This window comes from Mucilaginibacter sp. UYCu711, assembly GCF_050433825.1.
In the GTDB taxonomy this organism is placed as follows: domain Bacteria; phylum Bacteroidota; class Bacteroidia; order Sphingobacteriales; family Sphingobacteriaceae; genus Mucilaginibacter.
This window is the reverse complement of sequence record NZ_JBNPWM010000014.1, coordinates 57,672-115,342: the sequence shown is the minus strand read 5'-3', so window position 1 is coordinate 115,342 and position 57,671 is coordinate 57,672. Positions and strand designations below refer to the sequence as shown.

48 protein-coding genes and 3 tRNA genes (1 of these 51 only partly in view) are annotated in these 57,671 nt (G+C 42.4%); 24 read left to right on the top strand and 27 right to left on the bottom strand.

Annotated elements, in window-relative coordinates; genetic code table 11:
• Positions 1-277 precede the first annotated feature (277 nt).
• Positions 278-3,406, top strand: coding sequence for a protein O-mannosyl-transferase family (locus tag ABIB50_RS24980; protein WP_429384382.1), 3,129 nt, complete (start codon positions 278-280; stop codon positions 3,404-3,406).
• Positions 3,407-3,548: 142 nt separating this feature from the next.
• Positions 3,549-3,710, top strand: coding sequence for a twin-arginine translocase TatA/TatE family subunit (gene tatA / locus ABIB50_RS24975; RefSeq protein ID WP_429384380.1), 162 nt, complete (start codon positions 3,549-3,551; stop codon positions 3,708-3,710).
• A gap of 46 nt (positions 3,711-3,756) precedes the next feature.
• Here tatA and ABIB50_RS24970 read toward each other — a convergent pair whose 3' ends face one another.
• On the bottom strand, positions 3,757-4,713 hold the full coding sequence (locus ABIB50_RS24970; protein ID WP_429384378.1) for an acetyl-CoA carboxylase carboxyltransferase subunit alpha: 957 nt from the start codon (positions 4,711-4,713) through the stop codon (positions 3,757-3,759).
• A gap of 49 nt (positions 4,714-4,762) precedes the next feature.
• A complete protein-coding gene (locus ABIB50_RS24965) occupies positions 4,763-5,260 on the bottom strand; it encodes a hypothetical protein (RefSeq protein ID WP_429384376.1) in 498 nt (165 codons plus the stop codon).
• Between the two features lie 440 nt (positions 5,261-5,700).
• Between ABIB50_RS24965 and ABIB50_RS24960 the strand changes: the two genes are divergently transcribed.
• From ABIB50_RS24960 to ABIB50_RS24950, 3 genes are all read left to right on the top strand, one after another.
• Positions 5,701-7,182, top strand: coding sequence for a glycine--tRNA ligase (locus tag ABIB50_RS24960; RefSeq protein ID WP_429384374.1), 1,482 nt, complete (start codon positions 5,701-5,703; stop codon positions 7,180-7,182).
• A 144-nt stretch (positions 7,183-7,326) separates the two neighbouring features.
• Entirely contained in the window at positions 7,327-9,507 is a 2,181-nt protein-coding gene (locus ABIB50_RS24955; RefSeq protein ID WP_429384372.1) for a tetratricopeptide repeat-containing sensor histidine kinase, read from the top strand.
• A 50-nt stretch (positions 9,508-9,557) separates the two neighbouring features.
• A complete protein-coding gene (locus tag ABIB50_RS24950; RefSeq protein ID WP_429384369.1) occupies positions 9,558-10,655 on the top strand; it encodes an AI-2E family transporter in 1,098 nt (365 codons plus the stop codon).
• Positions 10,656-10,828: 173 nt separating this feature from the next.
• Here the strand turns inward: ABIB50_RS24950 and ABIB50_RS24945 are convergent, their stop codons facing one another.
• Positions 10,829-12,433, bottom strand: coding sequence for a RagB/SusD family nutrient uptake outer membrane protein (locus ABIB50_RS24945; protein ID WP_429384366.1), 1,605 nt, complete (start codon positions 12,431-12,433; stop codon positions 10,829-10,831).
• Positions 12,434-12,455: 22 nt separating this feature from the next.
• The gene (locus ABIB50_RS24940) at positions 12,456-15,422 is read right to left on the bottom strand and encodes a SusC/RagA family TonB-linked outer membrane protein (protein ID WP_429384363.1); all 2,967 of its coding nucleotides are present in this window, start codon (positions 15,420-15,422) and stop codon (positions 12,456-12,458) included.
• 526 nt (positions 15,423-15,948) lie between these two features.
• Between ABIB50_RS24940 and ABIB50_RS24935 the strand changes: the two genes are divergently transcribed.
• From ABIB50_RS24935 to ABIB50_RS24925, 3 genes are read left to right on the top strand one after another with little or no spacing between them, the layout of a single operon-like run.
• Positions 15,949-16,680 (top strand): ImuA family protein, encoded by a 732-nt coding sequence (locus ABIB50_RS24935; RefSeq protein WP_429384360.1) that lies wholly within the window; start codon positions 15,949-15,951, stop codon positions 16,678-16,680.
• Positions 16,681-16,682: 2 nt separating this feature from the next.
• Positions 16,683-18,188, top strand: coding sequence for a Y-family DNA polymerase (locus ABIB50_RS24930; protein ID WP_429384357.1), 1,506 nt, complete (start codon positions 16,683-16,685; stop codon positions 18,186-18,188).
• Positions 18,189-18,194: 6 nt separating this feature from the next.
• Positions 18,195-21,410, top strand: coding sequence for an error-prone DNA polymerase (locus tag ABIB50_RS24925; protein ID WP_429384354.1), 3,216 nt, complete (start codon positions 18,195-18,197; stop codon positions 21,408-21,410).
• A gap of 51 nt (positions 21,411-21,461) precedes the next feature.
• On the opposite strand, the gene ABIB50_RS24920 is transcribed toward ABIB50_RS24925, so the two are convergent.
• The 7 genes from ABIB50_RS24920 to ABIB50_RS24890 all read right to left on the bottom strand — a co-directional run bounded on the left by ABIB50_RS24920 (position 21,462) and on the right by ABIB50_RS24890 (position 28,236).
• A complete protein-coding gene (locus tag ABIB50_RS24920; RefSeq protein WP_429384352.1) occupies positions 21,462-22,907 on the bottom strand; it encodes a hypothetical protein in 1,446 nt (481 codons plus the stop codon).
• A gap of 133 nt (positions 22,908-23,040) precedes the next feature.
• A complete protein-coding gene (locus ABIB50_RS24915; RefSeq protein WP_429384350.1) occupies positions 23,041-23,769 on the bottom strand; it encodes a hypothetical protein in 729 nt (242 codons plus the stop codon).
• A 381-nt stretch (positions 23,770-24,150) separates the two neighbouring features.
• Positions 24,151-24,312: a hypothetical protein gene (locus ABIB50_RS24910; protein WP_429384347.1), complete on the bottom strand. Its 162-nt coding sequence runs from the start codon at positions 24,310-24,312 to the stop codon at positions 24,151-24,153.
• 14 nt (positions 24,313-24,326) lie between these two features.
• Entirely contained in the window at positions 24,327-25,640 is a 1,314-nt protein-coding gene (locus tag ABIB50_RS24905; RefSeq protein WP_429384345.1) for a hypothetical protein, read from the bottom strand.
• A gap of 541 nt (positions 25,641-26,181) precedes the next feature.
• Entirely contained in the window at positions 26,182-26,601 is a 420-nt protein-coding gene (locus ABIB50_RS24900; RefSeq protein WP_429384342.1) for an OsmC family protein, read from the bottom strand.
• Between the two features lie 112 nt (positions 26,602-26,713).
• A complete protein-coding gene (locus ABIB50_RS24895) occupies positions 26,714-27,778 on the bottom strand; it encodes an NADH:flavin oxidoreductase/NADH oxidase (protein ID WP_429384340.1) in 1,065 nt (354 codons plus the stop codon).
• Positions 27,779-27,870: 92 nt separating this feature from the next.
• On the bottom strand, positions 27,871-28,236 hold the full coding sequence (locus ABIB50_RS24890; RefSeq protein ID WP_429384338.1) for a hypothetical protein: 366 nt from the start codon (positions 28,234-28,236) through the stop codon (positions 27,871-27,873).
• A 148-nt stretch (positions 28,237-28,384) separates the two neighbouring features.
• On the opposite strand from ABIB50_RS24890, the gene ABIB50_RS24885 reads away from it, so the two are divergent.
• Both ABIB50_RS24885 and ABIB50_RS24880 read left to right on the top strand, forming a co-directional pair.
• Positions 28,385-28,723, top strand: coding sequence for a single-stranded DNA-binding protein (locus ABIB50_RS24885; protein WP_429384336.1), 339 nt, complete (start codon positions 28,385-28,387; stop codon positions 28,721-28,723).
• A gap of 90 nt (positions 28,724-28,813) precedes the next feature.
• Positions 28,814-29,089: a hypothetical protein gene (locus ABIB50_RS24880; protein WP_429384334.1), complete on the top strand. Its 276-nt coding sequence runs from the start codon at positions 28,814-28,816 to the stop codon at positions 29,087-29,089.
• A 259-nt stretch (positions 29,090-29,348) separates the two neighbouring features.
• On the opposite strand, the gene ABIB50_RS24875 is transcribed toward ABIB50_RS24880, so the two are convergent.
• Together ABIB50_RS24875 and ABIB50_RS24870 are read right to left on the bottom strand one after the other, a co-directional pair.
• The gene (locus tag ABIB50_RS24875) at positions 29,349-30,053 is read right to left on the bottom strand and encodes an SDR family NAD(P)-dependent oxidoreductase (protein WP_429384332.1); all 705 of its coding nucleotides are present in this window, start codon (positions 30,051-30,053) and stop codon (positions 29,349-29,351) included.
• Positions 30,054-30,056: 3 nt separating this feature from the next.
• Positions 30,057-31,025 (bottom strand): lysylphosphatidylglycerol synthase transmembrane domain-containing protein, encoded by a 969-nt coding sequence (locus ABIB50_RS24870; protein WP_429384330.1) that lies wholly within the window; start codon positions 31,023-31,025, stop codon positions 30,057-30,059.
• A 200-nt stretch (positions 31,026-31,225) separates the two neighbouring features.
• Between ABIB50_RS24870 and ABIB50_RS24865 the strand changes: the two genes are divergently transcribed.
• From ABIB50_RS24865 to ABIB50_RS24845, 5 genes are all read left to right on the top strand, one after another.
• A complete protein-coding gene (locus ABIB50_RS24865) occupies positions 31,226-32,095 on the top strand; it encodes a carbon-nitrogen hydrolase (RefSeq protein WP_429384328.1) in 870 nt (289 codons plus the stop codon).
• A gap of 2 nt (positions 32,096-32,097) precedes the next feature.
• On the top strand, positions 32,098-33,135 hold the full coding sequence (locus ABIB50_RS24860; RefSeq protein WP_429384325.1) for an agmatine deiminase family protein: 1,038 nt from the start codon (positions 32,098-32,100) through the stop codon (positions 33,133-33,135).
• A 234-nt stretch (positions 33,136-33,369) separates the two neighbouring features.
• Positions 33,370-34,218 carry a LiaF transmembrane domain-containing protein gene (locus ABIB50_RS24855; RefSeq protein WP_429384322.1) on the top strand — a complete coding sequence of 283 codons (849 nt, stop codon included), beginning with the start codon at positions 33,370-33,372 and terminating at the stop codon, positions 34,216-34,218.
• Between the two features lie 31 nt (positions 34,219-34,249).
• On the top strand, positions 34,250-35,284 hold the full coding sequence (locus ABIB50_RS24850) for a sensor histidine kinase (protein ID WP_429384319.1): 1,035 nt from the start codon (positions 34,250-34,252) through the stop codon (positions 35,282-35,284).
• On the top strand, positions 35,285-36,031 hold the full coding sequence (locus ABIB50_RS24845) for a LytR/AlgR family response regulator transcription factor (RefSeq protein ID WP_429384316.1): 747 nt from the start codon (positions 35,285-35,287) through the stop codon (positions 36,029-36,031). It abuts the gene before it with no gap.
• A gap of 86 nt (positions 36,032-36,117) precedes the next feature.
• Here ABIB50_RS24845 and ABIB50_RS24840 read toward each other — a convergent pair whose 3' ends face one another.
• Both ABIB50_RS24840 and ABIB50_RS24835 read right to left on the bottom strand, forming a co-directional pair.
• Entirely contained in the window at positions 36,118-36,630 is a 513-nt protein-coding gene (locus ABIB50_RS24840) for a DinB family protein (RefSeq protein WP_429384313.1), read from the bottom strand.
• Positions 36,631-36,711: 81 nt separating this feature from the next.
• Positions 36,712-37,917: a hypothetical protein gene (locus ABIB50_RS24835; RefSeq protein ID WP_429384311.1), complete on the bottom strand. Its 1,206-nt coding sequence runs from the start codon at positions 37,915-37,917 to the stop codon at positions 36,712-36,714.
• A 221-nt stretch (positions 37,918-38,138) separates the two neighbouring features.
• Here ABIB50_RS24835 and ABIB50_RS24830 point away from each other — a divergent pair, with 221 nt between their 5' ends.
• A complete protein-coding gene (locus ABIB50_RS24830) occupies positions 38,139-40,979 on the top strand; it encodes a TonB-dependent receptor domain-containing protein (RefSeq protein ID WP_429384308.1) in 2,841 nt (946 codons plus the stop codon).
• Positions 40,980-41,077: 98 nt separating this feature from the next.
• Complete coding sequence (locus tag ABIB50_RS24825) at positions 41,078-42,445, top strand: hypothetical protein (protein WP_429384306.1); 1,368 nt, start codon at positions 41,078-41,080, stop codon at positions 42,443-42,445.
• A gap of 80 nt (positions 42,446-42,525) precedes the next feature.
• Here ABIB50_RS24825 and ABIB50_RS24820 read toward each other — a convergent pair whose 3' ends face one another.
• The 5 genes from ABIB50_RS24820 to ABIB50_RS24800 all read right to left on the bottom strand — a co-directional run bounded on the left by ABIB50_RS24820 (position 42,526) and on the right by ABIB50_RS24800 (position 45,936).
• Positions 42,526-43,710 carry an exo-beta-N-acetylmuramidase NamZ family protein gene (locus ABIB50_RS24820; RefSeq protein WP_429384303.1) on the bottom strand — a complete coding sequence of 395 codons (1,185 nt, stop codon included), beginning with the start codon at positions 43,708-43,710 and terminating at the stop codon, positions 42,526-42,528.
• 169 nt (positions 43,711-43,879) lie between these two features.
• Positions 43,880-44,236, bottom strand: coding sequence for a helix-turn-helix domain-containing protein (locus ABIB50_RS24815; protein WP_429384301.1), 357 nt, complete (start codon positions 44,234-44,236; stop codon positions 43,880-43,882).
• A gap of 53 nt (positions 44,237-44,289) precedes the next feature.
• Positions 44,290-44,655, bottom strand: coding sequence for a hypothetical protein (locus ABIB50_RS24810; protein ID WP_429384300.1), 366 nt, complete (start codon positions 44,653-44,655; stop codon positions 44,290-44,292).
• 118 nt (positions 44,656-44,773) lie between these two features.
• Complete coding sequence (locus tag ABIB50_RS24805; RefSeq protein WP_429384298.1) at positions 44,774-45,244, bottom strand: hypothetical protein; 471 nt, start codon at positions 45,242-45,244, stop codon at positions 44,774-44,776.
• On the bottom strand, positions 45,244-45,936 hold the full coding sequence (locus ABIB50_RS24800) for a S24 family peptidase (RefSeq protein WP_429384296.1): 693 nt from the start codon (positions 45,934-45,936) through the stop codon (positions 45,244-45,246). Before ABIB50_RS24800 ends, ABIB50_RS24805 begins: the two co-directional genes overlap by 1 nt.
• Before the next feature lie 253 nt (positions 45,937-46,189).
• Between ABIB50_RS24800 and ABIB50_RS24795 the strand changes: the two genes are divergently transcribed.
• Both ABIB50_RS24795 and ABIB50_RS24790 read left to right on the top strand, forming a co-directional pair.
• Entirely contained in the window at positions 46,190-46,375 is a 186-nt protein-coding gene (locus ABIB50_RS24795; RefSeq protein WP_429384295.1) for a hypothetical protein, read from the top strand.
• A 62-nt stretch (positions 46,376-46,437) separates the two neighbouring features.
• Positions 46,438-46,854 (top strand): hypothetical protein, encoded by a 417-nt coding sequence (locus ABIB50_RS24790; RefSeq protein ID WP_429384293.1) that lies wholly within the window; start codon positions 46,438-46,440, stop codon positions 46,852-46,854.
• A gap of 79 nt (positions 46,855-46,933) precedes the next feature.
• On the opposite strand, the gene ABIB50_RS24785 is transcribed toward ABIB50_RS24790, so the two are convergent.
• Positions 46,934-47,488 carry a hypothetical protein gene (locus tag ABIB50_RS24785; protein WP_429384291.1) on the bottom strand — a complete coding sequence of 185 codons (555 nt, stop codon included), beginning with the start codon at positions 47,486-47,488 and terminating at the stop codon, positions 46,934-46,936.
• A gap of 133 nt (positions 47,489-47,621) precedes the next feature.
• Between ABIB50_RS24785 and ABIB50_RS24780 the strand changes: the two genes are divergently transcribed.
• From ABIB50_RS24780 to ABIB50_RS24770, 3 genes are all read left to right on the top strand, one after another.
• Positions 47,622-48,035, top strand: coding sequence for a terminase small subunit (locus ABIB50_RS24780; protein ID WP_429384289.1), 414 nt, complete (start codon positions 47,622-47,624; stop codon positions 48,033-48,035).
• 10 nt (positions 48,036-48,045) lie between these two features.
• On the top strand, positions 48,046-48,372 hold the full coding sequence (locus ABIB50_RS24775) for a hypothetical protein (RefSeq protein WP_429384287.1): 327 nt from the start codon (positions 48,046-48,048) through the stop codon (positions 48,370-48,372).
• An 81-nt stretch (positions 48,373-48,453) separates the two neighbouring features.
• Positions 48,454-49,014, top strand: coding sequence for a hypothetical protein (locus ABIB50_RS24770; protein WP_429384286.1), 561 nt, complete (start codon positions 48,454-48,456; stop codon positions 49,012-49,014).
• Positions 49,015-49,115: 101 nt separating this feature from the next.
• Here ABIB50_RS24770 and ABIB50_RS24765 read toward each other — a convergent pair.
• Positions 49,116-49,199 (bottom strand) — tRNA-Leu (locus ABIB50_RS24765).
• A gap of 79 nt (positions 49,200-49,278) precedes the next feature.
• Positions 49,279-49,362, bottom strand: a tRNA-Leu gene (locus ABIB50_RS24760).
• 107 nt (positions 49,363-49,469) lie between these two features.
• On the opposite strand from ABIB50_RS24760, the gene ABIB50_RS24755 reads away from it, so the two are divergent.
• Together ABIB50_RS24755 and ABIB50_RS24750 are read left to right on the top strand one after the other, a co-directional pair.
• Positions 49,470-50,492, top strand: coding sequence for a WD40/YVTN/BNR-like repeat-containing protein (locus tag ABIB50_RS24755; protein WP_429384284.1), 1,023 nt, complete (start codon positions 49,470-49,472; stop codon positions 50,490-50,492).
• Between the two features lie 109 nt (positions 50,493-50,601).
• Positions 50,602-50,674: transfer RNA gene (locus tag ABIB50_RS24750), tRNA-Lys, on the top strand.
• 208 nt (positions 50,675-50,882) lie between these two features.
• Here the strand turns inward: ABIB50_RS24750 and ABIB50_RS24745 are convergent.
• The 4 genes in view from ABIB50_RS24745 to ABIB50_RS24730 are tightly spaced (at most 43 nt apart) and all read right to left on the bottom strand, a layout consistent with a single transcriptional unit that may run on beyond the window.
• Entirely contained in the window at positions 50,883-53,237 is a 2,355-nt protein-coding gene (locus ABIB50_RS24745) for a GH92 family glycosyl hydrolase (protein WP_429384283.1), read from the bottom strand.
• A gap of 3 nt (positions 53,238-53,240) precedes the next feature.
• On the bottom strand, positions 53,241-54,644 hold the full coding sequence (locus tag ABIB50_RS24740; protein WP_429384282.1) for a sugar porter family MFS transporter: 1,404 nt from the start codon (positions 54,642-54,644) through the stop codon (positions 53,241-53,243).
• A gap of 43 nt (positions 54,645-54,687) precedes the next feature.
• Positions 54,688-57,018, bottom strand: coding sequence for a GH92 family glycosyl hydrolase (locus ABIB50_RS24735; RefSeq protein ID WP_429384279.1), 2,331 nt, complete (start codon positions 57,016-57,018; stop codon positions 54,688-54,690).
• A 12-nt stretch (positions 57,019-57,030) separates the two neighbouring features.
• Positions 57,031-57,671, bottom strand: the final stretch of a protein-coding gene (locus tag ABIB50_RS24730; protein ID WP_429384276.1) for a class I mannose-6-phosphate isomerase. 1,159 nt of this gene lie beyond the right edge of the window; only the last 641 of its 1,800 coding nucleotides appear in the window; its start codon lies off the right edge, out of view; it ends in the stop codon at positions 57,031-57,033.

Sequence of the window (57,671 nt, the reverse complement as noted above, 5' to 3'; positions counted from 1 at the left end):
GAAAAGGAATGCAAATATAAGACGAATTTTTCAACTTCAAAACCTAAATTTTAAAAAAAATAAGCCCCCTCTAAATCTCCCCCGGTAGGGGAGACTTTTACGTTCTGAATGATAGACTTTTAGGTTTGAATTTGAAGCCCTCCCTACCGGGGAGGGTTGGGAGGGGCTTGTAAATTATGTTAAAATATGCTAAATCATTACCTGTTTAGCTGCAACATCGGGTTAGTTTATTAATTTCGTTGCTTGAATAAACCATTACCCATTGTAATTTCTCAAAATGAAATATAATAAAATCAACAATCTGTTTGGCTGGCTGGCCTTTGTTATAGCATCGTTAACCTACATTTTAACGCTCGAGCCATCATCAAGTTTTTGGGATTGCGGCGAATTTATTGCCTGTATCTATCGCTTACAGGTGGCGCACCAGCCCGGCGCACCATTGTTTACCATGATAGGTAAAGCATTCTCGCTACTATCAATGGGCGATGTAACAAAAGTGGCTTACTGGACCAACATGGCATCGGCCATGGCAAGCAGTGTTACTATATTATTCCTGTTTTGGACCATTACCGCCCTTGCCAAAAAGATCCTGATTAAAAAAGAAGAGGACCTGCACCTCACCAATATCATATTGATTATAGGCGCCGGTTTAGTTGGATCGTTAGCTTATGCTTTCTCAGATACGTTCTGGTTTTCGGCTGTCGAGTCGGAAGTTTATGCGCAATCGTCCTTATGTACGGCCATTGTATTTTGGGCGATATTAAAATGGGATGCCCATGCCGACGAACCGGGTGCCGATAAATGGATCATTTTTATAGCCTACGTAATGGGCCTTTCCATAGGTATCCACTTATTAAATTTATTGGTTATACCGGCTATAGCGCTGGTTATTTATTTCCGAAAATCGCCAACGGCAAGTACCTGGGGTACCATTAAAGCCTTTTTGTTGGGTGTGGTAATTGTAGCCGCGGTGCTATGGGGCATTATTCAATACACAGTAAAAGGCGCCGCTTTCTCTGATCTGTTCTTTGTAAATACTTTAGGATTTGGATTTGGCAGTGGTGCAATTGCCTTCTTCCTGTTGCTTACCGCTACCATAGTATCGGGTATAATCTTTACCAAAAACGAGAACAAAACCGCGCTCATTGTAATGGTGGTATGTTTTGTTTTAACGCTTACCATCAGCGCCGGCATTTTAGGTTTGGTATTAGCCGTAGCTATTGTCGCCTTATTAGAGTACGTCGTTAAGATCCGCACAAAACGCTTTGCCTTAAACAGCTTTTTAGTATGCTTCGCGTTTATACTGTTTGGTTATAGCTCGTTTGTGATGATCGTTATCCGTGCTAAAGCAGGTACTAATTTAAATAACAGTAACCCGCAGGATGCCTTCGCGCTGAACGGTTACCTTAACCGCGACCAGTATGGCGACACACCGTTATTATACGGCCAGTTCTTCGACTCGAAAGCTACCGACCAAACCGAGGGTGCAACCTTGTATCGCCGCGGCGAAAAGAAATATGAAATTGCAGGTAAAAAGCTGACTACTATTTACGACCGCAACACCATCTTCCCGCGGATGTTTAGTGAGAAGGCAGGCCACGCCGATTTTTACAGAAGTTGGGTGGGGCTTGGCGAGGGCCAAAATCCAACCTTTGCCGATAACCTTAACTTCTTTTTTACCTGGCAGGTTAACCAAATGTATACCCGCTACTTTATGTGGAACTTTGCCGGCCGGGCTAACGAGGTTGACGGGCAGGAAAAAGGCATAAACGGCGACTGGATAAGCGGCTGGAACTTTAGCAAACAACTACCCTACTCGGTAACTAAAAGCAAGAGCTATAACCGCCTGTTCTTTTTACCGTTGATTTTGGGACTGATGGGGATCTACTTCCACTTTAAGCGTAACCAAAAAGACGCCGGTGTGGTGGGTGTGCTTTTCTTCTTTACAGGCATAGCCATATTATTATACCTTAACCAGGACCCGTTACAACCACGCGAGCGTGATTATGCGTATGCGGGTTCCTTCTATGCTTTTGCGATATGGATAGGTTTAGCGGTATTGTTTATTGCCGACCTGCTAAGAAGAAACAAAGAAAAAGCGGTGAACGCGGCTATACTGTCAACTGTGGTTTGTTTGGCTGTAGGGCCAATACTAATGGCTAACCAGGAGTGGGACGACCATAACCGGTCGACCAAGCTTACGCCGCATGATATGGCTTATAACTACTTAAACTCGTGCGCGCCAAATGCCATTTTATTTACTTATGGCGATAATGATACTTACCCGGTGTGGTACCTGCAGGAAGTTGAAAATGTACGCCCTGATGTGCGTATTGTAAACTTAAGTTTGTTAGGTACAGATTGGTATATCAAGCAAATGAAAACCAAAATGAACACGTCGGAACCGTTGCCTATTACTATGGCTAACAATAAGTTTAAAAACGGCACCCGCGATGTTATTTACTTTAATGACGCCAAACTTCCGGGCTATTCTGAATTGAAGGATGTGTTTGACTTTATGCTGTCGGACAATAAAGACGCGATGGCACAGTATGAGAATGGCGAATCTGTAAATTACCTGCCTACCAAAAATCTTAAAATAACAGTTAATGCCGATCAGGTAATAAAAACCGGGACATTGCCTGCCGATAAGCGCGACCAGATAGCACCCGAGGTTAATTTTACTTACCCGGGCCAGTTTGTTACTAAGGATAATTTGGCGTTGCTGGATATCCTGTCGCACAACAACTGGAAAAGACCTATTTACTTTACGGTTACCGTACCTTCTGAAAGCATGATAGGCTTGGGCAAATACATGTATAACGAAGGCTTTACTTATCATTTATTACCATTAAAACCCGATACTGCCGCCCAGCCACTGGAAAGCACCAACAGCATGGTAATGTACAATAACATGATGAATAAGTTTAAATATGGCAACATGAAAACGGCCAGTTACCTGGACCATGAATCGTTAACCATGTTTTACCCGTTAATCAGCCGTTTATATACTAACCTGGCCGAGAACCTGTATAAAGAAGGCCACGCCGACCTGGCTAAAAACGCTTTACGAAAATACAATGACGTAATGCCTGATATTATCCCGGCGCAGGAAGTTGCCGTAAGAAAGTATTATATGGCCGAACTGGCTTATCGCCTTGGTGAAACGGCCATGGCTAATAAAAACATAGCCCAGGTTGCAGATTATATAACCAACTCGCTTGATTATAATTACACGTTATTTAAAGATGGTAATACCAGCATGAACCGCGACGTTCAGTTTGGTATATCATTGTTAAACGGAATAGTAAACCTTACCAAAACTCATAACCCTGCAGTAAGTGCTGCGTACAAGGCTAAACTGGATGTATATGTTAAAGAGTATGGCGTTAATTTACAGCAGTAGGGATGGGATATAATTTTAGACAGAACCGGATCATTAAAAAAAACGTATGTAGTTAAAAAGTAATAGTTTAACGATTTTACTTGACGCAGTAAATTGATTACACTATTTTTGTTTGGAAATTAAAACTTAAATTAAATATATTATGCGTGGATTAGGCGGACCAGAGCTGATAGTTATACTCGTGGTGGTATTACTATTATTCGGCGGGAAAAAAATACCAGAGCTTATGAGTGGCCTGGGTAAAGGTGTTAAAGAGTTCAAAAATGCCAAAGACGGCAAGGACGAAGAAGACTCGAAAGTATAAAAAAAGGGCTTAGTATTAAACTGAGCCCTTTGCTTTTACGTTTATTTTATCCTTCTATCACCACCCCCATCGAGCAGAATTTGTCTATACGCTCGGTGACCAGTTCATCAACGTTACGGTCTTTTAATACTTTAAGTTCTTTTAGTAATTGTTTTTTAAGGATGGCAGCCATAGCTACCGGGTCCTGGTGTGCGCCGCCAAGTGGTTCTTTTATCACGCCATCAATCAGCTTGTTCTTGTACATTTCTGTCGAGGTAAGCTTCAGCATTTCGGCAGCACGTTCTTTTTGTTCCCAGGTTTTAAACAGGATGGTCGAGCAATTCTCGGGCGATATAACTGAATACCAGGAGTTATCCAGCATCAATACCCTATCGCCAATACCAATACCCAACGCACCACCCGACGCGCCTTCGCCAATAACCACGCAAATAACCGGGACTTTTAACACAGCCATCTCCAGCAAATTACGCGCGATGGCTTCGCCTTGTCCGCGCTCTTCAGCCTCCAGGCCGGGGAATGCTCCGGGAGTATCTATCAGGGTAACTACTGGTTTACCAAATTTCTCGGCAAGCTTCATCAGCCTTAAAGCCTTACGGTATCCTTCAGGATTAGCCATACCAAAATTGCGGTATTGGCGCTCCTTGGTGTTACGCCCTTTTTGGTGACCGATGAACATCACAGTTTCGCCGTTTAAGGTGCCAAAGCCGCCTATTATCGCTTTATCGTCGCCTACGGTACGGTCGCCATGCAATTCAATAAAATCATCACACATCAGCTCCAGGTACTGTAAAGTATATGGCCTTTCAGGGTGACGCGAGATCTGTACTTTTTGCCAACCGGTAAGGTTGCCGTATATTTCTTTCTTTGCTGCTTCTAATTTATTCTCCAGCTCGGTTAGTGTTGCAGACATATCTAACTTGTTCTTGTCTTCAACCTGTTTCACTTTTTCAATCTGGTGAAGCAACTCAGCCAATGGTTTTTCAAAATCGAAACTAATCTTCATATCTTAAATAATGAGGGCGCTAAATTAAATAAATCAAACGGCATATTTATCAATTACGTTTTTGCAGGCTTTCGTATTTAACCATTTGCTGTTGCGACAATAGCTTTTGAGTTGACAAACAAGCATATAACATAGCATTCATCAGCTCGCCACGGTATGCGCCATAACGCCCCGTATAAAAAATAAGCTTACCATCATCCATCATATTATATTTAAATAAGCTGTCCAGCTTCTTTTCGGTATCAATAATTGAACCGCCAATTTGTAGCCTGCGCCGGCGCATATAAGTACTGGCTTCGGTTATTTTTTTTATTTGAATAGGGCTCAAATCAAGCTGGACACGCCATTTTAATACTTTATCAGGCATTGGATAATGATTCATTTCGGCCACCCGGGCCATATCTTCGTCAGCCTCGCCTTTTAAATAGGCTTGGTATTGCTGGTAGGTTAACGTGCGTACCGGCGAGCGTTTGCCCGCGGTATCAGGTGATTGTGCATAGGTTGACGCGCCGGTTAGCAGCAGCAAAAAAGTAAAAAGTTGTTTCATAAATAGTTGTTTCAATTGGTTAAAACCGCGCAAATTGTATGTGTTTGATTATCAATTAAATAATAGTAAATTACTCATATAGATGCTGACTAATAAGTTGTTTCATTTTGTTTCACCTAATTTTCACAGATAACTTATTTTCAGTCAGTTAATTCAAAATTCTGTTTCACTTGTTTCATCTGGTTCACATTTTCGTGAAACAAAACAGATAAACAGTTTCCACCTATTAAACGCTGTTATTGCCGCAAAGTTCAATTAATTTAATAATTTTCGAAGAGTAATCCTATAAGCAATGACCGTTACCGAAGTAATTGATCACCTTAGATAGCCACTCCCAACCCTCCCCGGAAGGGAGGGCTTTAGAAATTCATTATAAAAGTCTTCCCTATTAGGGAGATTTAGAGGGGGCTAATACAAAAAAATATATCTTTGCCCCTATTATGAGCAAGAATACCGACGAACTGTTTAAAAACGTTATAGCACACGCCAAAGAGTATGGCTTTGTTTTCCCGAGTAGTGAGATATATGATGGCCTGAGCGCCGTTTACGATTACGGCCAGTTTGGCTCGGAGTTGAAAAACAACCTAAAAACCTACTGGTGGAAAAGCATGGTGCAAATGCATGATAATATCGTTGGGATTGATTCGGCCATATTTATGCACCCCAAGATCTGGAAAGCCAGCGGCCACGTTGATGGCTTCAGCGACCCGATGATCGATAATAAAGATTCAAATAAACGCTACCGCGCAGATCAACTGCTGGAAGACCGCATAGCCAAACTTGACGAGGAAGGCAAGACCAGCGAAGCTGAAGAGCTGCAGATAGAAATGGACAATGCGCTAAAAGCTGAGAACCTGCCCCGCTTGCGCGAACTCATCATCGAACAAAATATAAAATGCCCTATCAGCGGCACTGCTAACTGGACGGAAGTACGCCAGTTTAACCTGATGTTCAGCACCCAGGTAGGCGCTATCGCCGATGAGTCGGACACGATATACCTTCGCCCGGAAACTGCACAAGGCATCTTTGTAAATTACCTGAACGTCCAAAAATCAGGCAGGATGAAAATCCCGTTTGGTATTGCGCAGATAGGCAAAGCGTTCCGTAATGAGGTTATTGCAAGGCAGTTCATCATCCGTATGCGCGAATTTGAACAGATGGAGATGCAATACTTTGTACGCCCCGGCACGCAGAAGGAATGGTTTGAAAAATGGAAAGAAACCCGCTTAAAATGGCACCTGGCTTTAGGTACCGACGCCGCAAAATACCGTTATCACGAACATACCAAGCTGGCACATTATGCCGATGCTGCTTATGATATTGAGTTTGATTTCCCGTTTGGGTTTAAAGAGGTGGAAGGTATCCACAGCCGTACCGATTTTGATTTGAGCCAGCACCAGCAGTTCTCGGGCAAAAAAATGCAATACTTCGACCCTGAGGTTGACCCGGCTACCGAAAAACCTTATGGCAACTATATCCCATACGTAATTGAAACATCGATTGGTTTGGACAGGATGTTCCTGTTAACCATGATCAACGCGTACGAGGAAGAAGACCTGAGCACCGACGAGAAACAGGACAGCCGCACCGTACTGCGCCTGCACCCTTGCCTGGCCCCGGTTAAAGCGGCTATATTCCCGTTAACTAAAAAAGACGGCCTGCCGGAAAAGGCCCGCGAGATAATGGATACCTTAAAACTTGACTTTAACCTGCAATACGAGGAAAAAGACGCCATAGGCAAACGCTACCGCCGCCAGGATGCTATTGGTACGCCGTTTTGTATTACGGTTGATCATCAGACTTTAGAGGATAATACCGTTACCATTCGCCATCGCGATAGCATGAAACAAGAACGTGTTGCCGCCGACCAGTTGGATAAGATAATTGGCGATTTGGTAAGCTGGAAGAATTTATTGAAATAACAGACACATACCATAAATTACAGCCCGCAAATTACAGCCCGCTAAAAAATATTTAGCGGGCTTTTTTGATATTTATTATTGTCGATATTTATTAAATAATAAGTTATACTTTTATTTTTTAATTAACTGTAGATCAATTCTATATTGAAACCTTATTTCGCTATACTTATTATTTTCAATCTGGCTGCGCCAAACGTGTTTGCAAAACAGCAAAACAGGTCAACAGATAGCCTTAAAAGCTTAATTGTTGCTTCTTTAAAAAACCAGGCCAGGCCAGACACCCTTACCATAAGCCGAATTAATAAATTAGCTAAAGGGTATTTTGCATCTTATCCGGACAGTGCATTGTATTACGGCGACCTGGAGATAAAGCTTTCCAAACAAATAAACTATAAAAAAGGCATAGCCGATGGCCTTAGCCATTTGGCCCACGTTAATACTTTCCGCGGCGATTATGCAACATCATCAAAAAATTATACCGCGGCGCTGCAACTATACCAGCAAATTGACAATGTGCATGGCATTTGTAGCAGTTACCAGGGATTAGGCTACGTACAGAATTATTTAGGTAATTATGATGCCGCTATAGGCTTATACAATAAATCGCTTGCCCTTATCCTTAAAGCTAATGATGAGGATAACGAAGCCAAGTGCTATAACCTGCTGGGGATAACCTACGATAGTAAAGGCGACTACTCTAAGGCGTTGGACTGTTATTTTAAATCGCTTTTTATTAATATCAAACGCAAGGATGAGCTTTCATCGGCCTATAAATATAACAACATAGGGCTTATCATGCAGCGGCTGGAGTTATATCCAAAAGCCATCAATTACTATAACCGTGCCCTGGCTATCTGGAAAAAACGGGACAACAAGCAAGGTATCAGTGGCGCATGCCAAAACATAGGCGAAACCTTATTGGCCCAACATAAACTACCCGAAGCGATAAAGTATTTGCGCAAGGCATCGGCTATTTTTCATCAGCTTGGCGATACCGACGGCATAAGCCTGGTGTATTATGACCTGGGCCTGTATAATTATTATACCAACCATACCGACTCGGCAGTATATTATCTTAACCTGGCATTAAGCACAGCTACCAAAAACAAAATATTGTTTAACCAAGCCAACGCCAATATCGGCCTGGCTGTGGTATATAACTTAGAGAAGAAATACCAGCAAGCTTATGATCATGCCCTACAGGCCCAAAACATCGGCGCTAAGCTAAACAGCCTGTCCATTAAAACCGATGCCGCTTTAGGGCTTAGCAAAGCACTGGCGGGTTTAAAACGTTTTGAAGAGGCCTACCATCAGTATGAATTATACTCGGCGTTAAAAAGCGATCTGAAGCACAACGAAAGCGTGCATAAAATAATGCTGTATAACCTGGAGCTCGACTTCGCCAAAAAACAAAAAGACCTTACCGCCAAACAACGCCAGAAAGAAAAACTCTACCAGCAAAAAATAGCCAAACAAACAACCGAGAACCTGGTATCAGCAGCCGTTATTCTAATTTTGGCCATAATAGCAGCGGTTTATTATGTTGCCAAAAGCAAACAACAAAAAATAAATGCCTTACTGGCGGCCCAGCAAGCTGACCTTAACACCCAGGCAACCAAACTAAACGAACTGAACATACTAAAGGACCGCCTGATAGGCGTACTGGCACACGACCTGCGGGCACCTATAAGCACGCTGAGGGGATTATTTAACCTGATGATTGATACCAGCATCAGCACCGAGGAGTTTATTGCCATGACGCCCAGGGTATTTCATACGCTGGAGCATACGTCAGACTTTTTGGATACCCTGCTGTTCTGGATAAACAGCCAGGTAGACCTGGCCGAAGACCGGACCACCAATTTCGGGTTGATTGACATTGTAAACCGCGAGTTGCTGCATCTGGAAGATAAACTGAAGCAAAAAAACATTACCATTAAAATAAACGTAGCTGTTAATACCGTGGCACATGCCGACCCGAATTCGGTGCGCATTGTGGTGCATAATTTTTTAACCAATGCCATTAAATTCTCAAACCGCGACGGCATTATAGAGATCTTGGCCTGGCTGGAGGGCGATGAGGGTGTGGTATTTTGCTTAAAGGACTACGGCGTGGGCATGACCACCGAGTATTTAAACACCCTGTTTAAAAGCCAGGTAACCAGCGCCACCGGCACCGAAAACGAAAGCGGCACCGGCATGGGCCTGTTGTTCTGTAAAGACCTGATAGAAAAACAAAAAGGAAAAATCTGGGCTAAAAGTAACTTGGGCGCGGGTACCGAACTTTGCTTTATGCTGCCGGCTGGTCATACAACCCCAGCCTAATTTAAAACAATTAGGGCTATTATGTTATTTGTCTGGTAACTTTATATATCATGGCAGCCAAAGAATATCCCTTCTATTTGAAAACCACCGTAATACTATTCGGACTAGTTTTGATGGTTTACGTGTTTGCGCAATTGGAGGATATATTGGTACCTTTAGCCTTCGCGGCATTTTTGTCGGTATTGCTTAACCCCCTGGCAAACCGGTTCGAGAGCCGCGGCATTCCCAAGATCTACGCCATTTGCTTGGCTATGCTGATAGCCTTTATAGTTGTGGCGGCGATATTTTATTTCCTATCCACCCAAATCATCCAGTTTGGCGACTCGCTGCCTACGCTCAAGCAAAAGTTTGCCGAGATGTCTGTCGACCTTAAAAACTGGGTAGCCGTTACTTTTGGGCTGGCCGTAAAAAAGCAGGACCAAATGATAAAAGATTTGCTTGGCGGCAGCCAGGCCATGGTAGGCCAAACCGTAGGCTCGCTGTTTGGTACGCTGGGCATCATCCTGTTGCTACCCGTGTATATATTTTTAATGCTGTTGTATAAAACGCTTATCCTTAATTTCCTGTACGAAGTATTCTCAGAAGAAAATCAAAAAAAGTTGAGCGAGGTTTTAAAAGAAACCAAAACCGCTATACAAAGCTATATTGTAGGGCTGCTTATCGAAATGATGATCGTAGCTGCCATGAACTCGGCCGCCCTGTTATTGTTAGGGGTAAAATACGGAATATTAATAGGCTGCATAGGTGCAATACTAAACCTTATACCCTACCTGGGCGGCATAATAGCCATAGCGCTGCCCGTTATAATGGCTACCATAACCAAGGACGGCTACAGCACGCAGCTGCTGGTAATATTAGCCTATGCGGTTATCCAGTTTATTGATAATAATATTTTGGTGCCGCGCATCGTATCATCCAAGGTACAGATCAACGCGCTGGTATCCATCGTAGTGGTATTGATGGGCAACGCACTGTGGGGTATATCAGGCATGTTTTTGTCCATCCCATTCATTGCTGTGCTAAAAATCATTTTCGACCGTATTGATAACCTTAAACCCTGGGGTAAAATATTAGGCGACAACATACCCACCAAACACATGGGCCAGGTATGGAGCAGGCGGCGCAAAGAAGCCGTTGGCGTAAAGTAGGTTGAGGGGATCAAAACAACAAAGCCAGGCACGGGCCGTGCTATTCTCATCCGTCTAAATGCGGATGCAGAGTTAAATGAAGCGGCAAAAACTCATAACCCACCACTCATAACTCATAACTAAATAGAGGACATAAAAAAAGCCCCGAATATTCGGGGCTTTTTTTGTTTATGTTATTTGGGATATCCCGGGTTTTGTGTTAGGGCTGTATTGGTTTTCAGCTCTGTAGACGGTATCGGGTAAAGCCTTCTTGTTACATCCTTATTCATTGTCAGCACATCGTTTGGTAACGGATATTCAATTTCAAACTGGCCGAATCTGATAAGGTCATTCCGGCGCCAGCCCTCCCACGATAGTTCGCGGGCACGCTCATCTAACAACACTGCCAGGTCAACGCTGCCTGCTGCTTGCGCACCTACACGACTACGTAATTTATTAACCAGTATCAACGGTGTTTCTAATACGCCGTTAACGGTAGTTGGTGCAGCGCCGCGTAAAATAGCTTCGGCTTTCATTAAATAGATGTCGGCTAACCTAAATACCGGCATATCATTACCGTTTAAACGGGTAGCCGTTGTTATAGTAGGGTCGGGATAATATTTTATCGAACGTATGCCGGTTGCCTGGCTGGCCTGTGTATTGCCTAAATCCATCGGTTTTGGCGGTACCAGGGTCAACGTCGCGGTTATAACAATTTGGTTTGTGGTGCCTGGGTAATAAGCCGGCTGCGTGGTAAAACCGCCTGCTCCATCAGGTACATACTGCGGGCCAACCAACCAGGTTTTGGTACGGAAGTCGTTAGGTATGTTAAAGCGGTTATAAAACTCAGGTGTAGTACTCATGGCTATACTCAGGTTTGGAGCTCCAAGTCCGTAAGCCAGGTATAGCGCCGGGTAAAAACCAAACCGGGTAAACTGGTTAGTACCTATTTGCTGATCGTAAGGAACGGCAAATATGGTCTCGTTTATCTGCGGGCCGTTATTTGCTAAAAATATATCACGATACTTAGCATCCAGGCTGTAGTTAGTGTTTTTCTCCACACTATCAGCCATGGCAACAACTTCAGTACTACGGTCGGCACCGCCGGTGTAAACCTGGTTATTTAAATACAGTTTAGCCAGTAATGAAAATGCCATCTCCCGGGTAGGGCGGCCATACTGTAGCGTATTAGTTGCCGCGTTGCTTGATTTCCGGGGCAGGTTAGGATATATCGCTTTCAGCTCTGTTTCAATAAAGGCGGCTACTTTAGCACGTTGCTCGGTAGCGGGTAGGCCGTTTACCGGGAACGTGGTAATGATAGGCACATTACCATACAGGTCCATCATAAAGAAATAATATAACGCGCGCATGGCCCTGATCTCGGCAGCGTAAGCTGTTTTAACAGACTCGGGCGAGTTGGCCGCATTAACGATAGTTAACAAACGGTTACAGGTATTGATACCGCTAAAACCCCATTGCCAAACCCCTATAACGTTAGGGTGATCAAATGTCCAGGTATGGTAATGCAGCTGGCGATATTGCCCGCCATCATCATAGTTGCCATCACGTGCCGGCAAAATAGCCTCGTCGGTTGCTAACTCCTGCATACGCCAGTAAGGTACACCGTAGTTTGATGAAAGGTTGGAATACATGGTACCCAGCAAAGCTGTATAATCAGCCGTGGTTTTTGGAAAGTTAGCTTGTACATACTGTGATTCTACAGGCACATCTAACTTGGTGCATGAGCCTATGGTGGCTAAGGCTGCACATCCCGCTAAAAATGAATATATCTTTTTCATATTATTTTATGTTTCAATTAAATTAGAATGAAGCGTTTAGGCCAAATAAAAATGTACGTGTTTTTGGATAAAAGTTATTGTTATCAATACCCGGTGTTAAACCGCCTATATTAACTTCAGGGTCTAAACCGCGGTACTTGGTTATCACAAATAAATTATCGCCTGTTACGTACAGCCTGATGGCTTTAAACGCACCGGTTTGGGTTTTAATAGTATAGCCTAAGGTAGCATTATCCAGGCGCAGATATGAGCCGCTTTCCAGGAAACGATCAGATATCAAATAGCCGTTCACGTCTGTAAATGCTTCGCCCAGCGTAAACGTTGGGATGTTTTGCAGTTTAGAATCTGTAGGGTTATTTAAGTTAGCCAGAGTTGCATTCAATATTTTGTTGCCCGTTACCGCACGTACCAGGAAGTTAAGATCGAAATTCTTATAGTTGAACGTGTTGCTCCAGCCATAAATCATCTTTGGCTGCGCGCTTCCCGCAACCCGCTGATCTGTTGTTAAAGGCTGGGTAGCAATAGTGGCACCGGCTGCATTTTGATAGGTACTTATACCAGTAGCATTTTTACCAAGGTAGTGCCATAAGTAAAATGTACCAATAGGCTGACCGGGTTGTACAATCTGGCTATAGTTACCAGACTGCCCCTTGCCGCCCAATTGCGCGGTGTAAAATGCAGGCAGGTTGTAAATATCCTTCGATAAGCTCTCTACCACGTTGGTGTTATGCGATACGTTGAAAGATGTTTTCCAGTTAAAACTGCCCGATCTTACTGCAACAGCAGTTAAACTTAACTCGACACCCGAATTTTTGATGTTACCCGCATTTGCCGTAATAGTGGGCAGGAAGTATTGGGTTAATGACACCGGGTACTGCGAATAGATCAGGTTGCTGGTGCGTTTGTCGTAATAATCAAATGAACCGGTAAGGCGGTTTTGGAACAAGCCAAAATCTATACCAACGTTAAGCGTTCCGGTACTTTCCCAACGCAGATCAGGATTAGGATTTTGCACGGGGCCAATAGCATTGATAATGTTGCCATTATACAAGAATTTACTGTTGGCGCTGCCATAAATTAACAACGGCGTAAACGGACTAAAACCAAGACTGTTACCAGATACGCCGTAACCAACCCTCAACTTCAGATCGCTTATAACAGGTATTTTTTTCATAAAGTCTTCGCCGATGATTCTCCAGCCTGCAGATACCGCCGGGAACAAACCATGGCGCGTATTTAAACCAAAGCCTGATGAACCATCATCCCGTAATGAAGCCTGTAACAAGTATTTATCATCAAACTGGTACTGCGCACGGCCGTAAAAAGATATCAGCCTTAAGGTTGATATAGGCGTAGTAGAATCAAACACGATTTGTGATAACTGGCTTGGGTTTGAAAGGGCCAGGTTATTATACATTAACTCGTCGTTTGAAAAACCTTGTGTTTGTACACCAAAACCATCATTGGTACGGTTTTGCTGGTAAGAGTAGCCCGCTAATAATTTTAACGAGTGTTTACCAAACTCTTTATCATAATTAAAATACGACTCGAAAATATTATTAGTGTTTAAATACGACTGGCGCTTGGCAACACCATTTAAACCTATGGCCAGGCCAGACATGCTGTTCTGGTAGCTGTTATAGTTATTCTGGTCGCGCTGTACAGAGCCGCTGAAAGTAAACCTAAGCCCGTCAATGATATCTAACTGGGCAACACCGTTTATCAGCGTTTTATTATCATTGGTTTTAATGGTGTTGTTATTTAGTAATGATAACGGGTTTAAAGTACCGCTACCTGTACGCTGGTAGTTTTCTTTATAGCTGCCATCCGGGTTGTAAGGGCTAACGGTCGGCAAATAAAATAACATGCCCGGCAATACGTTGGCCTGGTAAATGTCATTCACATCCGAGTTGGTATTGGTAACATTTAACCCCAGCTTTAAACGGTCATTAAAAAACCGCTGGTTAATATAGCCCCTGTAAATGGTGCGCTGTAACGACGTACGTTTAAGTACTCCATCATTTTTAAAATAGTTTACGCTTGCGCCATAATCAGAGTTTTTGCCGGCACCGCCGTAGCTGATGTTATGGTTTTGCGAGTAACCGGTACGTTCTACCAAACTTTGCCAGTCGGTGTTTGATCCATCATCGTCAATCGGGTTTTTCAGAGCCGTTACTTTATTATCTGCCAGGTATTGGCGCAACTGGTCGCCGGTTAGCATCTTTATTTTTTTAGATACACTTTGTATACCGGCATAACCGCTGTACGATAAGCGTGTCTGGCCGCTTTTGGCTTTTTTGGTAGTAACTATAATTACCCCGTTAGCCGCGCGCGATCCGTAGATTGCTGTCGATGCTGCATCTTTTAATACATCAATGCTTTCAATGTCGGCCGGTGCCAATACATCAATAGCAGCGCCGGGTACGCCGTCAATCACATAAAAAGGCTCTTGCGCGCCGCCATCCGTACGGAAGGTTGACGGGCCCCTTAAAATTACGGTAGGAGCTTTATTAGGGTCGTCGCTTTTGGTAATGTTCAGGCCCGCTATTTTGCCCTGTAATAAGTCGGCAGGGGTTGTGGTTACGCCCATATTAAACTCTTCGGCTTTTAAGGTCGCTATGGCTCCCGTTACATCTTTTTTGCTCGACGTACCATACCCAATAACTACAACATCCTTAAGCTGCTTAGCATCCGGTACCAGGCTAACATTTAGGGTGTTGCCGCCGGTGGTTTCCAGGTCCTTTGTTACGTAACCAACAAAGCTAAATCTTAACGTTACGTTACCGTTTACCCGCAGGCTGTAATTACCGTTAGCATCGGTCATTACCCCCGTGTTGGTACCTGCAATTAGCACCGAAACACCCGGGAGCGGTTCACTCTTTTCGTCTTTTACATTGCCGGTAATTGTTCGGCCAGTTTGCTGGGCAAGCGCAGCTACGCTCAACATTAAACAGCAAACTATTAATAATCGCTGGTAAATTTGTCTCATAGTGGTTCAAGATTTGGGTTTGTTGTATGTATTAATTAATATATTAAAATTTTAAGCAAAGCAAGGGTTATACTGTTATTACAAGATCAATTTACTATTAGCTTTAAATAAATTTTAAGGTTAAACTAATGCTATGTGGTTATAAAAAACAGCATAGAATTAATTTAGATTTAACATTGGTTTATATAGCTTTACGAACAGCTCATGCTCAAAAGTTTGATAAATGTAACAAGTTTGTTATTAACTTGTTTAATAATTTTATCTACGAAATTCAACTTTTTTATAAAAGCCTGTTTTACAGCCCGTCGCGTTTGCATATAGTGGGGCAGGTACCAACCATGCACCAAATACCGGGTGCATGGAGGAATAATCAAACTGCCACTGCTACTTAAAACTGCTTCTGCAAAAGGGGCGGTACCCGCTCCTATCGTTACGCGGCCTGATCCAAAGGCTAAATACCAATCAAAAAAAATCGGTAATTAATATAAAATACTAAAAATATTAGCATAACTTTACAGCCCGTATTATGCACGACGCCAAACAACATATCATCAATAAATTGCAGAAAGATATTTTGCAATGGCAGGGCTTTACCCCTCCTAAGGCTGGTATGCTTAAAGGCATAGGCCTGGGGCCAATAGAAGCGGCTTTTCCAAATGGCGTTTTCCCAACGGGTAATATTCATGAAATGATTTGCCCTACGCCCGAACAGGCCGCGGCTACAAGTGGGTTAATGGGCGGTATAACAGCTTTCTTAATGAAAAATGGTGGGGCCTGCTTATGGATAAGTAACGGCCGTAAGCTGTTTCCGCCGGCATTAATGACTTTTGGCGTAGTGCCCGATAAAGTAATATTTATTGATGTTGCCCGCGAGCGCGATGTGCTTTGGGCCATGGAAGAAGCTTTAAAATGCGAAGGTATTGCAGCCGTTATTGCCGAAGTGCGCGAGATAAGCTTCGCGCAATCGCGCAGGCTGCAACTGGCAATTGAGAGTAGTAAGGTTACCGGGTTTTTATTACGTACTGACCCAAGTAAGCTGGGTACAACTACCTGCGTGGCGCGCTGGCAAATCACATCGTTACCAAGCCGGCTTATAGATGAATTACCCGGCGTGGGCCATCCGCGATGGCAGGTAAACTTACTGCGGGTGCGTAATGGTAACCCCGGCAGCTGGAAACTGGAATGGGCCGATAGCGGATTCTTACCGGTTGAGGAGCACGAATTAATAATAGAACTGGATGAAAGAAGGGCAGGATAACTATGCAAAAGCGATTTATTTCTTTATGGTTCCGCCATTTAATGACTGACTGGCTTACGCTCCGCCAGCCTGAGTTAAAGGATGTACCATTTGTTTTGGCAGGGCCTTACCATAACCGCATAATCATACGGGCAGCTAACGCCCTTGCCGAACAACAAGGTATATCGGCGGGCATGGCTGCTGCCGATGCAAAAGCCTTAGTGCCTGAACTGAAAGTATTAGACGATATCCCGGGCCAGCCGGCCAAACTGCTTAAAGCATTAGGCGAATGGTGTATCCGTTATACCCCCGCAGTTGCTGTTGATCTGCCTGATGGGTTAATACTTGATATATCAGGCTGCACACACCTTTGGGGCGGCGAAAGGGCCTGCTTAAAAGAAATAGTTACGCGGCTGCGCAGCAAAGGCTATGATGTACGCGGCGCTATAGCCGATACGGCGGGCACAGCATGGGGCGTAGCCCGTTTTGGTAAGGTTAAACCTATTATTCCTCCTAACGGGCAGCAGGAGGCCTTGCTATCGCTCCCCCCTGCCGCCTTGCGTTTAGAGCAAGTAGTATTAGACAGGTTATATAAGTTGGGGCTATATACTATCAGCAAATTTATAGGCTTGGGTCGCACAACTTTGCGGCGGCGTTTTGGCGATGGTTTTTTACTGCGATTGGACCAGGCCCTGGGTAACGAGGCCGAACCCCTGCAATTACTGCAACCTATTGAGCCTTATACCGAAAGGTTGCCTTGTTTAGAACCTATCCGCACCGCGGTGGGCATAGAGATAGCTATTAAAAAGCTTTTAGAATCCCTTTGTAAGCGTTTGGCCAGCGAGGGTAAAGGTATCCGCATAGCGCTATTAAAGTGCTACCGTATAGATGGCCAGATGGTCTCAGCGGGCATCGGCACCAATAATGCCACCAATAACATTGATCATTTATTTAAACTGTTTGAGTTAAAAATAACTACAATTGAACCCGCCCTGGGTATTGAACTATTTACCCTTGAAGCACCTAAATCCGAAGATGTTGAGCCGGAGCAAGAGATACTATGGTTGCCCGGGGGGTGCGGGTTGGCCGATACGCGACTGGCAGAATTATTAGACCGGTTAGCTAATAAAATAGGTGCAGGCAATATTCATCGTTATGTGCCGCAAGAGCATTATTGGCCCGAGCGCTCTATCAAACCAACAATCTCATTAAAAGAAAAACCGCCAACCACCTGGCGCACCGATAGGCCGCGCCCGTCTATTTTATTGCCACAGCCCGAACGCATTGAGGTTACCGCCCTGATACCCGATTACCCGCCCATGTTGTTTATCTACAAAAATAAAACCCATCATATAAAAAAAGCCGATGGCCCCGAACGGATAGAACGCGAGTGGTGGCTTGACCAGGGCGAGCACCGCGATTATTATTATGTTGAGGACGAGCAGGGGCAGCGTTACTGGCTATTCAGGTCGGGCCATTATACCGGCGACCACACTAACCAATGGTTTATTCATGGATTTTTTGCCTGATGTATTATGAGCTATGCAGAGTTACAGGTAACCAGCAATTTTAGTTTTTTAAGAGGAGGCTCGCACCCCGAGGAATTGGCAGAACAGGCTAAAGCTTATGGCTATGCAGCCATTGCCATAACCGACCGCAATACCATGGCCGGCGTAGTGCGCGCGCACCAGGCAGCTAAAAACGTTGGCATAAAATTTATACCTGCCTGCCGGCTTGACCTGCTTGACGGCCCCGGCCTGCTGGCCTTCCCTACTAATATTACTGCGTGGGGCCGCTTATGTGCTTTACTAAGCATAGGGAATTTACGCACCGAAAAGGGCCAGTGCCATTTGTATAAACAGGATGTTTTTGAACATGCCGAAGGAATTAAGTTTATTGTAATTCCACCCGATGCGTTAAACAGCCGGTTTGATTTTGATGAGCGCTTTAAACAGGACCTGGAGTTATATCACCACAATTTAGGGAGCCAGCTTTACATTGCCGCCAGCCGCTCATACAACGGCGACGATGCTAAACGCCTGCACCGTATAGCGCAGTTGCCAATACCTATGGTAGCTACTAACGATGTGTATTATCACACCGCTACGCGCCGCGAATTGCAGGATGTAGTTACCTGTGTGCGCGAAAAATGCACCATTACCAACGCCGGGTTTAAGCTGCATGCCAATGCCGAGCGGCATTTAAAAAGTATTGACGAAATGCAGCGCCTGTTTCGCCAATACCCGGATGCTATTGCGCGCACGCTTGAAATTGCCGATGCCTGCACTTTTTCTTTAGATACCTTAAAGTATTTAGAACCCGAATGGAAAAGCCCCGACGGCCGCACTGCCGATGAACACCTCGCCGAGCATACCTGGGCCGGAGCAAAAAAAATGTTTGGCGAAGCCATGCTTCAAAAAACCCGGAACCAGATACTATTTGAGCTGGCCTTTTTTAAACGGCGTAAGCTGGCCCCTTATTTTCTGCGGATACATGAGTATACTAATAAGGCCAAAGAACTGGGTATCCTGCACCAGGGCCGTGGTTCGGCGGCAAATTGTACGGTTTGTTATTGTTTGGGCATAACGCCGGTTAACCCCGAAAAATCAAACCTGTTGTTTGCCCGCTTCATGTCAGACGCGCGCGAAGAATGGCCCGATGTGGATGTTGATTTTGAGCATGAACGGCGCGAAGAAATTATCCAATGGATCTATGAAACCTATGGGCGCGAACATGCCGGTATTGTAGCCACCGTAACCCAGGAAAGGCATAAAGGCGCTATCCGCGATGTAGGTAAAGCTATGGGCCTGTCCGAAGATACCATCAAACGCCTCTCGGGTGTTATCTGGCATTATGCAGAAGATGCTTTCGACCGCGAACGTATCATCGCCCAGGGGTTAAACCCCGATGACCCGCACCTGCAAAAGATCCTGGAGCTGACGGATCAGCTAATGGGGTTCCCCCGGCAACTGGGCCAGCATACCGGCGGCTTTGTCATCACCCAGGCCAAGCTATCAGATTATTGCCCGGTAATGAACGCCCGGATGGCCGACCGCACCCAATTGGAATGGAACAAAGACGACCTGGAGGCCTTAGGTATTTTAAAGGTAGACGTACTGGCATTGGGCATGCTAACCTGTATCCGCAAGGCGTTTGATCTGGTGCGCGATAATTATGGTATCGATCTTACTTTAGCAAACGTACCGCAGGACGACCCGCTGGTATACGATATGATCTGCGATGCCGATACCTTAGGGGTGTTCCAGATAGAGAGCCGGGCGCAAATGTCTATGCTGCCACGCTTAAAGCCAAGGGTGTTTTACGATTTGGTGATAGAGGTTGCCATTGTACGCCCCGGCCCTATCCAGGGCGACATGGTGCACCCCTACCTGCGCAGGCGCGATGGTATAGACCCCATAATATATCCTACCCAGGAGTTAAAGGAAATATTAGAACGGACCAAAGGGGTACCGCTATTCCAGGAACAGGCTATGGAAATTGCCATTGTAGCGGCAAACTTCACCCCTGCCGAGGCCGACCAGCTGCGCCGCAGCATGGCTACCTTTAAAGCCAAGGGGCAGGTAAGCGCGTTCCGTAAAAAACTGATAGATGGCATGGTGGCCAAGGGCTACGACGAAGAATTTGCGGGCCGCATTTTTAAACAGTTAGAAGGCTTTGGCAGCTATGGCTTCCCCGAGAGCCATGCCTATAGTTTTGCGCATTTGGTATACATATCCTGCTGGTTAAAATACCATTACCCCGATGTATTTGCCTGCTCGCTGCTTAACAGCCAGCCTATGGGTTTTTACCAACCCGCGCAAATTGTTATTGATGCCGAGCGGCACGGTGTTATTGTGCGCCCTGTAGATATTAACCATTCCGGGTGGGATAATACACTGGAAGAAAAAGACGGCAAATACCGCGCCCTGCGCTTAGGTTTCAGGCAGGTAAAGGGCTTAAGGCAGGACGATATGCAGGCCCTTATTGCCGGCCGTGGCAGCGGTTACCATAGTATGAGCCAGTTAAGCGATGCCGGTATATCGCAGGCCGCTATTGAAACATTGACCGACGCCGACGCGTTCCGTTCGTTAAACCTCGACCGCCGCCAGGCCCTGTGGGAAGTACCCGCGCTAAACGATAAACCCATCGGCCTGTTTGCCGGCCAACCATCAGAGAGTGCAACCGAAGCACAAATAAGCCTGCCGTTTATGACCCCGGCCGAGCATGTGGTGCACGATTACGCCGCCACCGGCCTGTCGCTTAAAGCGCACCCGGTTAGCTTTTTGCGCCCGCAGTTAAACATGCTGCAGGTAACCCCCAATGCTCAACTACCGCTACTTAATAATGGCGACCCCATAAAAGTAGCGGGCCTTATAACCGTACGGCAACGGCCCGGCACCGCCAAAGGGGTATTATTTATCACTATCGAAGATGAAACGGGTTTTTCAAACCTGGTAGTGTGGGAAAAGGTGTTTGAACAATACCGCCGCGAAATATTACAGGCACGCCTGTTTATGGTTGAGGGTAAAGTGCAGATAGAGGGCAAGGTGATACACGTAGTTGCCCGGCGCTGCTTTAACCTTAGCCCCCTGCTAAGCAAACTAACCCCGCTGCCCAACAACAACCAACCCGTACTCACCCTATCCCACGCAGACGAAACAACCTCGCCGGCACATGGCGGCTCAAACAAGGGCCAGCAGCAGGTTAAAAAGCAGGAGGAAGTTTTTCATAAGGGCAGGAATTTTCATTAGGGCGTTTACACCCTTTGGGCGGCCGGGCTAACCGCTCATACGCGTACAATACTAACGCCAGGTTACCGCAAATAACGTTAGTGAATTATCAACATAACCAGTAGTCGTTTTTATTTTTTGAATCCATTCAGGGATGCCCGATTTGATTTTTTTTATTTGATAAGGCGCTAATAAATGTTGATAATTTGCAATGTCAGTAGTTTTTATGAGTATCAAATTGGTAACACCGTTATTAAAGTTATTAAGAAGGGTAACATCTAAAGGCTCTGCCGAAACATTTTCATCCCGGTAAAAGTTTTGGTTTATAAGTATAGGCATATAAGGATTGCGCATATCAACATACCATAACTTCACTTTGTCATTTTTGTATTGGGTATGTATTGTTTGCATTATGTTTAACCGGCCTTTACTATCAGCAGGAGACAACATAGTTATTACCAAAGCAACTAAATTTATAATTACTAATACTGATGAAACGTAATAAATAAGCCGTCGTTTATTGAAGAAACTAAATTTTGACAGGTCCTGAAGAGAAAGCACTATTGCAAGTGGTAACACGTTAACTAACGGGAAAAGAAACCTTGTCTCTTTGTGAGGTGTCATCATATGGATGAGTAAGAAAGGCAATATCACCCAGCATATAAAGTTTTTATTATGCGATATAAACAAGTTAATTATACATAGCCAAATTAAAATGCCAATAGGCGTAAACGCATCAATGGTTGAATTGAGAAAGTAAAAATACCAGGGATATACACCATAGTTGGATGCAACATTATGAATTACGTTTGCCACATAATAATTGTAAAACGTTAGCGTAAAACTGCCGTAAAACCAATAATCTATACCGATACCCAGGAGTAATATTAAAGAACCTCCAAGTAAAACTTTCAGCAGATCTTTTAAAAGAATTTTATGGATAAAAATCAACCATAAAATAAAGCCTAAGGACATAAAGGCGGTTTGAAACCTGAACAAAAAACTCACCCCCAGTAAACACCCTATTAATAAATACCGGAATTTTATATCGCTATATAACAGAGCGATGCTTAAAATAAAAGCCAGGCCCGCGCACGACTCTGACGAAAACCTGACATTCACAAACGGAATGAACCATAAAAAGTAACTAAGTAAACTATACCAGGTTCTAAAGTCGGGATTAATTAAATGCGCAGTCTTTTTAATAAAATATGTGATAATAAGCAACGCCACTATACCCGTGCATAACCGCAGGATAATCATTAATATATAGGGGTCATTGATATGTATCATCCTCATCAATGACAAAAAAACGTATGCCATCGCGGGTTGTGCCGCAGGCCTTATTTTGGCATTATATTCCCAGGGCAGGTCGTCCGGGGTGTTGTGACCGGTTTTCAGATCGGCAAATTCTATGATCTGGTAATGCTCGTCATAGTAATAATACCCATTGTTAAAAACCGCGCTTATGGCGTAAATAATAAAAGCGGCTATTAATATTAATTTACTTTTGGGCATTTTAGAAAATACGGATTGATAGGATTGTTATTACACTAAATATACGACCTGTATTGAAAAATGCCGGTAAAAAGAAGGTGTTTTCTTTTTACCGGCATTATGAATCCGAGCATTAATGCCGGAATTAATTACATTACCTGTTTATTAATTTTTTATAGTCAATCGTTTCGAAATCAAATTCGTCTTCTTTATTTGTTGATGAGTTCACAATAATAGGGAAATATTGCATGGTTGCTTTGGGCACCATAAGGCGATATTCAGTACCATTTTCATTTTTCATTTCCCAAACAGCTAACATTGTTTTTTTATCAAGTACAAAAATATTTACTTCTGACGGACAGGATTGGTCGATCGAAACAAGGTGTTTAGTTTTGATAATATATAAGTTATCGGTTTTTTTAGTAACCGAGTCTAACGCAATAGGTGTATAACCATCACCAAACAAATAAGGCATTAATGTTGAATCTGTTACCATTATAGTACCCTTACCTCCTGCATCACTTGGCTGATATAAATAGTATTTATTGCGATATTTTACCACCGGTCGCCATTCGGTTGGGAAATCACTCAGATTAAGATGACTTAAAACAGCCTTACGTTTACTTAGTTCGTTAAGGTAGTACCTGATGTTTTGATTGTCGTAAACACTAACTCCAAAAACAGTATTGTAAAAAAGCGAATTTTTGTTTTGGTCAATAAAGATAGAATTGGTCCTTACGCCATTCGTGGTTTTTCTTTTCAAGAAAAATGTATCTTTTGACATCACGTTAGTATCAATTCTTATCTTAATAGTATCGCCACTCAGATCATCAATATAACTTTCTGTATAACTACCACTTTTAATGCTAGTAGAGCAACTCATTAAAAATAAGTTTAATAAAAATATCACTCCTAATGTTTTCATAATAATTTAAAATGATGGAACCATTCGTCTTATATTAAGTACGTCAAACGTAACACCGCGATGATACGAAGTAACAGAAGTGCCTTGCAATGTAAGAGCAACCGGATCGTAATATAATTTATTATTCTTGTTTCTACCTTCTACCGGGCTACTTGTTGCGTTTTCGTAAAATCTAAAGTAACGCCTTCCGTCTGCTTCCACTCCAGACCCTACAATTACAACAAAATGAGTCGTCATATGATCGGCATTCCCAGGCGTATAATAGCCTGGTCTACTGTTAATTGCAACTATCACTGGTATGGAATTATTTAAAGAAGATAGTAAATAATTTACACACAATTACTTAAGTTTTAACGAGTCCCCATAATTTCGTTGGTTTATAACCGACTTAGCCAATACATTAGTACGTACGCCATAATTTGTAGACGCGTATTGCAAATTGGCTGCAAATGCCGCCAGTAATAGGAGTATGCCCAGTATTTTAAATATTGTTTTTGCCATTGGTTTATTTAATATTAATATAAAGAGACGGGTTCAATATCTTCACGCTGATTAATAAGTTCGCGCATTTCTTGCTTCAGGCTATCCGTATCATACCAGGTTTTAACGCGCCTGTGGGTATAAACACCTAAGGTACACAGGTAAGCAATACTCAGTACCATAAGTATTTTGCGGTACCTGTACTTTAAACAGAATGCCCTGTCAAGCAGCCATGCCAGGATAAAAAATATACCTATTGAAGCGACATAGACATACCTGTCGGCCACAATAGCAAACCGCGGGATAGAAACGATATGCAGCGCAACAGCTATATGTAATATAAAAAATAACATCCCGAAAAACACCCAGCGTTGCTTCCAAAAACTCCATAAACAAATTATAACAGCTATAACAACAAAAGGGTATGGCCAAAAGCGCGCAGGCAACGGGAAACCTTGCGGGTTAGGAAACGGGTATAAATAAGAAAGCTTATAAGGGATAAGGCATTTAAAAAGATAGTCGACCAGTGAATAACAAGCGAAAATTATTTTTTGATACCAGGGATATTGTGCTTCATTTGATAATGCCCCGGAACCCGTTACCGCTTGCGAAACCAGGGTAAAGATCCCGAATAGTACAGACAAAATAAAAAAAGGCAATTTTTCTAACCATCGTTCCAGGTTTTTAAAGTCCCTGTTTAACGCATAGTCTATCAATATAAAACAAACAGGCAATGTTACGGCCTGCTCTTTTGCGCCAAACGCTATTATAAAAAACAGCAACGTAAGGAAGTAGTATTTCAGCTTTAAATTAACAGTATAACTCAGGTAAAAATGCAGTGCGATCAAATAAAAAAACGCATACAAAAGAATTTTCGAAGCGGATATCCACGCTACTGCCTCCACAAGAAATGGATGGATAGCAAAAAGAATAGCAGTGAAATAGGCAATACGCACTACAGAGCCTTCATTAAATCCTTTATTTAAGCGTAACAGCTTTTTCACAAAATCAAAAACAAGCAACACATTAAGGATATGAATAACCAGGCACGCACCATGAAAAGCCATGGCGTTATACCCAAATATAGTATGAAGTGAAGTGTAGTAAAGTTGATTTACAGGCGCGTATTGTCCATGATAAAACTCCGAAAGGATTGCCCAAAGGTTTTTACGGGTGAACCCATCATTGGTATAATGATTAATGACTACCCACTGGTCGTCCCAAAAATTTTGAAACTGGTTATTAAACGTTGGGAAATAAACCAGGAAACATACCAGTAGTAAGCTAACTGACAGCCAAATATTATTCTTTAAAGGGTTTAACTTTAGTCGGTTAAAAAAGGCAGGCATAGTGTTTAGGTTATTATCGCTAAATAACACAATAATATTAATCAAAAGAAATTGTTATTCATAATGTTCAATAAACTACAAGCTGCGTTAACGTTGGAAGCGGATACCGGCCACCGCGCACGTTGATGTTGTTTGGCTATGCCTTCTTCCGCCGATCCGGTGTTTCACTTTTAGTGTTTCACTCCTAAAAAAGTAGCAAAAAACGGTCGTTTTTTAATTATTTGATTATCAACATATTGATTAAATTTTTAGTTTAAAAACACTGACTTATAAGGGTGTTTCAAAGTGTTTCACTAAAAAATATAATTTACTTTATATCAATAGGTTAACTAAAAAGGTGTTTCAAGTGTTTCACTTTTAAAGTGAAACACCCTTAACAAAAAAGCCACAGGTTAAACCCATGGCTTTTGTATGCTTAAACAGATGTGTTATTTCGAAACGTAGTGAGAAATCTTATACGCCTTCCATATCGCTTATATAAGATTTCTCACTCGTTCCTCGTATCGAAATGACACATTAAGGATAACAAATGAACATACTTTTATTGATAAGTCACATTAAGCGTAATAGGCACGCTTAGCGCTTTGCTGATAATGCAGTTGGCTTTGGCGCCTTCGGCAATCTCTTTAAATTTGGCTTCGTCTACCCCGGCAATCACAGCACCTTTTAACTCCAAATGGATACCGGTAATGGCAAGGGCCTGCATGTCAAGGTCAAGGATGGCGTCGGTGGTCAGGTCGCCCGGCGTAAAGCCAGCCTGCGACAGGGCCGCACCAACTGCCATGGTAAAGCAGCCTGCGTGTGCAGCGGCAATCAGTTCTTCGGGGTTGGTGCCAATGCCGTCGGCAAAGCGCGTTTTAAACGAGTATTGGGTATTGTTAAGTATGGTACTCTGGGTGGTGATCTCTCCCTGGCCTTCGGTTAAAGTGCCGGCCCAGTGGGCGTGTGCGGTGCGTTTCATGGTGGTTATAGTTTAATGGTTATGTATGTGTAAATATAGTGATTTGAGTGATGAGTTGTGGGTTGTGAGTTATGAGCTTTTGTTTTCTTACTCACTACTCAAAACTCATCACTCACCACTTCGCCCGTTCGTACTGTACGGGCCATTTCACTTCATCGTGCCCAAGCTCGTGCGCGGCACGCAGCGGGAAATGCGGGTCGCGCAGCAACTCGCGGGCTATGAAAACCATATCAGCCTGGCCTGTTTGTATAATGTCGTCGGCTTGTTTGGCTTCGGTTATTAAACCTACCGCGCCGGTAAGGATGCCGGTTTTGCCAATAGCCCCGGCAAACTCAACCTGGTAACCCGGCTTAAGCGGGATCTTAGCTATTACGTTACCACCCGATGAGCAATCAATCAGGTCGACCTCTTTATGCTTCAGGATAGCAGCTAAGGCTACCGAATCATCAATGGTCCAACCACCTTCGGTCCAGTCGGTTGATGAAATCCGCACCAACAGCGGCTTGTTTGCCGGCCATACTTCCTTCACGCTTTCCACGACCTCCAACAGCAAACGGATACGGTTCCCGAATGGCCCGCCATACTCGTCGATCCGTTGATTACTTAACGGCGAGTAGAACTCGTGGATCAGGTAGCCGTGCGCTGCGTGAATCTCTATCACGTCAAAACCCGCAGCCAGGGTGCGGGCGGCAGCGGCCTTAAAATCTGCCTTTACCTTTTCTATTCCGGCTTTGTCCAGCTCCAAAGGGGCTTCTTCTTTGGTATTAAAAGGGATGGCGCTTGGCGCTACGCTTTTCCAGCCGTTGGGTTGATTGGAAGGGATTTGCGCGTTACCGTTCCACGGCAACTCATGACTGGCTTTGCGGCCGGCGTGGGCCAACTGTGTGCCTGATAGCGCGCCTTGCGAGTGGATGAACTCATTGATCTCTTTTAGCTTCGCGATGTGCTCATCCTTATAAATGCCCAGATCGCCATAGCTTATCCGCCCCTCCGGCGATACGGCGATAGCTTCGGTAATCACCAACGCTGCGCCGCCTACGGCACGGCTGCCTAAATGTACCAGGTGCCAGTTGGTGGCAAAACCGTCAACGCTGCTGTATTCGCACATCGGCGATACAACGATCCGGTTCTTAAACTGTGTGTCTTTTATCTTGAGTGATGAAAATAGATTTGGCATGTTTAGTTTTTTTGACAAATATGAGTGGTAACCGCATTAATTAGTTTCAGGGTTTTGTAAGAATACCCGCTTATGATAGTAAGATGATAAACTTACTCTACTTTCTCTTCGCGCTTGACCAGTAGTACGTCGTCACCTTCTAAGGGCAGGTATCCGTATTCGTAGCAAAAGTGATAGGTTTTGCCGTTTTGGGTATCGTACTTGTTGGTAAGGTATTTAAAATTGAAGCCTTTGGCAGCCATTTTAGCGGTGGTGGTTTTGGTCTTGCCACCGGGGTTCATCTCTTCCAGAATACGCCTGTTACGTTTTAATATGTTGTTGATATTGCGCACCAGGTTATAGCTGTTGCTATTGAGCTGGTTGTTATAATTATTGCGGCACAGGTCGTTACAAAACTTCTTATCGGCACGGCCATGAATGGGGTTGCCGCAATCAAGGCATGTTTTTTCGGTTTCCATAAGGCTAAGGTAACCAATATTATATCCGCTTGCAAACGTTTGCAAATGTATATTGTCGACTATAAACGCTTAATAACCGACTAATTTTTGTCGGCCGCTGCACCTTTGTATTGTCAATTAAAACGTAGAACAAGTAAACTTAGAAATCATGAACTCATTAAAAAACAGCGTACGCCTGGTAGGCAACTTAGGCATGGACCCAGAAATTAAAACATTTGACACCAACAAGAAACTGGCTAAGCTATCCCTGGCTACCAGCGAGAGCTACAAAAACGACAAAGGCGAAAAGATAACCGATACGCAGTGGCATAACCTTGTAATATGGGGCGCACAGGCCAAAATAGCCGAAGACGTACTGAAAAAAGGCGACGAGATCATAATTGAGGGGCGTATAAACAACCGTAACTACCTGGATAAAGACGGCAATAAAAAGTACACATCAGAAATTGTGGTGAACGAGTTTTTAAAAGTAAGCAACCGTAATTAAACAGGTTATAATGATATAAACCCTAAACCTTATCATTAAAAATCCTAAACCTTATCATTAAAAAACCTAAACCTTATCACTATATTTGTTATGTACTTAGAAGCAAAAGAAACCGCCCGGTTATACCAGTTGTTATCTGATAAATTAGGTAACGACACAACCGAGGCCATGTTTAAATACATTGATAATAAAACAGAACGATCTGTGGAAAACACCATCCAAACATTGGCTACTAAAGATGATCTTGCAAAGGTTAAATACGACCTAAGCGAAAAGATTGGCAACTCTGTAAAATGGATGTTTATTTTTTGGATCGGGCAAGTTGGTGCAACCTTAGCAATTGTTTTCTTATTCTTAAAGAAATAGATATGACTGTCGAGGCGGCCGCTTTAGACGATATTAAAAGAGATTTTGGCGGGTTGAGTACGTTTATGCATAAATGTAAAACCGACATTATTAAATGGATGGCTTTTTTTCTATAACTCAGCCGATAATAGTGTACATCATTTTGTATTGGGCATTACACAAATAAAAAGTGTCCCATCGTTTTATCTGGTCGGTCCTCTTCGCGGGCGGACAACCACAGCTTAAAGCTCTAACGCATCACTAACACCGATGCGTTTTTTTATGGAGTAGCTGCAGATACCGGTAATACCTTGCCATTGTAAAACTTGTGGCCGGTCAAGGCAAAGTCGGCAATGTATTTACCCATCTCGAAAGCCATTACCGGGGATTGATAACCCGGGAAGGCTTTCTCAAGCATTTCAGTCTGTGCCGAACCTAAAGCAAGGCAATTAACTTTTATACCTTGCTCTGCAAACTCTTGCGCCAGGCATTCAGTAAGGGTGTGTAAAGCAGCTTTACTTGCCGAGTAAGCTGATAGCCCAACAAACTTGGAACTGCCCTGGTAGCCGCCCATACTGCCTATATTTAAAATATGCGATCCGGCCGGCATAAACTTTTGCAGGCTTTGGATAATACGCACGTGGCCTATAAAGTTGCTTTGCAGCATTTCAACAAAATCGGTTTCTAATAGCTCGGCAAAGGGTTTATTTATGAGTACGCCGGCATTGTTTATCAGGGCATCTATATTACCATCAAAGTTGGCAGTGATGAATTGTTGTAGGCCGTCATAATCATCATGAACGATATCAAAGGCAATTGGATACAAGGTCGCATCCGGATTAAGGCCCGCGCAGATCTCGGCAAGGCGGGTCAATTTATCCTGCGAACGTGCTAACGCGATAACCTTATGCTTGCCCGATAAGATCAGCTCCACTACTGCCTCAAACCCTACCCCACTGCTTGCACCTGTTATAACAATATTCATGATCTATTCTTTTTCGTTGCTGTCGTCTTCGGCTATCTCACCTTTAGGTAAACCCTCCTGTAATCGACTTGGCCTTATTACATAGTAAATGCCCAATAAAGCAACCAATAGCGATATCACATAAAAAGATCCCGGCAGGAAAACCGCCAGTGTACTGTCCATTGGGAATACTTTGGTTAACTGGGTAAATACAGTTTCACGGATGCCTGCCCCACCTATACTAATAGGTATAATGGTAGCTAAAGCCGATATCAAAAATGATAATAAATATGGCGAGAATTTACCCGCAAAATCCTGCCCCAACAATATAAAAACTATGGACAATACCTGGAAACCCTGAACTATAACCGCCTTTGCATGGCCCGCAAAAAAGTAACGGGTGTATTCCCTGAAAAACTTGTAAGCCACAAAGTAATATACAGCTGATGCTACCGCGAAAATACCTAATGGGATACCAATGTGGATATCAATTTGCGGGATCATGAATATCAATACAACGGTTATTAAGCCTATGGCCCAAAGGCCGCTCAGTCTGTCGAAAAGTATCGCAAAAAAAACTTTCCTGCCAGGTAGCTTATAGGTTTTGTTAAGGATGTAAATTTTATAGCCGTCGCCGCCAATACCACCGGGAAGCAGGAAGTTATAAAACAATCCTAACAAGTATAAACGGAAGTTAAATTTAGGATCGAGACGTAAATTTATCGATTTAAAAAAACTTGATAAGCGCGATGCTGATATCACCATCGAAATAAAGAAACATACCAAAGCTGCAAGCATCCACCAGTAATTAGCGTGGAGCATACGATACTTAACATCTGCAAAAGGCACACGCCTGAAAACAAAGTATAACAGCACGGTAGTAACCGCGAATTTTAAAAGTGTTTTGGTGATGTTCCAAAGCTTTTGTTTTAGGGTTTTGGGTTGTATCTCGTCCTCAACCTCTTCAATAATGCTTTTATCGATATCTGTCATTGGTGCAAAGGTAATAATTTAGAGATTAGTTAATTGTTGATTAGACGTTAGTGATTGGTTAAGAAATGTTAAACTGTAAGTATCCGCAAGATAATTATTAGATATCCATGACCAATTTCGCACCAACTAATCAATATTACTGACCTCTGGCTCCTAATCTCTAACCACTAATTATTACCTTTGCACAAATTTTTAGGGGAATGAGTAAAGTACAGGTAGGTATAGTGCAGATGAGCTGCACAGCTAACAAGCACGAAAATTTACAGAAAGCCATTGTAAAGGTTAAAGAAGCTGCCGCCAAAGGCGCGCAGATAGTTTGTCTGCAGGAGTTGTTTACGTCGCTTTATTTTTGCGATGTAGAGGACCATGATAACTTTTTACTGGCCGAGGCTATTCCGGGCCCGTCAACCGACGAGCTATCAAAAGTTGCTGCCGATCTGGGAGTTGTTATCATCGCTTCTTTATTCGAGAAACGCGCGCAGGGCCTGTACCATAACACCACGGCAGTTATTGATGCCGATGGTGCCTATTTAGGCAAATACCGCAAAATGCATATCCCTGACGATCCGGGTTTTTACGAAAAGTTTTACTTCACCCCCGGCGACCTGGGCTACAAGGTTTTCAAAACAAAATTTGCTACTATAGGTGTGTTAATTTGCTGGGACCAATGGTACCCCGAAGCTGCACGCATTACCGCTTTAATGGGTGCCGAGATATTATTCTACCCTACCGCTATAGGCTGGGCAACAACGCAGGACGAAGCCACCAACGTTGAACAATACAATGCCTGGCAAACCATCCAACGCTCGCACGCGGTGGCTAATGGCGTACACGTAGTTAGCGTTAACCGTGTGGGCGAAGAAGCCGGCGTTCAGTTTTGGGGCGGATCTTTTTTTGCCAATCCGTTTGGTACAGTGATCCATCAAACTACGCATACAGATGAAGAAGTGATTGTACAGGAATTGGATCTGAATAAAACGGATTATTACCGTACGCACTGGCCGTTTTTACGCGATCGTCGTATAGACTCGTACCAACCGATAACTAAACGTTTGTTAGACGAGGATTAATCATGGACTATCCAAAACAACAAGGGTTTACCTTCCCTGCCGAGTGGGCCAAACACAAAGCCACCTGGCTAAGCTGGCCGCATAAGGAAGAATCATGGCCTGGTAAGTTACCTACCATCTACCCTAAATACTGCGAGTTTATTAAAGTTTTGACCGAAGGCGAACTGGTGCGGATAAACGTAAAAGATGAGCAGATGGCGGCTTTTGCCAAACAGCAGTTAATGCTGATTGATACTGATCTAACCAAAGTTGAGTTTTTTGAATTTGGAACCAATGATGCCTGGTGTCGTGACCATGGCCCGGCGTTTTTAATAAACCCTGTTACTAAACAGAAAGCCATTGTTGATTGGGGTTATAATGCATGGGGAGGAAAGTATCCGCCGTTTGACCTGGATGATGTTATCCCTACCAAAATTGGTAAACATTATGGTTTGGATGTTTTTCATCCGGGTATAGTGATGGAGGGTGGTTCGGTTGATTTTAATGGCGCAGGTACAATTTTAACCTCAAGGGCCTGCCTGCTTAATCCAAACCGCAATCCGCACTTAAATCAGCAACAAATAGAAGAATATCTGTATAACTATTACGGTGCTGAGCAAATTTTATGGGTTGGCGATGGTATTATTGGTGATGATACCGATGGCCATATTGATGATATTACCCGCTTTGTAAATGAAGATACGGTAGTTACCGTTATCGAAGAAAACAAAGCCGACGAAAATTACCATATCCTGCAGGAAAACCTGGACGAGTTAAAAACCATGCGCTTGCTAAATGGTAAACAACTAAATATTATCGAACTGCCCATGCCCGACCCGGTTGTTTATGACGATCAGCGCCTGCCGGCATCATACGCTAACTTCTACATAGGCAATGCGGCCGTGGTTGTACCTACCTACCGTTGCGACAAGGATGAGAAGGCTTTAGAGATACTGCAAGCCTGTTTCCCGGATAGAAAAGTTGTAGGCATTGATTCTACCGATATTATATGGGGATTAGGCAGTTTCCATTGTTTGAGCCAGCAGGAGCCGGAGGTATAGCATAACTATTGTTTCAAATCATTAATACCGCCTGATAAAAATCACCTTCGGATATGCGAAAGTCACCACATCTGCCCAATTTTTGATGCCGGTAAAAGCGCATGTGTATACAACCTAACTTTTCACCGACAATACACCCCCATTTACCGAGTTCTTTAAGGATAATGGCCAGATTTAGTTTTGGGTGGCTATATTAGTGCCTTACTTTTGAGTAAGATTTAAAATTAAGACATCATGGATAACAACAATATAAATACACAACATATACAAGGTTCAAACAGGGGCAAAGTTATAGCAGGTATGATACTGCTCGTAGTCGGCGTGTCAGTATTACTAAAACAATTTGATTATTTCTTTTTACCGCACTGGTTATTTGGCTGGTACGATTGGTTGATCTTGGGTGGTATCTATATCGGCGCCAAAAACAACTTCCGTAATCTTTCATGGGTAGTGATGGTAACTATAGGTATTGCCTTTTTACTTAACGACGCTATACCAAGTTTTGACATAAGCGGTATCTTCTGGCCAATAGCACTGATAGCTTTTGGTATAACTTTGATAGTGAGACGTAATAATAATCATTGGGATAAAAAAGAATGGAAACGCAAGTGGGATGCCGGTAAATACAACTTTAATAACCCTAATGCCATAAACCCTAATGAGCCTGTGGTTGACTACACTGTTGGCGGTACAGAAGGCGAGCAATCAACATCGACCAACCAAAGTACAGGTGGTTATACTGGCGACGAGCATTTAGAAGCGCTGTCGGTTTTTGGTAGTGTAAAGAAAACCATCTACGCTAAAAACTTCCAGGGAGGCGAGATCGTAAACATATTTGGCGGCGCCGAGCTTGATTTAACCCAAGCTGATATTAACGGCCGCGTATACATAGATATAACCCAGGTATTTGGCGGTGTTAAAATGGTAGTTCCATCGCACTGGACCATCGTATCAGACATGGCATCTGTTTTTGCAGGCTTTGACGATAAACGTGTACGCACCACAGCTCCGTTAGATAATACGAAGATATTGGTACTTAAAGGTGTGTCCATATTTGCAGGTGTAGATATCCGCAGCTACTAATTGATTTTTATCAACTTAAACTTATAACGTTTTGGCGGTACCGCAAACATTCACTTTTCAAAAATTACGTTGGGCAATGTTAGCCTGTGGGCTTGCGTGGGCAGGCTTGCAGGCTTACATTATCAACGGTTTTGGATTTTTATGGTTCACGGCATTAACCGATGCAATAGTAAGCTCCATACTACTTGCGGCCGCCTGCTGGCTCATTAATAATAACCTGCGCTATTACCAACCCGGTAAAGGCAGCTACATGAACATACTGATATGGTGCGTAGCCCTGGCTGCCGCCTGTACTGCCGGCGCCCGGTATATATTGCCATTTATAAATAAAGACATCGTATATGCCAACTTCATGGCGCAATCGTTAGTTATACGTTTCTTCACAGATTTTTTGGCGATAGGCTGGATGGCCATGATCAGTATGATCTGGTACTCGCAGATAGATCAGAAAGAAAACGAAAGACGCAAAGCCGAGGCCGAGCAACTGGCCCGTGATGCCGAGCTTTACAATTTGCGCCAACAATTACAGCCCCACTTTTTATTTAATAGTTTAAACTCTATAAATGCGCTAATAGGTTTTAAGCCTGAAGAAGCGCGTAAGATGATCCACCAGTTATCAGACTTCTTGCGGGGCACACTAAAAAAGGATGACCAGCTACAGGTTACGTTAAACGAGGAACTGCAACACCTTAACTTATACCTGGAGATAGAAAAGGTACGTTTCGGTCATCGCCTTAAAACCGAGATAAGCTGCGACCCGCAATGTGGCGAAAGTATTATGCCGGCCATGTTATTGCAGCCATTGGTTGAGAACGCAATTAAGTTTGGATTGTATGATACAACAGAGGATGTAGTGGTAAGCATCCGTGGCGAATTAGAGGGCAATTACCTGGAGCTGATCGTACAAAACCCGTACGACCCGAAGACATCGCGCCCCCGCCAGGGCACCGGTTTTGGCCTTAGCGGCGTACAACGCCGATTATATTTGCTTTTTGCACGTAATGATTTGATGGAAACTCACGCAAATGATAATATATTTACAACCATAATTAAAATACCACAGTAAATGATACGTGCTTTATTAATTGACGATGAGCCTTTGGCCCGTATGGTTGTTAGAGAATATTTAATGGCTTTCCCGCAGATAGAAGTTTTGCAAGAATGCGGCGATGGCTTTGAAGGCCTTAAAGCCATACAACAGCACCAGCCCGACCTGATATTCCTGGATGTACAGATGCCCAAGATAAACGGCTTCGAAATGCTGGAGCTGGTTGATGAGCAACCAGCCGTAATATTTACCACCGCGTTTGATGAGTATGCCATAAAAGCATTTGAGGCACACGCTACCGACTACTTGCTTAAACCATTTAGCAAAGAGCGTTTTAATAAAGCTATTGATAAGTTTCTGGCCCAGGCACCTGCCATCGCGGGAACGCCTAAACAACAGGATAACCTGTTAGAAACCGCATCGGCATCGCCTGCGCAACATGAGCGTATTGTGGTAAAAACCGGCACCAAGGTAAAGATCATCCCGGTTGTGGATGTGCAATACTTGCAGGCAGATGATGACTATGTAAGCGTATTTACACAGGAAGGCTCATACCTTAAAAATAAAACCATGAGTTTCTTTGAGCAAACGTTAGATCCGCGCCAGTTTGTACGCGTGCACCGAAGCTATATAGTAGCTGTACAGGAAATAACCCGTATTGACCCTTACGAAAAAGACAGCCACCTGGCCATTCTGAAATCGGGCGCTAAAGTACCGGTAAGCAAAACCGGTTATGTAAAGCTGAAACAGGTATTGGGAATTTAGAGATTAGAGCTTGAAGATTAGAGATTAGTGCTATCACTTTTAAATTGACAGAACTAATCTCTAATAAGTAAGTAACTCATCACTACCTACGCAAACTGCGCCATTTTTTCCAACTCATCGGCACTTGGGCCGTAGCTGCCGGGGATAGCAATATTTAATAATCGCAAATAAACACCCAACTGCGCGCGGTGATGAATGGTTTGCGCCAATGTCATCCTAAGGGTTTCATATTTAGTCATAGCCGATAGAATGTAGTCGCCATTGCGTAGCGTCCATGGTTTGCTTAATTCGTCTTCGGTCATGCTTTCCAGGTTTGCACGGCCATCTGCCAACTGGTTTTCAAATACTTCCAATACATCGGCTGTATTGTTATGAAAAGTTGGTTCGTACGGATTGGCTGCAAAATCCAATCCATCGGTAGTAACTGCCATTGTTAACCAGCCGGGTAACTCGGCAATGTGGTTAGACAACTTTTGTATGCTCATGCTTTTGGGGTGCGGCTGCCAGTCGTATTTGTCGTTTGGCACAATACTTAACATGTTACGGGTAATTTGAGCTTCCTGCTCAACTTCCTTTAATAATAATTTGATGATTGACATAGCTTATGGTTTTATGTTGTTTGTTGATACAAAGAAACCATGGGCTAATGACAGCCCTATGTCAGCAGGAAATTTAAATTATTACTGATTAACCGGTTCATATTGATACACGACCTTATACGGCACATTTTTTAATTTAGCCGATACCTGGCCTACACGCAGATCTTCCAGTTGCGGGGTGGGCTCGCATTCTGAATATACCTTCCCATTGTAGACTATAGGTGTCCCAACGGGTTTACTAAACTGTACCGCGATATTTATATGGGTTGGATATAGTAATACTATCATGGGCATATTGTAAATTTCCTTCACCAGGCAAAAAAACAATGCCGCTCTATCATCACAGTCACTATATTTTGAAAATAAGGTTTCTTCGGGCGACAACCGTTTTTCCTTACCAAAGTTCTGCTCATCGTCCTCATATAAAAAAGCATACCGGGTAAACCGCATTAAATAGTCAACCCCTTTTTTCTGGCTCATCCCGCTAACGTTTTTCTTAAGCAGAGGTATTAAAGAGTTATAGGTTTCTTTAGTGAGCGGGATATTAAAATATGATTCAAAATCAACAACCGGATAATTAGTAAAGATTGCTTCGACATCAGTATTTAACTTTACCTCAAAATAATATTCGCGGTTGTGGTAACTAAAATTTAATAGCTTGCTGATATAACTGTCCGGCTTAAAATCAGGCATTTTAGTAACCTTGTAAGAAAATGCTTTATCTGCCCCCGGCACCGGTATGTTAACAGGCACAGGTATATCTTTATGGAGATCAAGCCTAACATAATCGTGATAGTTCAGGGTCATGTATTTCTTATTATCCACCATAAAGAAAGGGATATCTGAAATTTCCTCATCATTCAGAATATAAAAAATAATCCTGTCGCCGGCAAGTGCAAGCCTCGCATCATAACCTGACTTGACCATCAGGAACCATTTATATAAGGTATACCGGTTATAGTTGTCGGCTTTGTGGCTTATTTGCTCCGCGGTTTTGCGAATAAGCTGGTAATACAACCAGTCATTTAATCCGTGCAGCTCTTTGAACCTAAGCAGGCTATCAATTACGGGTTGATATTTTGATGAGTTAACCGTAACATAAAAATCTTTTGCTGCCTGAGCAGTAAGCAGTATCGGAACTTTGATGAAAGTGCTATTATCAAATTCTACATTTACTACGCCATCACAAAATTCAAAACATACCTTTCTAGTCTTATCCTGGCTATAAGCATCAGTCTGGGTAAGTAAAAGAGATAATATAAAGACAACTTTAAGAAAGTGTTTCATTAAAGGTCAATTGGTTATTAAAGTTAAGCATAAATATATCTTATTTACGAATTTATTTAGTACGACGTTGCTATGATAAGCTATTGATTTTCAATTTGAGAAAAACTTTAAGTTTAAATTAAAACAGTGTTTAAAAGCGGTGAATTACTAAACGTGACTTATTATTACGGTAACACTGAGTTAACATACGCACGATATTTTTGCAGAAAAAATATTTTCACGTGAAAAAAAATATCAGCACAGTAACCGCATCCATCAGCTTTTTGATCGTATTTCTTGCAAACACGCTTAGCTATGCACAAACGCCGGGTAGAATCGCCGGTAAGATTTTAGATAAGAAAACAGGCGAAACACTAATCGGCTCAACCGTTTCAATCCAGGGCGCAGCAAAAGCCACAGCTACCAACGTGGAGGGCCGTTACTTGTTGACGGGCATCGCACCGGGAAAATATACGCTGTTGATCAGCTATATTGGCTATCAGACCAAGGAAATTTCTGAGGTAGAAGTTAAATCAGGCGAGGTTACTACGCTGGATGCCGCGCTAGGCGAAAGCGCGGGCACTGCACTGAAAGAAGTGAAGATTACCGGAACGTTCCGCAGGGAATCAGTTTCCGCACTTTATGCGCAGCAAAAAAATAGCGTTCAGATATCAGACGGTATCTCAGCAGATGTTATTAAAAAATCTCCGGATCGTAACACCAGCGATGTGCTGAAACGCGTAAGCGGAACCAGCGTACAGGACGGTAAATTTGTTATCGTCCGTGGTCTGTCAGAGCGTTATAATAGTAATTTATTAAACAATGCACAGTTGCCAAGTTCTGAGCCGGATAAAAAAGCATTCGCATTTGACATTATCCCTTCCAGCTTGATTGACAATATTGTGATTTACAAATCAGGCTCTCCTGACTTACCAGGCGATTTTTCAGGCGGTTTGATCAAAACCAATACCCGCGATATTCCTGACAGCCGGATACTTGATGTATCGGTAAACGCAGGTTATAATTCAAAAACCACTTTTAAAAATAACTTCATCAGTCCGCAGCCACATGGCAGTTACGACTTCCTGGGTTTCGATGACGGTTCACGCGATTTGCCGACCGCTTATGCCAACCGGACCAAATCCTATACCAATTTACCGGACGACCAAAAGCTGGCCATTACACAAAAGTTCCCTAACAACTATAGTGTTGAGACCGGTAAAACAAGCTTGCCTAATATTGGGTTCCAGTTCACAACCGGTAATTCAAAAACGCTGAAAAATGATAATCGTTTAGGTTACAATTTCAGCTTAAATTACGCTACTTCACACAATGTTACGGAAGGTAACCGTATTGGCTACAACCCTGGAAGTGCAGGTCTGACAACGCCTAATTATAGCTACGATCGCAATGACTTCGCAAACGCGAAACGTTTGGGTGGCTTATTAAACTTCGCTTACATCTTCGGTAAAAGTAAGATCGCTTTCAGGAATTTGTACAATAATGACTTTACCATTGATTACGAGCAAACCAGCAACGGATTAATTTATGGCACTCAGACCCCTACCTCGTATCGCGGTTATTCAATAGAAACCACACAAAATGGGTTGTACTCTTCGGTTTTAGAAGGCAAACATAATATTGGCACCAGAAATATCATAATCGACTGGAACCTTTCTTATGGTTTATCTTACCGTAATCAGCCTGATCAACGGATCGTAACAGTTTATACCCCGGCGAATCAACCAGAATATATTTCTTTATCGAGCCAAAACAGCCCTAAGCCAAATGACCTGGGTCGTGTTTATTCTTCGTTAACTGAAAACATCTACGGTGGAAGCGCCGATATCACCTATCCTTTCAAATGGTTGGGGCAGTCTCAAAAATTAAAAGCAGGCGGATTAGTAAATTACCGCGACCGCAGCTTTACTATTGATGCATTAGGTTATACAGATGCCAACGGTTTTGGTAACCGGTCTGTGGCTTTTGCTAACGGCATCACCAATGACAATATATTCAGCCCGGAGAGTATTAAAACGAACGGATTAGTACTGAATAAACTGGATCAAAGTTCGACGAATTATGACGGCACCGCTAACTTGGATGCAGGTTACTTGATGCTGGATAATAAATTTACCGATAAACTTCATTTGAGCTGGGGAGCACGTATGGAAAGATACAATCAAATACTGAACGCACCTGGGAAAAAAGAGGTAAACCTCGATAATACCGACGTTCTACCATCAGCCAACCTAACTTATAACCTGACTGAAAAGGTTAACCTTCGCGCTTCATTTTTCGATGCAGTCAATCGTCCCGAATTCAGGGAACTGGCAGATTTCCGGTATTTTGATTACCAAAGTAACTATACTATAATCGGTAACCCTTTACTAAGAAGAAGTACCAGCAGCAACGCCGATGTCCGTTTTGAATATTTCCCTTCGGGCGGTGAAGTTTTATCCGTATCCGGTTTCTATAAAAAATTCATTGATCCTATTGAACAGATCCAACTTGATAACGATCAGCTTTCATACCAGAACGCGGTAAATGCAAAAGATATCGGTGTGGAATTTGAGTTAAGGAAAAATTTAAACTTTATAAGTGACGGCTCAATCTTTAAAAACTTTACATTTTATGTGAATGCTTCTTATATTAACGCTAAAGTAACGCTAAGAGATATCAACAATCAGCCTTATTCGGCATCCACGCCATTGCAAGGCCAATCTCCTTACTTGATAAATTCAGGCTTATATTATACTAACAATAAAGGTGACTTTTCTTTTAATGTACTTTATAACCGTATTGGTGAACGACTGAAATATCGTGGCGTGCAGGGAAGCGTTGATACTTACGAAAAGCCACGCGATGTAATTGATTTCCAGATCAGTAAAAAATTAACTACACGTGCTGAACTAAAACTGACATTGTCTGATCTTTTAGCGCAAACGTCAGCCTATTACTTTAATTATGGTAACGCTAACAGAACAGTTTACACCGCAGGCGAGGATAAGATTATACAAAATCGTTATACAGGAACTTCAGCAGTGCTATCGTTCAGATATAACTTCGGTTTAGCCAAGTAAAAACCATTAACATAAAAGGCCCTATTTGATAACATTGAGTTTAATTCTTGTTAACATTAGGGCCCTATTTTCGCTTTTATATTAAACAAATCGATAAAATGAAAAAAAGTATTTATTTATTAGGCTTTGCAGCCCTGTTAGGGATTGTATCCTGTAAGAAAACCAAAAATGACGATATTATAGTCAACACGAACACTAAATTTGATGTTAGGGGTTCTATTACCAAAGATACACACTGGACAGCAGGCAACACCTATCGTTTACGTGGTTATGTTTATGTTGAAAGTGGTGCGACATTGACTATTGACGCTGGAACCAAAATCACCAGCAATAAAGATTCAGCAGGTGTTTTAATCATCTATAAAGGTGCAAAAATTAATGCTGCCGGTACCGCAGACAAACCTATTGTTTTCACTTCTGCCGAAACCAGCAAACAACCCGGCGATTTCGGTGGTGTAGTTTTAGTAGGATTAGCTACCGGTAATGGCAACCACGCTGTACTTGAAGGTGGTGTTGACGTTGCTCACCAATTATTTGGTGGTACTAACGACGCCGACAATTCAGGTGTATTACAATATGTACGTATTGAATACGGTGGCAAAGCGGTTAACCCGGGTGATGAGGTTAACGGTTTGAGTATGTATGCTGTTGGCAGCGGTACTACTGTTGACCACATTGAAGTAATCCGTGGCTTAGACGATGCTTTCGAATTCTTTGGCGGCTCATTCAATGCTAAATACCTGATTGCTTACAACAGCGCGGATGATGATTTTGACATGGATGATGGATATCATGGTAAAATCCAATTCGCGGTATCAATCAAAGACCCGGCCTTTACAGATAATAAAGGTACAACCGGCGATATATCAAATAACTTTGAAGTAGATAATACTACAGATGCTAAAGGTTACCTTTCAATTCCGGTTACCTTCCCTACACTGTCAAACTTTACCGCAATTGGCCCTAACAATGCAGCCGGTACTTCAACCGATTATGGTTATGGTATGCGCTGGAGAAGGGGTAGCAAATTTATCCTGGCTAACTCAATCGTAATGGGCGGCCAAAAAGCTGGTATGGATATAGATAATGACGTTACCGCACAATTTTATATTGATGGTGTAAGCGGCTTCAAAAACAGCTTACTACAATCATACGGTGCAAACTATAATGTTGACCCTGCAAAATTGATAAATACTGCTTTATTGAACGCAGCTGGTTTAAAAACTTTAGTTGAAGGTCGTGATGGTTCAAAATCTTATGCAGTGGCAACTGATATCGGTTTGACTGATCCTTTCAACAACCAGGCACCAAACTTATTGCCTAAAACTGGTTCTCCTGCTTTAACTGGTGCTTCATTTTCAGCAACTGCTTTGAGTGATGCTTTCTTTACTAAAGTAACTTATGTAGGTGCAATTGACCCTGCTAATGACTGGACAAAAGCTGCCTGGACTTCATTCGGAAGATAATATCCTAAACTAATATAAAAACGAAGAAAGGCCCCCGAAATACTCGGGGGCCTTTCTTCGTTTTATAAATGACAAATTAGTTAATCCGGATATAAAAGATACTTTGCCCTAATAGCCTTAAACTTTTTCAATCCCGGTTCCCAACTTTTTCTGATCTCAGCTTCAGGTATGCCTGCTATGATCTGCTTTCTTAGCTCATCTGTACCTATACGCAGATCAAAGGCAGATACACCATTGTCCCGTTCCTTAGCGAAAAAATTGGCTTTGTCCGGATAAGCGTTATAAAGTTGAATTACCCATGATAGATTGATCTGGCGGCTCTTCCTTAGTTTGCTTACATCATAGCCCCGAAGATCAAGGCCATAACAAGTAGAGTCCTTTTGGTTAGGGCTTTCACTCATTCCGGGGATACTTACCGGTTTGTAAGAAAATAAATATTTGCCCTTCAATGCCGGTGCCCCTAAAATAGTGAATGGCATATAAGTACCGCGGCCTTCATTAATAGCTGTCCCTTCAAACATACATAGGCTCGGGAAAAGCATTACAGCTTGCTGCGTATTTAAATTTGGTGAGGGATGTACCGGTAGCACATAAGGCATGTCATGATTGTAATTGGCAACTTTTATAATATTTATTTTGCATTGCTCCTTAAGATATCCTTCGCCGTTAAGGTATTGGGCAAATTCTCCTATTGTCATGCCATGGGTCATGGGCGTATAGTGCATCCCGATGCCCGATTTAAATTTATCATCGGTAAGTACCGGCCCGTCTATCACATATGCATTAGGATTCGGTCTGTCAAGAATCAACAGTTCTTTATTATTTTCTGCACAGGCCTGCATCACACGTTCAAGCGTATTGATATTGGTGTAAAAGCGACAGCCTACATCTTGAATATCAAAGATCATAAGGTCTATATCTGCTAACTGCTCTTTTGTTGGTTTCTGGTTTTTACCATATAAAGATATGATGAGGACGCCGGTTTTAGGGTCTTTTTCATCGCCCACCGCAGCTCCATTACTGGCATTTCCTCTAAAACCATGCTCAGGCCCAAACACTTTTACAATGTTAATTCCAAGGCTCAACAAACTATCCACGCTGCTTTTCTTGCCGATTATGGAACTCTGATTTGCAACTATGCCAATTCGTTTTCCTTTTAGATAAGGCAAATATTTTTCCGTCTGATCGGCACCTGTAATAATTCGGCGTTTATTTGATATACTTTGGGTTGACGCATTTTGTGCGGCAACTTGAATGTTGCTCATCGCCAGAAGCGCTAAAAAAACTATAGGAGTAAATCTCATCGTTTTAGAAATTTTAGGTCTTAATTATTATTAGTGATATTAAATATCTCCAAGCCTCAAGGCTAAATTAGTAAATCTGCCTGAGTAGCAGGTATGCACTGCACTTGTATGTTAATAATTAGCAGTTAGGCTATCCTGCTTGCGGCATGTTTGTTTGCCCGCGCAATTCTTTAATTTCCATCTCGAAGGCTCGCATGCGGGCGTGCAGGATATCCAGCTCGGTACGCATCATTTGGATCTCGGTGATCAGCTTTGGCGATTCGGCCATGTTTAGTTTTTTTTCGCCGGTGCCTAATATTAACCAATCGGGCGAATATTTTAACTGATAGCAAAGCTTACTGATAAGGTAATAACTTACCTCCTGCTTCTTATTAATCACCTTGCTTATAAAACCCTGGTCGACCCCAATAGCGTTTGCAAGCGCTAACTGGCCGCCATGATCTTTAACAATAATTTTTATACGCTTTAGTATACCCTCGTCTGCCATACAATGCAATTATAAGCAAAGTAGGATATAGTAGGTATACCTTTGCAAAGAAATTATGCAGTAACCTTAAGTTTGTTGGCTTTCTCTAAAAGGTCAAAAAGTTGCTCGTCATATGTACGAAGCGTTATCTTTTTACTGGCATAATCTTTCTCCAGCTTTTCATGTTCTTTTATAAGGGCCGCTTTGGTGGCGTTAGTAGTAACCTGGTTAGTGCCTGCCAGTGGTTTTATGCCACCATCATACAGAATATCAGCTAAAGCTTTGTTTTTCTTTTCAACAGCTTTCATCAAAAAAATAGGTTGCGTATCTCCGGATGCTTCCAGAAAATTTTTCAGCTTATTTTTTTGCTTTTGATGATTAAGAACAATAATAGCAAGTATCAATATTACACCGCCAACTACGTAAAAGTTTACATCCATAAATTACATTCTGATTAATGCCTTAAAAGTATAAATTTAAAACCTATAGTTACAGTATTTTCCAGCATGTATTTAAATGTGTCCTTGATTAGTCCACTATAATACAACCTATATGTCATCAAAAGCCCCCGCGATCGCCTGAGGTATTAAGATAAGTTAATGCAGTGTTATATATCTCCAGGTCTTTACCCGCTACCCACCTTAATGAAATAGCGATATCCTTCCCATGATCTGATTCCCATTTTAACCGGACCACCATTATCCGGGCGCTCCTGGTACGCGTAAGTTCGACACACTGGATATCGTGCCAGTTAATGGTGATATTGCGCAGATAGTCTATTAGTTCGGTGTCGGTAAATTCAAGAATAGTTTCTTTCTTTAAAGCGGGGATTAAACGCCTGGTTATTACTACCACCAGCATTAATGCTACAAACACCAACACCCCACCAAACAACCACAAATTAAACCGGTCATTGGTATAATAGGCCCCATATATATTTGATGCAGACAAGACCCCTAAAACAAGCAACATAATAATGGTGACAATGCCATTGTTTAAGCTGTACCTATAACGTTTAGGAGGATCCATTAATGGTTATGTTTTTTATGGATATCCTTAACTAAACAAAGCTTTTTAATGTCGGCTATCTTTATAACAAAGGGCGCATATTTAAGCTGGTTGCCCACCATTTCGGTAGTATTATCAGAGTGCGCAATAACCTCGTCTTCGTTATTGCCTAATAAAAGGCGTTTGTACATGCGGTAATCGCCCCACTCAATATAATAAACCTCGCCCGGTAATATTTTTTTATCATGAATAACCTTTAAAGCCACCCAGCAACCGTTTTCAAGATAGGGGTACATAGAGTGCCCCCAAACCGGCAAAGCAAAATCACAATCCTCAATACCCGGGAAATTCATCCGGCCTACAGATTGGGTATCGTTAATATCGTTATAAACTTCGACACCAGACGCTGTCGCTGTAATCTCATACATAGGTATCCCCTCGGCCACTTTTGATACCGGCACAGTATGCCCGTAGGCGGTACCGGCAATAAAATCTTTATATTTTTCTTTAAAGATCTTGAATTTTTCGGGATCGATGTTTTGACGGCTCTTAATGATCTCGGTAATAGAAGCAGGCGAATTAAACCCAAGTACGTCGGCCAATTGGGCGTTGCCACTAAATGCCTTTCCCCTAAGTTGATTATACAAAATAATAAACTCCAGGGTTTCAGGACGAACGGTTTTAATCTTATTGGTTTTTTCGGGAGATTCCATAATGTGCAAAACTTTTTTACTAATTTCTTTAGTATAATACAGATTTTTCTTTATATTTGTATTCCAATTCTCAACGAATCTAATACTTAATTACATACAAACCAAATAAATAATAAAGAAAATACAGCATAATGAGTAAAGAAATAAAGCAAACAACAGAAAAGTGGCAGTTGCACGTATACACGTAGCCCATAAAAGCGACCATACATGCCCATACTACTAACATTTTAAAGAATAATAATACCTAAGCCAAATGCATATCGCTTACTCCGCAATACAAAACACAACTCCGCATAAGCCGGCAAACCAAGTCACCGCTATTCGTCAGCACAGCATCCGGCTTGAAGCCTACCAGGCTACCTGCAGCAAATACAGCAAAGAAATAGTTGCCATACAAAAATACATACCCGGGTGGCTTCCCACCTACCCTGTTCTTTAAACAATCTATTACCAAACCATATCAACCATCAAAATATATTGATGGTTAAAACTCTTTTTGAAATGATAAAGATTACACAAAAATTAAAAGATAAACTGTGGTGGATGATCATATCTGTTGATTATGATTACAGCCGAATTAGCGTAGCCGATCATGAGCTAAACGCCGACACCCTAACCATTTGGCTGGAAGATAAGCACGATTTCAAAAACTCGCTTGAAGAGTGCCTGCAGCTTGACATAACCACCAAACAATTTGCCAAAGTAATAAGAGCCGAAAATTTAAACAGCTACGAAGGAACAAAAATGCACCCGAAGAAAAATTTTATTTATAAGGCCCGCATAGAAATAAACGAACCGATAAGATGGTACCAGGAAGATGCTTCGGTTACCGAACAGCAATGGGCGCGCGAAGCTGTGGTTAAGACAATTTTAACGCAGTTGGTAGAAACCGAAATTGTTGATGAAAATATTTGGTAAATATTATGCCAAATAGCATATTAATCATAATTTATTTGTATCTTTGTAGTGTTAGTTCATCACCAGGAAAATAAGCTGATTATTTTATCAAAAGATTGAAGCTACCCTTAACGGTGGATGGCTCTTGTTTGCCATCTTTATTCATCATAACCGTAGTAAATGTACCCTTAGTAAGCACACTATCCTGCATGTAATTTACAAGACTGATTTTGTTCAACTCGCTGGGCCCGGAGGTTTTGCCTAATGTATACTCTACCGACTGTTTACCGGTATTAAATAATAACTGGCTGCCGGCTACAGTATTTGTAAGATCGGGCGCTGCAAAACCCGGCGAGCTGATACCGAAGCTCATGGTGTGTTGCTTATTAATAGCTGTAATGCCAAAATATTTATTGCTGTCGATATTTACATTGATAAAAGCGATGGAATCTTTAGCAGCATCAAACGTATAAGTTGAATCGCCCAGGGTTACGTTAAGCGAACCGCTAACTGCAAGGAAATTACCTGATGTATTACTGGTATCGGCCTTTACGGCAACTTTTTCTCCGGGTAAATCAACCGACTGGTCTTTCTGGCAGGATACTATCGCTACCGAAAACACTAAGGCAATTAAAATGAACCGTAAAAAACGCATTGGCTGATAGACTTTATAGAACAATATACGAAGATAATGGCTATAGAGTTGCGCAAAATGAAATTTAACAAAATTTAACTTAACCGTGTCAAAGCTCAAGTTGGCACAAGCACCAATTAATACCATTTACATTATGCCCAGATTTCCAGTTTTCCATCAGAAAGCCACACTTATTAATTTAATTGAAGACTATTTTACTAAAGCCTTAACCGATGACAAGTCAAAAAGCAAACATCATCAGCCGCCTACCATCACCGGCCTTGCTTTCCATTTAGGTTTTAAAAGCAAAGAACAGTTTGACGACTTTGAAAAAAGGGCTAGACTTCGCTCGATAATAACTCAAGCACGATTTAGAATAATGGCCTACTACGAAAGCCGGTTACACTACCCTTCTCCTGCCGGTGCCATATTCGCCTTAAAAAGTATGGGCTGGACCGATAAACCTAAAGCAGTAACTAAAAGACCACGCAGGATTAAATCCATCAAAGTGAACCTCGTGGAGACAGGCCCGCAACCTGCATCGTCAGAAAAAGAAGTACAACTATAATACATTAAATATGGCAGCTAAAAATTACGAAGCATCGGTTTTGTTTAAGCGCAACTATGCCTCTACCGCTCATATTGTAGTAAACCAGGGTGGCACCAGCTCGGGCAAAACCTACGCGATAGAGCAGGTGCTGTTTTGCCTGGCTTGCGAAAAAAACAAACAGGTTATAACAGTAGTTGGGCAGGATATACCAAACTTAAAATCAGGCGCTTTGCGCGATGCTTTAGCTATCTACAACAAATCACGCCAGTTAAAAAAGCTGGTAAAGAACTTTAACAAAACCGACAGGATATTTGAATTTCACAATGGATCAGTTGTTACAATTTATGGGCCGTGACAAAAACAGCACTCCGCCCTCGGTTCAAGCTCCCCCTAAAGAAGTTAAAATTGAAGGCACATATACCCAAACAAATAAACCATGAAAAAGAAAGCCATTTTAAGCCTGTGTACAGCAATGTTAATGCTTAGCGGGTGCGGAATATTCAAAAACAGAACAGTTCATGTATACAAGCTGGATAGCTTATTTAAGAGCGAAGAAACCAGCAAGGTAAATGAAAGTATTTCTCACATCGATACTGGTACTATAAAAACGATCGGAAATGTTAGAATTATAACTACAGCACGCGAAACCAATAGTTCTACAACCGAAACCTATATTACACCAACACCGGGCAAACCGTTTACGATTGGCCCTGATGGTACTTTTCATGGTGAGGCTCAATTAGTAAACACCAAAATTTATAAAAAACAGTCTAAGGATAAAAAGAAGGAAGTGGATGAACAAAAGCAAGTTGATGAGAAGAAAGGACTATCCAATCATTTTAAGAAGGATAGTAGCAATACCAAAAAACAGGAAACCCTGCTGCAAAAGAGAATCAAAGATAGTATGGCCAAACCCAATTATAATTGGATATTAATAGTGGCAGCCATTCTTGCATTTGTAGTGGCAGTTATCGGATTATATCGAAAATACACCTAACACATTAAAAAATAGGGAAATAACTGTCGTAGTTCCAACAAAGTATTCCCGACTTTATCAAATTAAAATCTTCCTTTTAGGTTGTAGAACTACCTTAGGTGTGCCCGGAACGAGATTCGAACTCGTACATCCTTACGAATGCCACCCCCTCAAGATGGTGCGTCTACCAATTTCGCCACCCGGGCTTTAATAGATATGAGTATGTAGATATGAGTGTTGAGACTTTATAACTCAAATACTCATATCTAATATCTAAAATGGATGTGCCCGAAGAGAGACTCGAACTCTCAAGAGACAATTCTCAACGGCTTCTGAGACCGCAACGTTTACCAATTTCGCCATCCGGGCTATAAAGCAGGTTGCAAATATAATTTTTCTGCAGTTAAAAAACATTAAAAGTGGATTTGCTTTATAAAAATGTTGATAAAGGTTAACTTAGGGAATTAATATTAATTATGAATAAAAAATCCGGATTAATTTTATTGCTTTTTACCCTATTAAGTTTTACTGTTATCGCACAAAAAGCCGCCCAGTCATTAATTGCAAATCATGTTGAAGTATTGCAGCAAGACAAACCCACCAGTATCCGCGGCCTATCAGTTGTTAATGACAATGTAGCATGGATAAGCGGTAGTAAAGGATATATTGCTGTAACAACGAACAGGGGCAAAACCTGGGCCTGGCAACAGGTCAAAGGGTTCGAAAAATCTGATTTTAGAGATATAGAAGCTTTTTCTGACAAAGAAGCTGTTATCATAAGTTCAGGCACGCCGGCTTTAATATTAAACACTACGGATGGCGGAATAAACTGGAAAGTAAATTATCGTAAGGATGATTCGGCTTATTTTTTGGATGCGATGGATTTTGACACGTCCAAACATGGTTTAGTTATGGGCGATCCGATTAATGATAAATATCTTTTATTAGAAACTAAAGATGGCGGCAATAACTGGAATGCATATAACGGTCCCGATGCAATCAAAAACCAAGCTGCATTTGCTGCAAGTGGTACCTGCCTGGTAACAAAAGGAATATTTGCTATTACAACCGGTGGAAGCGCTGCAGAAATCATTACAACCAATGGAACAAATTGGACACATCATAGTTTACCTGTTGTTCAAGGCAAAAGTACGCAAGGAGCTTTTTCCCTTGCAGTTTCAAGGAATCAGCTGATTGTTGTCGGCGGTGATTATCAAAACGACAAACGCCAGGATTCTACAGCATGTTATTCAAGCGACAAAGGTTTAAACTGGCATTTGGCCGATAGCTTTCCTGCTGGGTATCAATCATGTGTGGAGTTTATCCAACAGGGCACTTTTCTTTCAACGGGTACTTCTGGCACCAATATTACTATAAATGGAGGTAAAGACTGGGTTAAAATTGATGACGCAAGTTATAACGTTTGTCGCAAAGCAAAACACGGAACCGTGGTATTATTAGCCGGCGACCGTGGAAGAATTGGGATTTTAAAAATGTAGCTAACTGTAAATGAAGTGCTTAATAATAATGTAAAATAAATTAAAATAAGGCTTGCACACATAGCTAAATACTCCTATATTTGCACCACTTTAAACGGAAACGGTTAAGGATTTCGTAGCTCAGCTGGTAGAGCATAACACTTTTAATGTTGGGGTCCTGGGTTCGAGTCCCAGCGGGATCACGAGACAGACAAAAATACCAGAGTTTGTCACCTGTTTTTAAAGTCAGAAAAGGCGCCTTATGGCGCCTTTTTACGTTTAAGAAAATTCCGAACAATCAAACAATATAATTCCCTAAACTGTGAATATCACTAACAAAAAAGAGCACTTCCGTGCTCTTTACCAATTATATGGCAGGACTGCCGTTTAGGAGGCATTGTTTTTATTTTATTAATATTTGTCTGTCGGCTGTGCACTCATATTAAGTGTAAGTTTGCCGCCTTTTACCAAGTCGGCAAATGTTATGAAAGGCGTATGCAGCTTCCTATTATTGAGCGTAAAGCTTTTGACATACCTATTAGCTTGCGAGTTATTCTTAGCCTCGATAACAAATTGATTGCCCGTATAATATTTTTTATTGAGTTTAATAGTGATCTTATTAAACAACGGGCTGCCTAAACCAAGTGTTGGTTTTATATCTGTCAATCCTTTAACGTCAAATAAACCCATGCTTGATATTACATACCACGCGCCTAATTGCCCCTGATCTTCGTCCTGCCCATATCCATAGCCATGAACACCTTCTGTACCATAAAACTCGTTACAGATAGTACGTACCCACTTTTGGGTTAAGGATGGTTTACCCGAATAGTTAAACAGCCATGAAATATGCAGGTTAGGTTGATTACCCTGGTTATAAAGCCCTTCAAGGCCCGAGAAAGCGTCGATCTTGGTGCCGCCGCCAAATGCTTGTTTTTGCGATAGCATGAATATACTGTCCAATCGAGCATTAAAACTATCCTTACCAATCTTTGATATTAGTCCAACCGGGTCATGTGGCACATAGTAAGTATATTGTATGGCATTACCTTCCTGAAAACCGCGCCATGCCTGCGATGGTTTAAAATTGCTTATAAACTGGCCATCAGCAGTTTTTGGATGCATCAATTTTAGCTTAGGATCGAATATACTTTCCCAACCTTTTGAGAGGCGCATCAACTCTTTATAATCGGCCTGTTTGCCCAACTGTTTCGCCATTTGTGCTACAGCATACGAGCTAAACGAATACTCCAAAGTATGCGAAGCCGAATACTGCCACAACTCGCCACTACCCTTGCCGCTATCCAGGTGATTTACGTAGCCATATTTCACAAACCTGTCTACATCCATCTTGCCTGCTCCATGCGGACGATTGTTATCATCAGTCTCATTTTTTAATGCTGCAGCATATCCGGTTTTAATATCAAAATCACGTATGCCTACATTATAAGCGCTTGCAATAATTAAGCTCACAAAGTTTGTCCCTACACCCGATACATACTTACTGTTGGCAATACCATCAGCCAGCCAGCCAGAGTCTTTATAGATTAAAAGCTGGCTCTTAACGTACTCAGAATAATATTCAGGATAGGCAATTGCCCAAAGCTGTGTCAGGTTCCAGAAAGCGCCCCAGATAGCATCGGTATTATAATGATTATGGATTGGCTTGCCATCTTTACCCAACGTGATGTGGCCTACGGTGCCGTCATTTTTTGGATAAGCGCCATTTACATCACTTGCCAGTCCGCGACCAGCAAGAGCATGGTATAAACCAGTGTAAAACTTAACTTTATCTTCTTTAATCGGCGATTCAACTTCTATACGGTGCAGGTAATCGTTCCACTCTGTGTAAGTTTTCTTCTTAACCGCATCAAAAGTTAAACCGGTTGCCTCTGTCTGCAGGTTTAAGCGTGCGTTTGCTATTGATGTATAAGATAAGCCTGCTTTTATAGTTATACTTTCCCCAGCTTTGGTATTAAAACTTAGGTACAAGCCTGCTCCTTTACCGCTTGCTTCTTTTTGTCCTGAAGCTGTTTGTTCGCCATGAAACGTACCATAGCTGGTTGGCTTTTTATCAACCACTGCCGAGAAATACATTTCAACCTGTGCTCCAGGTTGGTATTTAAGTACGTAAACCGGCCGGGTAATTACATACCCTTCTATCCTGCCATCAGCCGTCATATATACTTTGGCATCTTTAACCTCACCGCTTTCGCCCGCTTTATTTCCTATGTCAAATAAAATATGCGACTCATTACTGGCTGGAAAAGTATAACGATGATAGGCTACACGCTTGGTAGCGGTAAGCTCGGCTTTTATATTATATTCTTTTAACAATACCGAATAGTACCCTGCTGTCGCTTTTTCATCCTTCCTGTCAAATTCAGAACGATAGCCATTTTCGGGTTCAGTTAGTTTCCCAGGGACGGTTTGAAGCTTACCGGTAATTGGCGCAAACACCACACCCCCTACCTGGAACTCATGAAAATTAGCAAACCCTTCAATAGAATGGTCGCGGTAATCATATCCCACAGCATCCCAACCATGCGCATTGCCGTTATGGGCATTTGTTGAGGGTCCTGGTTTTGCCATGCCAAAGGGCGCAGCGCCCGGCGTGAAGAAAAACCAACGCGAATGCGCCGTTCCAATAAGCGGATCGACATATTTGGTCAAATCTGTTTGCTGAGCATAGGTATTTGTAGATAGAACAGCAGCAAACAAAGCAAAACTCGCCCACTTAACCGGGCATATAATTCTCTTTAACATATTTTAATGTATAGGTATATGTTGATCATCCTGCTGACGCTCTGCAGCATCAACACCTTTTTCTTTCCAGTAATTTTCTATATGCTCTAACGACTGCCCTTTTGTTTCCGGGAGCAATTTATATACAACGATAAATGCTACCACACAGAAGAATGAGAAGAACCAAAAAGTCCCTGCGCTTCCAATTTCTTTTAACAGTATTGGTGTCAGCTGGCCTACAATAGTGTCAGCTATCCACATTACCATAATGCTGATGGCTAAAGCCCGCCCCCTGATAGCATTAGGGAATATCTCTGACGCCACCACGAATTTTAGTGGGCCAATTGAAAAAGCAAAACAAGCCAGGAATGCTAATACGCATACCAATAACCATATACTGGCTGTGGCACCGTAATAGAAGCATAGCCCGGTAGCTAACAAGGTTAAAGCAGCGCCGGCAGTACCCCATAAATATAATGGTCGACGCCCCCAGCTATCTACTTTCCAAATAGCTATTAATGTAAACAGCATATTTGCCGCACCAAAAATGATCTGGCTTATTAGCGAATTACTTAATGAGATGCCCGCATTACTTAAAATGCTTGGCCCGTAATAGATAATAGCATTAATACCGCTGAACTGTGAGAATAATGGCAGCAAAATACCTATCAATAAAGCTTTACGCATGCCGGGTGCAAAAAGCTCGCTGTATGATCCCTGCCTGTGTACAACAGATTGTTCGGCTACTTCCTCTTTATCGAATCCGGTTATTCTTTTTTTGATGGCGATGCCTTCCTGCTCTCTGCCGTTTTGGATAAGCCATCGCGGGCTTTCGGGCACAATGAATATACCAGCTAAAAACATGCAGGCTGGTATAGCGCCTATACCAAGCATTAACCGCCAGATCTCATTATGAAATAGTGAAGTTTGTGCCGCCCCTGTAGTGTAGCTAACTAAACCAGCGTTTGTTAAGTAGGCAACCAAAATACCAAAGGTTATAGCAAACTGGTAATAAGTTACCAGGCTACCCCTTATTTTGGCCGGGGCTATTTCTGAAATGTATAAAGGCACAACGTTAGATGCGATACCAATGCCGATACCACCTAACAATCGCGAAGCAATTACTAACGATAATGAAGGTGCAAAGGTGCAGCCCAGGGCCGACAGCAAGAATAGTACTGCCGCTAACAACAATGGCTTTTTCCTGCCTATTCGGTCGCTTAGCTCGCCTGAAAAAGCTACGCCTATAATACAGCCAACCAGGGCACATGATACAAACCAGCCCTCTTGCGCTGCTGTTAATCCAAACTGTTTTTCAATAAGCGGCAATACGCCCGAAATAACAGCCATGTCAAACCCGAACAAGAAACCACCAAGCGAAGCTACAATGGTAATAGTACTCAGGCTAATGCTTTTTCCTTCTTTCATAATTATTGGTTTATCAGGTAATTGGTTCTTCTCTTCTCAAATTCTATTTTTCAATAGGCGACATTGACGGTGGCGCATCCGTTGGTTTGCTTCCCCATTTCATATTTGGTTTTGGCCCCATAACCAAAACTAAATGCCCGCCATTTACCGCATCTTCATGATAGATCCACGGCTTAGTTAACGGTTTACCGTTAAACGCGGCCGACTGAATGTATTTATTTACTGCCGAAGTATTTTTAGCTTCGATAGTAAAGGTTTTGCCTTTGTAGTAATGGTTATCTAAGGTGATGGTTGTTTTAGCGAATAACGGGCTGCCAATTTCATAAAATGGTTTGGTTGACGAGCCGCCATCAGTTTCAAACAGGCCCATTGCTGCCATTACATACCAAGCACCCATCTGGCCTTCATCTTCATCGCCTAACCAGCCATGGTATGGTGTAGAGCCATAATATTTGGTCATGATCTCGCGGGTCCATTTTTGGGTAAGCCACGGTTTGCCCGAGTAGTTAAACAACCACGCGGCCTGCATATTTGGTTGGTTACCGTGGTTAACCGGCACCAGGTCATACATGTCACCATCAGCATTAAAGCTAAATTTTGATGATTTAACAAAACCTTCATCAAGCCTGTTATTAAACTCGTCCCTGCCCATCAGGTTAATAATACCTTGTACGTCGTGCGGTTTAAAAAAGCTGTACTGCCAGGCATTACCTTCTAAATAGCCGGGACCATTAAATGCGGTGCAGCAAAGCGGGCTCCAATCTTTTACCCAGGTACCGTCGCGATGTTTCATGCGGATATATTTAACTGATGGATCCCATACCTTTTTAAAGGCATCGGCACGTTCCATAAACATATCGGCCTCTTTAGTATGGCCCAAAGCTTTGGCAAACTGCCCCACACACCAATCATCATAGGCATACTCTAACGAGTTTGATACCTGTCCTTCTTCGTTAGGTACATAACCCAACTCTAAGTATGATTTATAATATTTATTGCCGGCAAAGCCTCCCTCAGGGGTTACTACACCCGGCGTAGTTTGCTGGTGCATCATGGCTTCAAAAGCCAGGTTAGCATCAAAATCGCGTATACCTTTTTGATAAGTGCTGGTAATTAAAGCGATTTCATGCGATGCTTCCATAATTCCCGAATACTCTATGCCTGCAGGCCCTTTTGGCAACCAGCCACCGGCCTTGTAAATTTCAAGGAATGAGCGGGTCCATTTGCTGGCGACATCAGGGTTTACCAGCGTCCAAAGCTGGTTAAGGTTCCAGAAAGTGTTCCAAAATGCATCCGAACCTAAGATCGGCGAATTAGGATCAGATTGTCTTTCTTTTTCATTAGGATCAATCCATTTGCCGTTAACATCACTCCAGGTGGTGCGCGCTACGTATGAGCGGTATAGGTTGCTGTAAAATTTCTTTTTATTTTCTTCGGTACCGCCATCTACTTTTATCTTACTTAACAGGTTGTTCCAGGTTGTGCGGGCATTATTGTGTACCGCTGCAAAACTCCATTTAAACGGATCCATTTCTGTTTTTAAGTTCAAGCGGGCCTGGTCTATACTTACCAGTGATATGGCAGTTTGCAGTTGTATAACCTCGCCTTTTTCCGTTTTAAAATCAGCGTAAGCGCCCATTTTACCTTTGCCTGATAACTCTTTAATATCTTTGGATATTTTATTACCTACCCAGCCGCCAAAACCTTTCATTGGCTTATCAAAACGGGCAATAAAGTGTACGGTATATTCCTGCCAGCCCCACTTTTGGTGCGAGTAGCCCTCAATCTCGGTATCGCTTACTTTAGTAAATTTAGCATCTAAGATCTCGGCTGTATTTTCGAAAGGTACATCAAGGTTAAATAAGATATGTGCCTCTAAATCTGTTGGATAAGTAAACTTGAACATTCCGGCACGGGTAGTGCTGGTTAATTCGGTCGTGATGTCGCCATTCATCAGCTTAACACCGTAGTAGCCAGGGCTTGCTTTTTCTGTTTCTTTGTAGATGCGTGAGCGGTAACCGGTCGTCCAGCCGGTGGTTGGGTTATCTGCCGAGCCGCGTTTGACATTTAACACGCCTACTGTAGGCATTACCGACAGGCCGCCCATTGTCCACGAGTGGATATGGCTAAAGCCTCCAATATTGTTCAGAGAATACTCGTAGCCCGATTTCCAAACAGCCTCCTGGTTATCAGGCGCCAATTGAACCATTCCGAAGGGCATAGTTGCGCCCGGGTTCAACATCCAGCGCGATTCAGAAGTTCCTAATAACGGATCGGCATAATCTACCGGAAGTTTTTGTTGTGCATTTATTGTCAATAAAGCTGTGCAGAGCAACGCCAGGGTTAACAAAGATTTTTTTATGATTGATATCATGATAATATATGTTTATGCTTTAATAAATGCTTTTACCACTTTGGCCCTTACTGTACCTGTGTTTACAAGCGTATATGAACCTGCCGCTGCCGGTATCACAAATGTTTCGGCGTAATAAAAAGTGCTTGCTGTACCATTAGCAGGTGTAACTGTAATTGATGTTCCCTCAACCAGCATTAATACATGTACCGAGCCTTCGGTTTGTACGGTGATAGACGAATCAAACTCCAACCGTTCTACATCATAAAAATGATCTTTATGGGTAGGTGTATGGATAATTTCCCAGTCATCCCCTTTTTTAACTGATGTTTGTTTAGATATCAATTCATCAATAACTTTTTTGCCTTTACGGTCGAAGTTAAGGTTGTTAAACGCATGATCGATATTGATGGCACGCGGCTCGCCGTTCAGGTCAAGCCTTAACCAATCGTACATCTTAAAGGTAAATATGTAAGGAGTGGCACTGATCTCTAATACCAGATTACCCGCAGCGGCGCTATGCACTGTGCCGTTTGGTATTAAAAAGAGGTCGTGTTTTTTGGCGTGATGCGATTGTACGTATTTTGTGATCTCTATCTCCTCGCCATTATCGCGGCTGTCTTCCAATGCTTTTCTGAATGCAGTTGGTTCAATATCTTCCTGGAAACCTAAAT

Coding starts and splice junctions, on each gene's coding strand:
- ABIB50_RS24895 (WP_429384340.1), bottom strand. CDS start 27,778: ATGCCAAATCTATTTTCATCACTCAAGATAAAAGACACACAGTTTAAG.
- ABIB50_RS24920 (WP_429384352.1), bottom strand. CDS start 22,907: ATGCCCAAAAGTAAATTAATATTAATAGCCGCTTTTATTATTTACGCC.
- ABIB50_RS24780 (WP_429384289.1), top strand. CDS start 47,622: ATGCCCAGATTTCCAGTTTTCCATCAGAAAGCCACACTTATTAATTTA.
- ABIB50_RS24835 (WP_429384311.1), bottom strand. CDS start 37,917: ATGAAACACTTTCTTAAAGTTGTCTTTATATTATCTCTTTTACTTACC.
- ABIB50_RS24915 (WP_429384350.1), bottom strand. CDS start 23,769: ATGAGTTGCTCTACTAGCATTAAAAGTGGTAGTTATACAGAAAGTTAT.
- ABIB50_RS24865 (WP_429384328.1), top strand. CDS start 31,226: ATGAGTAAAGTACAGGTAGGTATAGTGCAGATGAGCTGCACAGCTAAC.
- ABIB50_RS24880 (WP_429384334.1), top strand. CDS start 28,814: ATGTACTTAGAAGCAAAAGAAACCGCCCGGTTATACCAGTTGTTATCT.
- ABIB50_RS24790 (WP_429384293.1), top strand. CDS start 46,438: ATGATAAAGATTACACAAAAATTAAAAGATAAACTGTGGTGGATGATC.
- ABIB50_RS24875 (WP_429384332.1), bottom strand. CDS start 30,053: ATGAATATTGTTATAACAGGTGCAAGCAGTGGGGTAGGGTTTGAGGCA.
- ABIB50_RS24810 (WP_429384300.1), bottom strand. CDS start 44,655: ATGGATGTAAACTTTTACGTAGTTGGCGGTGTAATATTGATACTTGCT.
- ABIB50_RS24965 (WP_429384376.1), bottom strand. CDS start 5,260: ATGAAACAACTTTTTACTTTTTTGCTGCTGCTAACCGGCGCGTCAACC.
- ABIB50_RS24755 (WP_429384284.1), top strand. CDS start 49,470: ATGAATAAAAAATCCGGATTAATTTTATTGCTTTTTACCCTATTAAGT.
- ABIB50_RS24855 (WP_429384322.1), top strand. CDS start 33,370: ATGGATAACAACAATATAAATACACAACATATACAAGGTTCAAACAGG.
- ABIB50_RS24840 (WP_429384313.1), bottom strand. CDS start 36,630: ATGTCAATCATCAAATTATTATTAAAGGAAGTTGAGCAGGAAGCTCAA.
- ABIB50_RS24925 (WP_429384354.1), top strand. CDS start 18,195: ATGAGCTATGCAGAGTTACAGGTAACCAGCAATTTTAGTTTTTTAAGA.
- ABIB50_RS24950 (WP_429384369.1), top strand. CDS start 9,558: ATGGCAGCCAAAGAATATCCCTTCTATTTGAAAACCACCGTAATACTA.
- tatA (WP_429384380.1), top strand. CDS start 3,549: ATGCGTGGATTAGGCGGACCAGAGCTGATAGTTATACTCGTGGTGGTA.
- ABIB50_RS24930 (WP_429384357.1), top strand. CDS start 16,683: ATGCAAAAGCGATTTATTTCTTTATGGTTCCGCCATTTAATGACTGAC.
- ABIB50_RS24870 (WP_429384330.1), bottom strand. CDS start 31,025: ATGACAGATATCGATAAAAGCATTATTGAAGAGGTTGAGGACGAGATA.
- ABIB50_RS24980 (WP_429384382.1), top strand. CDS start 278: ATGAAATATAATAAAATCAACAATCTGTTTGGCTGGCTGGCCTTTGTT.
- ABIB50_RS24905 (WP_429384345.1), bottom strand. CDS start 25,640: ATGCCTGCCTTTTTTAACCGACTAAAGTTAAACCCTTTAAAGAATAAT.
- ABIB50_RS24785 (WP_429384291.1), bottom strand. CDS start 47,488: ATGCGTTTTTTACGGTTCATTTTAATTGCCTTAGTGTTTTCGGTAGCG.
- ABIB50_RS24815 (WP_429384301.1), bottom strand. CDS start 44,236: ATGGCAGACGAGGGTATACTAAAGCGTATAAAAATTATTGTTAAAGAT.
- ABIB50_RS24800 (WP_429384296.1), bottom strand. CDS start 45,936: ATGGAATCTCCCGAAAAAACCAATAAGATTAAAACCGTTCGTCCTGAA.
- ABIB50_RS24935 (WP_429384360.1), top strand. CDS start 15,949: ATGCACGACGCCAAACAACATATCATCAATAAATTGCAGAAAGATATT.
- ABIB50_RS24890 (WP_429384338.1), bottom strand. CDS start 28,236: ATGGAAACCGAAAAAACATGCCTTGATTGCGGCAACCCCATTCATGGC.
- ABIB50_RS24910 (WP_429384347.1), bottom strand. CDS start 24,312: ATGGCAAAAACAATATTTAAAATACTGGGCATACTCCTATTACTGGCG.
- ABIB50_RS24795 (WP_429384295.1), top strand. CDS start 46,190: ATGCATATCGCTTACTCCGCAATACAAAACACAACTCCGCATAAGCCG.
- ABIB50_RS24945 (WP_429384366.1), bottom strand. CDS start 12,433: ATGAAAAAGATATATTCATTTTTAGCGGGATGTGCAGCCTTAGCCACC.
- ABIB50_RS24970 (WP_429384378.1), bottom strand. CDS start 4,713: ATGAAGATTAGTTTCGATTTTGAAAAACCATTGGCTGAGTTGCTTCAC.
- ABIB50_RS24860 (WP_429384325.1), top strand. CDS start 32,098: ATGGACTATCCAAAACAACAAGGGTTTACCTTCCCTGCCGAGTGGGCC.
- ABIB50_RS24740 (WP_429384282.1), bottom strand. CDS start 54,644: ATGAAAGAAGGAAAAAGCATTAGCCTGAGTACTATTACCATTGTAGCT.
- ABIB50_RS24820 (WP_429384303.1), bottom strand. CDS start 43,710: ATGAGCAACATTCAAGTTGCCGCACAAAATGCGTCAACCCAAAGTATA.
- ABIB50_RS24745 (WP_429384283.1), bottom strand. CDS start 53,237: ATGTTAAAGAGAATTATATGCCCGGTTAAGTGGGCGAGTTTTGCTTTG.
- ABIB50_RS24960 (WP_429384374.1), top strand. CDS start 5,701: ATGAGCAAGAATACCGACGAACTGTTTAAAAACGTTATAGCACACGCC.
- ABIB50_RS24845 (WP_429384316.1), top strand. CDS start 35,285: ATGATACGTGCTTTATTAATTGACGATGAGCCTTTGGCCCGTATGGTT.
- ABIB50_RS24900 (WP_429384342.1), bottom strand. CDS start 26,601: ATGAAACGCACCGCACACGCCCACTGGGCCGGCACTTTAACCGAAGGC.
- ABIB50_RS24775 (WP_429384287.1), top strand. CDS start 48,046: ATGGCAGCTAAAAATTACGAAGCATCGGTTTTGTTTAAGCGCAACTAT.
- ABIB50_RS24940 (WP_429384363.1), bottom strand. CDS start 15,422: ATGAGACAAATTTACCAGCGATTATTAATAGTTTGCTGTTTAATGTTG.
- ABIB50_RS24770 (WP_429384286.1), top strand. CDS start 48,454: ATGAAAAAGAAAGCCATTTTAAGCCTGTGTACAGCAATGTTAATGCTT.
- ABIB50_RS24805 (WP_429384298.1), bottom strand. CDS start 45,244: ATGGATCCTCCTAAACGTTATAGGTACAGCTTAAACAATGGCATTGTC.
- ABIB50_RS24735 (WP_429384279.1), bottom strand. CDS start 57,018: ATGATATCAATCATAAAAAAATCTTTGTTAACCCTGGCGTTGCTCTGC.
- ABIB50_RS24825 (WP_429384306.1), top strand. CDS start 41,078: ATGAAAAAAAGTATTTATTTATTAGGCTTTGCAGCCCTGTTAGGGATT.
- ABIB50_RS24885 (WP_429384336.1), top strand. CDS start 28,385: ATGAACTCATTAAAAAACAGCGTACGCCTGGTAGGCAACTTAGGCATG.